Source organism: Bowdeniella massiliensis, from assembly GCF_023634005.1.
Classification (GTDB): Bacteria; Actinomycetota; Actinomycetes; order Actinomycetales; family Actinomycetaceae; genus Bowdeniella; species Bowdeniella massiliensis.
The window spans coordinates 1-56,165 of record NZ_JALIQR010000015.1 but is presented as its reverse complement, the minus strand read 5'-3'; the positions used below and the strand labels follow the sequence as shown (position 1 = coordinate 56,165).

Genomic DNA, 56,165 nt, shown 5'->3' with positions numbered 1-56,165 from the left:
TGAGCTTCTGATTGTCGACGGCGCCCTGCACGGAGTCGGTGAAACGAAAGAAGCTAGCGGGTTACGCCCGTTGAATGTGCCATAGATATGACGATGCCCCCGGCGTGCTGCCGAGGGCTTTCGTGTGCGCCAACAGGGACTCGAACCCCGAACCCGCTGATTAAGAGTCAGCTGCTCTGCCAGTTGAGCTATTGGCGCGGTGTCTTTCGACCTCAGAAACATTACCGCGCGCTTTGCCGAAAAGACAACTCGGAAACCCCCGATATCGGGCCGCTGTGCGTAAGCTCACCTAAGCTGGCGATATGGTCGAGCGTTTCGGGTGGTTGCGGGGGATAGCGATCCCCACCTCCGTGGCGCTCGCGGTCCTTGCGCTGCTGATCGCGATGGCGCGGCCGGTGCTGGGGTTCGTTGCCGAGAGCATTGACGCGGCGACGCTGGGCGAGCAGCTGCGCGCGCCGGGGGCGCCGAGCGGGGCGGCGATCGCGGCGTTTGCGGCGGCGGTGGCGATCTTTGCGCTCGCGCCGCTCGGCGCCTTTGCCCTGTGGTTTGTGCGGCGTCGTACCGGTTGGGGCGCGGCGGCGCGCTTTGTACCGGTGGCGATCGTTGTGCTCGTGCTCGTGCCCGTCGTGATCTCCACGGTGCGCGCGGTGCAGGATTGGTGGGTCCAGGGCGGAGAGCTCGTGCGGATCCCGACGTACTTCACGCGCTGGTTTACCTCCCAGGCGAGCGTCGCGATGGACGTGGCTGCGGCGCAGGTGATGGGGCCCGCGATCGCGGGGGCGATCCTTGCCGGGTGGGTGGTGCTCGCCGCGACGATCCTCATCGGGGCCTTCGTCCAGCCCGGGCGCGAGCGTGAGGATTGGGTCTTTTCCTATCCCGTGGCACTCGGCTCGGTGGCGTTAGCGCTGCTCGTCGGTGTCGTGGGCGGCTGGGTGCTGCTGGTCTAGGCGCCGACCTCGGCCACGCGGCCGGCGAGCAGCACAGGGCGGCGCTGCTCATCGGAGGCAGCCAGATCGACAAGGACGCGCAGCGACCAGGCGTGATCGTCGTGCGGGTCCTGCAAGATCTGGGTGACGGCAAGCAGGCGCTCGGTATCGGCGTAGGACTCATCGAAGCCGAGGAGGTGGAGATCGGCGGCGTCGGGATCGGGTGCGAAGGTCAGGTAGGAGGAGCCGCGCGCCTGCGGGCCGGTTCCGATCCATTCGTATTCCTCGAAGTACGGGTCGATCGCATCGGCCCAGTCGTCGGCGGAAAAATCGCGCGCGGTAAAGCGCTCGGCGAGTTCGTCGTAGCGTTCGCGATCGAGCAACTGGAGGACATCCATGAGCTCGCTGCGGATCGCGGTGCGCAGGGCATGCGGGTTGGCGCTGAATGCGACACGACCGGACTCGTCGGCGCCAAAGGCACGTTCGGCGCCGTCGGTCGCGTCGGGATCGACGCGGCGATCGGTATCTGGATCGGCGAGCTGTTCCCACTCGTCGAGCAGGGAGGAATCGACGGCGCGGATGAGGGCGGCGAGCCACTCGATGATGCCGGCCATTGCCTCGGTGCGCGCGGCCTCGGGCAGGATCTGGCGCAGCGAGCGGTAGACGTCGGTGAGGTAGCGCAAGACGACGCCCTCGCTGCGCCCGACGTCGTAGCGAGAGATGAGGTCGGAAAACGTCATCGCGTTCTCGATCATCTCGCGTACGACGGACTTAGGCTGCAGCTCGCGGCCAAGGACCCACGGGTTGGTACGCGAATAGGTGGCGAAGGCCGGCTCGAGCAAGTCTTTCAGCGGTTCGGGCCAGGTCACCTCTTCCAGCAGGGCCATGCGCTCGTCGTAGTCGAGTCCCTCGGCCTTCATCGCCGCAATCGCCTCGCCGCGGGCCGCGTTGCGCTGCGCGTACAGCAGCGGCATGGGGCTCTCGCAGACGGCCTCGATGACCGAGACGACGTCGAGCGGGTAGGTCTCGGATTCGGGTTCGAGCAGTTCGATGGCGGCGAGCGCGAACGGGGAGAGCGGCTGGTTGAGCGCGAAATCCTCGGGCAGGTCCGCCGTCAGCCGCAGGCGCGGCGTGCCCTCGCGCCTAGCCTGCTCGCTGGAGACGTGTTCGATGACGCCCGCCTGGCGCAACGAGCGGATGACGTGGACGGCCTCGCGCAGCAGGTGGTTCGACTCGCCGACCTGCTCGTGGGTGGCGCTCAGCAGGTGGTAGAGATGGGCGACGGGATCGCCCGGGCGCGCCAGCACGGAAAGCACGAGTGCGTGCGTGACCTCCATGTGGCTGGTGAGCGGCTCGGGATCGGCGGCCACGAGGCGCTCGAAGGTCGATTCCGTCCAGTTCACGACGCCGACGGGCGCCTTCTTGCGCGTGATCTTCTTGACCTTCTTGGGGTCGCCGTCGGCCTTTTTCAGCGCGGCGGCGTTCTCGATGACGTGTTCGGGGGCCTGGACGACGACGTCGCCCATCGTGTCGAAGCCCGCGCGCCCGGCGCGCCCGGCAATCTGGTGGAATTCGCGCGCGCTGAGGTGGCGTTCGCGCACCCCGTCGAACTTGGTGAGTTTGGTCAGCACGACGGTGCGGATCGGCACGTTGATGCCGACGCCGAGGGTATCGGTGCCGCACACGACGGCGAGCAGGCCCGATTGGGCGAGGCGCTCGACGAGGCGGCGGTAGCGCGGGAGCATGCCCGCGTGGTGCACGCCGATGCCGCGGCGCACGAGCTTGGACAGCGTCTGGCCAAAGCCCGGCCCGAAGCGAAAATCGCCGAGGGCCGCGGCGATCTTTGCCTGCCGGTCCTTATCGATCAGGGTGACGCTGAGCAGGGCGCTCGCGCGTTCGACGGCGTCGCGCTGGGAAAAATGCACGACATAGACGGGCGCGCGGTGGGTGTGGACGAGCTCGTCGAGGAGTTCGTGGATGGGCTCGATCGAGTAGGAGAAGTTCAGCGGCACGGGACGGGTGGCGCTCGTGACGGTGATGACCTCGCGGCCGGTGCGATCGGTCAGGTCGCGTTCGAAAAATGCCGTGTCGCCGAGCGTTGCCGACATGAGGATGAACTGGGCGTGCGGGATCTCGAGCAGCGGCACCTGCCACGCCCAGCCGCGCTGCGGGTCGGAATAGAAATGGAATTCGTCCATCACGACGCTATGAACGTCGAGGTTCTCGCCCTCGCGCAGGGCCTGCATGGCGAGGATCTCCGCGGTGCAGCAAATGATCGGAGCGCCCGGGTTGACGGCCGCGTCGCCCGTGATCATGCCGACGTTGGCGGAGCCGAAGAGGTGGATGAGGTCGAAGAACTTTTCCGAGACGAGGGCCTTCAGCGGCGCGGTGTAATAGGTGCGGCCGCCCGCCGCCAGCGAGTTGAGGTGGGCGGCGAGGGCGATCATCGACTTGCCGGAGCCCGTCGGGGTAGCGGCGATCGTGTGCGCGCCAGAGACAATGGCGAGGGTGGCCTCGGCCTGGTGGTCGTATAGCGGGCGGCCGCTGCGCTCGGCCCAGTCGGCAAAGGCGCTCGCGATGGCGTCGGGATCGGCGCTGAGCCCCGCGTCTTCCAGGTCGTCGAGCACAACGTTGAGGGCAGGGTTCAGCGCAGACATGCCCCCATCATCCCAAATCGACGTAGGCTTGCCGCATGAAGATCGCTCGGTTCACTCACCACGATGACATTGCTTATGGCGTTCTTGACGGCGAGGACCTCGTCGTCCTGCGCTCCGATCCGCTGTTTGCGGGCTTTGAAACGACGGGCCGGCGGGTGCGCCTTGACGATGTGCGGTTGCTCTCGCCCGTCATTCCGCGCTCGAAGGTCGTCGGGATTGGCAAGAATTATGCCGATCACGCGGCGGAGATGAACTCGCAGGTGCCGAGCGAGCCGCTGATGTTCTTCATCCCGAACACGGCGGTCATTGGGCCCGATGATCCGATCGTGCTGCCGCCATGGGATGACGTCATCCACCACGAGGCCGAGCTCGCCGTCGTGATCTCCCGGCCGTGCAAGGACGTGCCGGTTCAGCGGGCGCACGAGGTCATTTTTGGTTACACCGTGGCAAACGATGTTTCCGCGCGCACCGCGCAGCGCAGCGATACCACGTGGGCGCGGGCCAAGGGCTTTGATACCTCGTGCCCACTCGGGCCGGTGCTCGTCATCCCCGAGTCCGCCGAGGAATTCGATCCCGCTCATGCGGACGTGCGCTGCCTCGTCGATGGCGAGGTCCGTCAGGAGGCGAACACCTCGGACATGATCTTCTCGATCCCCGAGCTCATCTCCTATGTCACGAGCGTGTGCTCGCTGCTGCCGGGCGACGTCATCCTCACGGGCACGCCGGCCGGGGTGGGCGAAATCCGGCACGGCGAGCGCGTGACGTGCGAGGTGGCGGGGATCGGCGAGCTGACGAACCCGGTTATTCGCCGGTAAGCGCGCGTGCTATGCGGTCAACGACCGCCAGGCAGTTATCGGGCGCCATCGCGAGGTTGATGCGCGCGTGGCCGGGCGCGCCGCAGTCCTCGCCGTCGTTGATCGCGACCTTGGCCTGCTCCAGCAGGTAGGCGCCGGGGTGCTCGCAGCCATAGGGCCGCAGATCGACCCACGCGAGGTAGGTGCCCTCCGCGGGGGCGTGCACGGCATCGGGGAGGGCCTCGGCCAGGCGCGCGGCGAATAGGTCGCGGTTCGCGCGCAACACGCCGGTGACCTCGGCCAGCCAGTCATCGGAGGCGTCGTAGGCGGCGACGGCGCACTTGACGCCGAGCGGGCTCGCGAGGTGCTCGTAGTGCTGGATCCACTCATCGAGCTCGGCGGCGTCGTGATCGTTGGAGACGATCATTTGGGCGCATTTCAGGCCGGGAATGTTCCAGCCCTTGGAGTTCGACGTCGCCGTAATGGTGTGTGCCGCCGCGGTGGGGGAGATAGAGGCGTAGGGAATGTGGCGCCGCTCGGGATCAAGGACGACGGGGCCGTGGATCTCGTCGGCGAATACGCGCGCGTCGTGCTTAGCGATGATGGCCTCGACCTTCTGCAGTTCCTCCCGGGTAAGGACGCGCCCGACGGGATTCCACGGGTTGCACAAGATCAGGAGGCCGCCGCTGGTGGCGAGGGCCGCGTCGATTCCGTCGAGGTCCAGCGTGTAGTGCCCGGCCTCATCGCGCAGGCCCGGCACTTCGATGATCTCGCGCTTGAAAAGCTTGGGCTGGGTGAGGAAGGGCATGTAGCTCGGGGTCGGGACGACGACGGGCTGGCCGGGCTCAAGAAAGTGCAGGATTGTTGCTTCCAGCACGGTCAGGACGTCGGGAAACAGGCAAACCTGCTCGGGAGTGATGTCCCAGCCGTAGCGGCGCTGATGCCAACGGGCGGTGGCGGCCTTCGCGTCATCGCGCGCGCAGATGGGCAGGTAGCCAAACGCGCCCTTATCGACCTCGGCGCGAATCGTTTGGGCGATCGCGGGGGAAATGCCGAAGTCCATCTCGGCGATCCACGCGCCGATCGTGCCGGGGAAGGCCGTCCACTTCAACGAGCCTCGCTGCGCCATATTCGCGGCGGTGTAGGCGGAAAAATCGTCAAAGTACGTGGACATCGCCACTGTTGCCCCTTCGGCGTCGTTGCTGGTGTTCCTGGTCTACCGTACAAGCATGCGCACCTTGCAGGACATGCTTGACGGCTCCGCGTTGCCCGCGGCCTCGCTCGCGAATGAGCTGAGCGCGCTTTCGCGAGCTGTCATCACGGCTCCGCCCGGCTCTGGTAAGACTACCTTGGTGCCGGTCATGGCGGCTATCCGCGCGGGCGGTCGAGGACGCATCGTCGTGGCCGAACCGCGACGCATCGCCGTGCGGGCCGCAGCCCGCCATCTGGCAGGGCTCGCGGGGGAGCACGTCGGGGGCCGGATCGGGTATTCCGTGCGCGGCGATTCCCGGCGATCCCGCGAAACGGTGATCGAGTTTGTCACGACGGGGCTGCTAGTGGCGCGAATGGTGCACGAACCGGACCTGGCGGGCGTGAGCGCGGTGATCCTCGATGAAGTTCACGAGCGCAGCCTGGATACCGACCTCGCCCTCGCCTTCGCGCTGGATATCGCCGATCTGCGGACAGACCTGGATGTGTGGGCAATGTCGGCGACGACGGATGCCGCGGCGCTCGCTGAGCTCATGTCCGAAGGCGAGCGGCCGGTCCCCGTCGTGAGTGCGCAGGGCAGGCTCTACGACGTCGATACCGAGCTCATTGCTCCGCCGACCAGGCTGCGCGCGCTCGATGAGCGCGGCATGACGCGGGAGTACCAGGCTTACGTCGCCGATCAGGCGGTGGCGGCCATGAATGAGGTGGCAGGGCGCGGTGAAGCCGGAACGCTGCTCGTCTTCGTGCCCTCGGCGCGGGACGTCGACGCCGTCGTCTCCCTCGCGCGCGGACGCACGCGCGCGCAGGTACTGCCGCTGCACGGCCAGCTACCGGCAGCTGAGCAGGATCGCGCGATCGCCCAGAGCAACGAGCCGCGCATCGTCGTGACGACCGTCGTCGCGGAGACGGGGCTGACGGTGGCGGGCGTCGTCGGGGTGATCGACGCGGCACTATCGCGGCAGCCGCGCTATGACGCCGCCCGCGACGCCGCGCGACTCGTGACGGTGCGGGCCTCCAAGGCGTCGATGACGCAGCGGGCGGGCCGCGCCGGCCGCACCCAGGAGGGTTTTGCTCGCAGGCTTATCGCGCCCGGCGAGTACGCCGCGCTGCGCCCGGCCGATCCACCCGAAAGTGCGACGGCGGATCTCACCGGCGCCGCCCTGACGCTCGCGGCCTGGGGCGATGAGGATGGCTCGGCCTCGCGCCTGCTCGACCCGCTCCCACCTGCCGCGCTCGCCCAGGCGCAGAACAACCTACGGGCGCTTGGTGCTCGCGATAGCGCCGGCCGCCTCACCGACCTTGGCCGGCGTCTAGCGACCTTGCCCCTTGATCCGCGCCTCGGGGCGGCGCTCCTCGCGGGAGCCGACCTCATTGGTGCGCGCCGAGCCGCAGCCCTCACCGCAGCGCTGGACTCGGGACGCCGCGCTCCTGGCGGCGATGCTCGCCTCTTACCGCGCCCTCGCGAGGATGCCGGCGCTCGCGATCGCCTGCTGCGTGCCCTGGGCGGTGAATCTAGCCAGCCGCCGGGCAGGCCGGAGCTCGATAACGACGCGGCCCTCGCGCTGCTCATTGCCCGCGCGCACCCCACCTTCATCGCTCAGCGGCGAGAGGGCCAGGACCGGCGCTACCTCACTGCGGGCGGGCTCGGCATCGAACTCGCCGCTGATTCGCCGCTCATCGGCGCGCCGTGGCTCGCGGTGGGCGAGGTCCAGCGGATTGCCGATACCTACCTCGTGCGCACCGCGGCGCCGCTGCCCGCAGATCTCCTGGAGCTAGCGGGCGCCCACCTCATGACGACGACGCTCGAGCACCGCATCGAGGACCGCCGCATCCGCGCCACGCGCGTTGCGAGCCTCGGCAAGATCCCGCTGCACCGCGAAGGCACCGGCCCCGATCCGGACGAGGCGGCGGCGCTGGCGCGTGACCTCATTGCCGATCACGGCACTGCGATCGTCGCCGATCCCGGCGATGCCCTCACTAGCCTCCTCGCGCGCCTCGCCTACCTGAGAAGGGAGCGCGGCGAGCCCTGGCCGGACTTCTCACCCGCCGCCATCGCCGCCCGCCCCGAACTCCTCGCCTCCTGCGCGGCGCGCCTGGCTGCCGGCCGCAGCGCGCGCCGCGAAGATCTACGCACCGATATCCAGGCCGCCCTGCCCTGGCCGGAGGCCGCCCACCTCGATGACCTCGTCCCCGAGCGCCTCACCCTGCCCTCGGGCCGGAGCGCCACCGTGTCCTACACCCCCGACGGCCCGCGCCTTGCCGCCAAGCTCCAAGAGTTCTTCTCCGCCACCGCCTCCCCGGCGATCCTTTCGCGCCCTGTTACCCTCGAACTGCTCGCGCCCGGCGGCCAAACGCTCGCCACGACGGCGGATCTTGCCTCGTTTTGGACCTCCGCCTATCCGAGCGTGCGCGCCGAGATGCGCGGCCGCTACCCGAAGCACCCGTGGCCCGAGGATCCCCTCAGCGCCGAGCCCACCCGCGCCACCAACCGCGCGCTTCGCAAGCGTGGCTAAACTGGAAGCACCATGGACACCACTGCTGTTACTTCTGCCCCCGACGCGCCCGTGCGCGTCCGCTTCTGCCCTTCCCCGACGGGCACGCCCCACGTCGGAATGGTGCGTACCGCGCTGTTTAACTGGGCCTACGCCCGGCACACCGGTGGCACCTTCGTCTTCCGGATTGAGGACACCGACGCCAAGCGTGATTCGGAGGAATCCTTCGACCAGATCATCGACTCGCTCACCTGGCTCGGTCTGACCTGGGATGAGGGGGTTGGCGTCGGCGGCCCGCACGAGCCCTACCGGCAGTCCCAGCGCATGGATATCTACCGCGACGTTGCCGTGCGCCTGGTGGAGGCCGGCTTCGCCTACGAGTCCTTTTCCACTCCGGAGGAGGTCGAGGAACGTCACCGCGCCGCCGGACGCAATCCCAAGCTCGGCTACGACAACTACGATCGGGAGCTCACCGAGGAGCAGAAGGCCGCCTTCCGCGCCGAGGGCCGCGAGCCCGTCATCCGCATGCGCATGCCCGAAGAGGACATCACCTTCACGGACCTCGTGCGCGGCGATGTGACGTTCAAGGCCGGCTCCATCCCCGATTACGTCATCGTGCGTGGCAACGGCGATCCCCTCTACACGCTCGTCAACCCTGTCGACGACGCCCTCATGGAGATCACCCACGTCCTGCGCGGCGAGGACCTGCTGTCCTCCACACCCCGCCAGGTTGTGCTCTACCGCGCGCTGGAAGCGATCGGCGTCGCGAAGTACACGCCGGCCTTTGGCCACCTGCCCTACGTCATGGGGGAGGGCAACAAGAAGCTGTCTAAGCGCGATCCGGAGTCCAACCTGTTGCTCCATCGCGAGCACGGCATGATCCCCGAGGGCTTGCTGAACTACCTCGCGCTGCTCGGGTGGTCGATCTCCCCGGATAACGACATTTTTACCGCCGAGGAGATGGTCGCCGCCTTCGATATTCACGACGTCAATCCGAATCCGGCGCGCTTCGATATCAAGAAGTGCACGGCGATCAACGCCGACCACATCCGGCTGCTCGCCGAGGACGACTTCGCGCGCCGCTGCGTGCCCTACCTGAATGCCGCGGGCCTCGTCCGCGCCGAAAGCTACGAGCAGCTGAGTGAGCGCGAGCGCGAGATCCTCACGGCCGCCGCCCCCCTCGTCCAGACGCGCGTCCAACTCCTTGGCGAGGTCCCGGCGATGATGGGCTTCTTGTTCACAGACTTGGACGCCCTGACCTACGACGAGAAGGCCCTGGCCAAGCTTCGCCCGGAAGCGAGCGACGTGCTTGCGCGCGCAATCGAGGCGATCGAGGAGACCGAGTTCACGACTCCGGCGCTCGAGGCGGCGCTGCGGGAAGCCATCGTCGAGGGCATGGGCATCAAGCCGCGCTTTGCCTTCGGGCCGCTGCGGGTCGCCGTCACTGGCCGCCAGGTCTCCCCGCCACTGTTCGAATCGATGGAAATCCTGGGTAAGGAGGAGTCCCTCGCCCGCCTGCGCGCGCTCGCGCAGCGCCTGTCCTGAGTTCAGGTGAGGTCTCTCACCCTCAGATGATTTGGGGAACGAGACGCGCTCAGGTAGATTAATCCTTCGGTTGGCCTTCGGTGACACTTCGCCGTAATCCGTAGGCCAATCACCCTTGGGGTATGGTGTAATCGGCAGCACGACTGATTCTGGTTCAGTTAGTCTAGGTTCGAGTCCTGGTACCCCAGCGACAACGTCACCATTGTCCTTGCCCCCATCGTCTAGTGGCCTAGGACGCCGCCCTCTCACGGCGGTAACGCGGGTTCGAATCCCGCTGGGGGTACCAACAACTGGAGAGCTAGGCCCCCATCGTCTAGTGGCCTAGGACGCCGCCCTCTCACGGCGGTAACGCGGGTTCGAATCCCGCTGGGGGTACCAATAGAAAAGGCCCGCCGGTAAGGCGGGCCTTTTCGCGTCTTAGCTCAGTGGTGGGAAATCTTCCAAGGAAAACACCGACTCGACGGGGACGTCGAAGAATCTGGCGATTCGCAGCGCCAACACGAGCGAGGGGGAGTACTCCCCGCGCTCCAGGTAGCCCACCGTCTGATAGTGGACTCCCAGCGCATCGGCGAGCTGCCGGCGCGAGACCTTGCGGTCCGCCCGCAACACGGCGATCCGGTTGTGGACGAGATCCTCACTCACGAGACCGCCACCTGGGAGCGGAGCTTCTGTTGCAGCGTCGTGAGGGAGGAGATCGTCTCGGAACGGAACGAGCGTCGAATGACAAACACGACAAGACCATAGCCAATGACGGTCCACGCCAGGAGGATTCCGACCGCGAGGTACGGCATGAACGTGCCCGAGGGCTCGAAGGTTGCATCGCCGTTCAAGAACAGGTAGCGCGCAAGGTGGCCCGACCAGTACAGCGGGAAAACCTGTTGGATGAGCTGGGCCCAGGTGGGTAGCAACGCGAGTGGAAAGAACACCCCGGAGGTGCAAAAGATGATGAGAAAAGCCAGATAGGCAAAGAGCATCGAATACGAGCCACGCACCAGCGCGCCGAGGATGAAGCCGATCGGGCTACATGCGGCGACGATGAACAGGGACAACCCGATCGCCGTGACCAGCTTCGCTGCACTGAGGGGAAGATCGTCGAGGAGCAGGGCAGCGCCCCCAATGATGAGGACCTGGTATACCAATGTCACGATGGTCGCGTTGGTGGTTTTCGCGATCGCCCACAACAGCGGGCCATAGGGGACGATGCGGACGCGTAGCAGCGTTCCGGACACTCGCTCGGAGTACATCTCCGACATGACTTGGACCGCCACGAAGGCGCCGTTCGCTCCGATGATTCCCGCGATCATGTAGGTGCCCGGGGTATACATGCCCTCCGAGCCTTTGGTCATGAAGGAGGCCAGGGCAAGGTAGACGGCGGGCACGAAGATGAAGGCGACGACGCCGCCTCCGAGGAGTTGTGGGCGAAGATCGGCCCAGACGTTGATGCCAATGGCGCGGAGTGCGTCAGGGAGTTTCATGCGGCGGATCCTTCGGTGTTCATGAGGGAGAGATAGGCGTCTTCCAGGGTCGGGCGCGTGATCGTCAAGTTGCTGATCTCCTCGAGCGGGAGAGTGGCGACGAACGACTCGACAGCGTCGGTGGCGTGAACGTGGGTGCGTCCGTCGCACTGCCACGTGATTTGCGCCTTGCCGACAAGTTGCTCCCGTAGCTGCCACGGGGCGGCATCGGCGATGATCCGGCCCTCCTTGAGCACGATGATGCGGGTGGCTACTTTCTCCGCCTCATTCAGATCGTGGGTCGTAAGGAAAACCGTGACGCCGTCATCGACGGCGGCGCTGAGCAGCTCGTGAATCTGGGATTTGCCGACAGGATCCAGACCGGTCGTCGGTTCATCGAGCAGCAGGATCTGGGGTGAGGTGAGGAGAGCGGCCGCTAAGTCCACTCGTCGGCGCTGGCCACCGGACAGGGCGTTCAGTCGGTCATCGACCTTCTCGGTCAGTCCGACGGCGGCCACGATTTCGTCGATGTCGCGCACCGACCTACCGGATGCCTGATTGGCGGCAGCGATCCATCGGAGCTGCTCTCGAACCTGCCACTTTGGGTGGTCGGCCCAGTGCTGGAGGACGAGCCCGATCCGGGTAAGGAAATCGGCGCCGGCCTTCTTGGGGTCTTCGCCCAGAATCCTGACCGTGCCTGCCGTTGGGGACAGGGTGCCGACAAGGTTTTCCACCAGGGTGGTCTTGCCGACGCCATTGGGGCCGAGGAGTGCGACGATCTCGCCGCGATTGACCTGCATGGTGACGTCGTGCAAGACCTGGGTTTTCCCGTAGGAGAAGTCCACCCCCTGGGCCTCGATCATTACTGAGGCTGTCATTCTTACTCCTCTAGGTAGCTCAACTATCGGATGTAGTACTTATACTACATTTTATCGGAGGCGTGCAATAGTCTGTCGGGTCAGGGCAGCGGTGTCGGCGAAGCGCGGCACAATAGAGAAATGCGAATTGCGCTCGTTTCGGACTGCTACCCGCCCCGGCTTGGGGGGATTGAGACCCAGGTGAGTTCGCTCGCGCGGGCGCTCGTCACCAATGGTCATGAGGCCACCGTCATTACGGCGACGCCGGCTGGCCCCGAGCGCGGTGAGCACACGGAGACTGTCGATGGCGTGCGGGTGACGCGGTTGACGGTACGGCTTCCGGGGGAGCTTCCCGTGAACCCGTGGGCGAAGCCGCGGCTAACCGAGCTGCTTGCCGCCTTTGATGCGGTCCACATCCACACCGGCATCGTCTCGCCATTTGCTCGCCTGGCAACAACAGCGTGCCTGGAGGTTGGCAGGCGAGCGGTGATCACCTGGCATTGTCATCTCGGCGATGCCCGCGCGTGGTATCGCTTTGTCAACCCGTTGCAGCAATGGCACGAGGCGGGGATGGTTCTTACCGCGGTCTCGCGCGCTGCGGCCGACGCGATTGAGCGGGCGGCTCGGGGGCGCGTTGCGGTCGGGGTGCTACCGAACCTCATTGAGCGCGAGCCGTGGGACGCGATCCGGCGCGGGGATCATCCGAGCGCTGGCAGGCGCGGGCTGCGGCTCGTGACGGCGACGCGGCTCGCGGGGCGCAAGCGGGTGGTGCCACTGGCGCGGCTCGTGGGGCGAGCAGCCCAGAAGGCGCCGATGTCGCTCGATATTTTCGGCGACGGGCCGCAGCGAGAGGAGGTAGAACGCCTCATCCGGCTGGGGGCGCCGGTCACGCTTCGGGGGCGCGTCGGGCCGGTGGAACTCGCCGCCGCCTATCGCGAGGCCGACGTGTTCGTCTCGCCCGTCGTGAAAGAAGCGTTCGGCATCGCGGCGCTCGAAGCGCGGGCCGCTGGCGTGCCGGTGATCTATCGCGCGGGTTCGGGCGTGGAGGAGTTCATTGAGCACGGCGTTGCCGGGCTGCGGGTGGAAAGCGATGAGGAGATGTCCGCGGCGCTTGCCATGTTAGCGAGCAGCCCGGAGCGGCTTGCGGCGCTACGCGAGCACACACTCGCGACGCCAGTTACCCACACCTGGCAGGAAGGGTTCGGTCAGTTCGTCGCCGCCTACCGCAGCGTGCAGCGCTAGTGTTCGGTGCGCTGCATGACCTGCGAGAGCCGGTTCGCGGCGGCGACGACGGCTTGGGCGTGCAGGCGAGCGGGTTGGCGGCCCATGCGCTCGATCGGGCCCGAAACCGAGACGGCCGCAATGACGCGACCGGAGGGGCCGCGCACCGGTGCGGAGACGGAAGCAACGCCGGGTTCGCGCTCGCCGACGGACTGGGAAAAGCCGCGACGCCGCACCGCCGATAGCACCGTCGCCGTAAACGAGGCGCCATGCAGGCCGCGGTGGAGGCGGTCGGGCTCCTCCCAGGCGAGCAAGATCTGGGCGGCAGAACCGGCGAGCATCGAAAGCGTGGCGCCAACGGGGATGGAATCGCGCAAGCCCATCGGGCGCTCGGCGGCGGCCACACAAATACGGTGGTCGCCCTGGCGGCGGTAGAGCTGGGCCGATTCTCCGGTGTGATCACGCAGCACCTTCAAAATGGGGGAGGCAGCAGCCAGGAGGCGATCCTCGCCAGCGGAGGACGCCAGCTCGCCGAGGCGTGGCCCTAGGACGAAACGCCCCTGCATATCGCGCGCGACGAAGCGATGATATTCCAGGGCGACCGCTAGGCGATGCGCGGTTGGGCGGGCAAGTTTTGTTGCGCTGACCAATTGGGCCAGCGTTGCCGGTCCGGACTCCAGGGCCCCCAGCACTAGCGCTGCCTTGTCAAGAACGCCAACACCACTCGAGTTGTCCATAGCCTAATACTTTCATCTCAGAGCGTGAGACGCAAGTGCGTTCAGACTCATTGATTAGGGAGATTAACCACCATGCTAGGCACATTGGCGGAAAAAGTGTGGCGAGACCACGTGGTGCGTCGCGGAGAAGCAGGCGCGCCTGACCTCCTGTACATCGACCTTCACCTCGTCCACGAGGTGACCTCACCGCAAGCCTTTGACGGCCTACGACTTGCAAACCGGCCCGTCCGTCGGCCCGATCTCACGATCGCGACCGAGGACCACAACACGCCCACCGAGGACATTTTCGCGCCCATCAAGGATCCCGTCTCGCGCATTCAGATCGAGACGCTGCGCAATAACTGCGAGGAGTTCGGTATCCGGTTGCACCCGCTTGGCGACGACGAGCAGGGCATCGTGCACGTCGTCGGCCCGCAACTGGGCCTGACCCAGCCGGGCATGACCGTCGTGTGCGGTGACTCCCACACCTCCACGCATGGCGCCTTTGGCGCGCTTGCTTTTGGTATCGGCACCTCCGAAGTCGAGCACGTGCTCGCCACGCAGACGCTGCCCCTGACGCCGTTTAAGACCATGGCGATCACGATTGAGGGCGATCTGCCCGAGGGCAGCACCGCGAAGGACATTATTCTGGCGGTCATCGCGAAAATCGGCACCGGCGGTGGCCAGGGCTACGTCCTGGAATACCGGGGCAAGGCCATCGAGCAGCTGTCGATGGAAGCCCGCATGACGATCTGCAATATGTCGATCGAGGCCGGGGCGCGCGCCGGCATGATCGCGCCCGATGAGACAACATTCGAATACCTCAAGGGCCGCCCCCACGCTCCCACCGGCGCGGATTGGGATGCGGCCGTCGCCTACTGGAAGACGCTGAAGACCGACGAGGACGCAACCTTCGACGCGGAGGTCACGCTGAATGCCGCGGACCTCGAGCCGTTCGTGACCTGGGGGACCAACCCTGGCCAGGGGCTGCCGCTGTCTGGCTCGGTGCCGGACCCGAAGGACGTGGCCGAGGACGCCGAGCGCGAAGCCGTCGAGCAGGCGCTGGCCTATATGGACCTCGCGCCCGGCACGAAGCTGCGAGACATCGCGGTGGACGCGGTCTTCATCGGTTCGTGCACCAACGGCCGGATCGAGGACCTGCGCGCCGCCGCCGAGATCATGCGGGGACGCACCAAGCATCCCGATGTGCGGGTGCTCGTCGTGCCCGGATCTGCCCGGGTGCGCCTGCAAGCCCAGGCCGAGGGACTCGACCAGGTCTTTACCGACTTCGGGGCGGATTTCCGCTTCGCCGGCTGTTCGATGTGCCTGGGAATGAATCCCGATCAGCTCGCGCCCGGCGAGCGCTGCGCGTCGACGTCGAACCGGAATTTTGAGGGCCGGCAGGGCAAGGGTGGCCGCACCCATCTCGTCTCGCCGCTCGTGGCCGCCGCCACCGCCATTCGAGGCACCCTGTCCTCGCCCGCGGATGTGAAGGAGTAACGTCGTGGAGAAGTTCATCACCCATAGCGGCATTGGGGTGCCGCTGCGTCGCTCCAACGTCGATACCGATCAGATCATTCCCGCGCGCTATCTCAAGCGCGTGACGAAGACCGGCTTTGAGGACGCACTGTTTGCAGCGTGGCGCTCCGATCCGAACTTCGTTTTGAACCGCGCGGAGTACTCCGGCGGCTCGGTTCTAGTCGCCGGCCCCGATTTTGGCACCGGCTCCTCGCGCGAGCATGCCGTATGGGCGCTGCGCGACTATGGCTTCAAGGTGGTCCTGTCTCCCAAGTTTGCGGATATTTTCCGCGGAAACGCGGGCAAGCAGGGGCTCGTCGCGGGTGTCATTAGCCAGGCCGATGCCGACCAGCTGTTCAAGATTTTGGAAACAGAGCCGGGAACAACCGTCAGCGTCGACCTGCAGCAGCGCACCGTGACGTGTGGCGTCTTCGTCTGCCGATTCACCATCGATGACTACACCCGCTGGCGCCTCATGGAGGGCCTGGATGACATCGCGCTGACGCTACGCCACGAGGCGGACATCACCGAGTTTGAACAGCATCGTCCGTCGTTCAAACCGGCAACCCTACCGCCGCGAACGTCACCCGCTGTTCACCAGGCATAATAGGGGCGGCCCGCCTTAAGGTGGGGCCAGGCAGCTATTCGATTCAGCCCCGAGCTGCCGGGCAGTGAGGACGACATGAAATCGGTGCTCCGAGTTAACGGCGGCCGGCCGCTCGTCGGTGAGATTACCGTACGCGGTGCGAAAAACTTCGTATCGAAGGCCATGGTGGCATCCCTGTTGGGAACGAGCCCATCGGTCATGCGCAACGTCCCAGAGATTAACGACGTCCAGATCGTCGCCGGTCTCCTTCAGCTGCACGGCGTGGCCGTCTCCTGGGATCAGGCCGAGGGCGTCCTGTCGATGGACCCCACGAACGTCGACCTGGCGGGCGTCGGCGAAATCGAGGCGCATGCTGGCTCCTCTCGCATTCCGATCCTGCTGTGCGGCCCGCTGCTGCACCGGCTCGGGGAGGCCTACATCCCGGACCTTGGTGGCTGCCGGATCGGTGACCGGCCGATCAACTACCACCTCGATATCTTGCGCAAGTTTGGCGCGGAGGTCGAAAAGTACACCGACCGCGGCATCCAGCTGAGCGCCCCCAATGGGCTTGTCGGGACGAAGTATGAGCTGAACTACCCGTCGGTCGGGGCCACCGAACAGCTGCTGCTGACGGCGGTGCTCGCCGAGGGCAAGACCGAACTGCGTAATGCGGCAATCGAGCCAGAGATCATGGACCTCATCGCGGTGCTGCAGAAGATGGGTGCGCTGATTTCCGTCGACACCGATCGCGTCATCCGCATCGAGGGCGTCGAGCAGCTGCAGGGCTTTAACCACACCGCGCTGTCGGATCGCATCGAATCCGCCTCCTGGGGCGCGGCGGCGCTCGCGACCGGTGGCGAGGTCATGGTTCGCGGTGCGACGCAGCCCGAGATGATGACCTTCCTTAATACCTTCCGCAAGGTCGGCGGCGACTTCGACATCACCGATGACGGCATCCGCTTCGTGCATCCGGGCGGGAAGCTGCGCTCGATCGTGCTGGAAACCGACGTCCACCCCGGCTTCATGACCGACTGGCAGCAGCCGCTCGTCGTCGCCCTGACCCAGGCCGAAGGCCTGTCGATCGTGCACGAGACCGTCTACGAAAATCGCTTCGGATTCACCTCGGCGCTGCGCAAAATGGGCGCCCACATTCAGGTGTATCGCGAGTGCCTCGGCGGCACGCCGTGCCGCTTCGGCCAGCGCAACTTCTACCACTCGGCGGCGATCTCCGGCCCGACGCCGCTGACCGCGGCCGATATTACCGTGCCCGACCTGCGCGGGGGCTTTTCCCACCTCATCGCGGCGCTGACCGCCCAGGGCACGTCCAACGTCCAGGGGATCAAGATCATTAACCGCGGCTACGAGAACTTCCTCGGCAAGCTCGAAGCGCTCGGCGCGGATGTCGAGATGGTCGAGCCGTGACGCGCAAGGTGGCCGGGCGGACCTATCCGCCGATGTACCGCTTTATTGAGGCGATTGCGCGCCCCGCGATGGCACTGTACACCAAGGCCGAGTGGTCCGGCGGCGAGAACCTGCCGCGCACGGGCGGCTTCGTCGCGGTCTCCAATCACGTGACGAACATTGACGCACTGACGTTCGCGCACTTCATGGTCGGGCACGATATTCCGGTGAAGTTCCTCGCGAAGTCCGAACTCTTTCAGGTCCCGGTGCTCGGCTCGATGATCGGCGCGGCGCACCAGATCGAGGTCAAGCGGGGCACGCGCGATGCGCAGGCCGCGCTATCGCAGGCGCGTCGCGCGCTGCGGGCGGGCGAGTGCGTCGGGATTTTTCCCGAGGGCACCCTCACGCGCGATCCGGACATGTGGCCGATGAAGGCGAAGACCGGGGCGGCCAGGCTCGCGCTGGAGACGGGTGTGCCCGTCATCCCCGTCGCGCAGTGGGGCACCCAGGACGTGATCGAGCGCTATGGCGTCAAGCCGAAGCTCGGAATCAAGCACCCCGTGCAGGTCATGGCGATGCCGGCCGTGGACTTGGCCGACCTGCGACAGGAGCCGCTGACGGCGCAGCTCGCACGCGAGGCAACGGTTCGCATCATGGCCGACCTGACGCGCGGCGTCGCCGAGCTGCGCGGCGAAGAGCCGCCGGGTCACGTGTGGGATATCGCCATCGATGGCGACCCGCGGCCGAAGAAGGGGAAGGCTAGCTAGGGGCATGCACCTGCCAGATCTTGCTGCCGCCTCGCCGCGAATCGCCGTCCTCGGTACCGGCGCCTGGGGAACCGCATTCGCGAAGGTGCTCGCCGATGCCGGCCACGAGTCCCTCATGTGGGGACGCAATGCGGCCTGCGTCGCCGAAATCAACGACCACCACCACAACTCTGCGCGGCTACCGGGCTTCCCGCTGCCGCCCGGGGTGCGCGCCACGACTGACATCAACGAGGCGACCGATGGCGCCGATGTCATCGTCGTCGCGGTACCGGCCCAGTCCGCGCGCGACGTGCTGGCGACGATCACCAACGCCGGGGACGATACGACGTGGGTCTCGCTCATGAAGGGCGTCGAGCTCACGACCGATCAGCGAATGAGCGAGGTTATCGCGGAGGTCACGGGCGCCGAGCGCGAGCGCATCGTCGTCGTCTCCGGTCCGAACCTGGCTAAGGAGATCGCGGCGTGCCAGCCGACGGCCACCGTCATGGCGTGCGCCGATGCCGAGCGTGCCGCGCGGGTCGCGGCGCTGACCGTGACCGACTATTTCCGCCCCTATACGAACACCGACGTCATCGGTGTGGAGCTCGGTGGTGCGGTCAAGAACGTCATCGCGATCGCCGTTGGAATGGCGACCGGCGCCGGTTTCGGCGATAACACCAAGGCCACACTCATCACGCGCGGGCTGGCCGAAATTACGCGTCTCGCGCTCAAGCTCAGCGCGGATCCGAAGACGATGGCGGGCCTGGCAGGGATGGGTGACCTCGTCGCGACCTGTGCCTCCCCGCTCTCGCGCAATCACACCTTCGGCGCCCATCTGGGGCGCGGCATGAGCGTGTCAGAGGCGATTGCGGCGACCGGCGGCACCGTCGAGGGCGTGAAATCTTCGCGCTCGGTCCAGCACCTGGCGCGCAAGCTCGGCGTCGAGATGCCGCTGACGGACGCCGTCGTGGCGGCATGTTACGACGGGATGGACCTGCACACGATGATGCGAGCGCTGCTTTCGCGCCCGCACAAGGACGAACGCGGCTAGTTAGTTGCCCGCCAGCCAGATGACCTGGCTGCCGCCGCAGCGCTGGGCCGTGGCGGCATCAAGTTCCGCACTCGCGTCGTATTCGATGCCTTCCAGGTCCACGAGCTGGCCGAAGCGGTACGTGGCCGAGCCGATCGTCACGGCATCGGCGCCGTCGTAGCTCGCCGAGGCGGGCGCCAGGATCGGGACCGGGCGGCCGCCGCCGGGTACGGGGACGAACGCGATACAGCCGCCCTGGCCGACGACGATCTTGCCGTGCAGCGTGGATGCATCCTGCGGACCCTGCTCGAGCGTAAGCAGGACCTTGTCGGCGCTCTCAGTGGTGCTTACCTCGCCGCCGGTGGCCGTCGTCGTCGCGGTCGGGCTGGCGCTTTCGCTCGGGGAGGCGTTCGCCGCAGGCGTCGTCGTCGTTGGAGCGCTCGGCGACGAGGTGCCAGATGGGGAGACCGATGCGGTGCAGCCAGCAACGGCGAGGGCCGCAAGGGCGGCGGCAGCAATGATCGAGCGACGCATGTGAGCTCCTAGGCGCGAGGCGGTTTTACGCTCACCACGCTACACCTGGCCGGGTCAGCGCTTTCGCGCGGGCGCCAGGGGTTATTCTGGATGAGATGAAAACCACCGGGAGAAAACCGCGGGTTGCGCTGCTCATTGGCGGCGTGAGCGGTGAACATTCGATTTCGTGCCTCACCGCCGCGGGAGTCCTGCGCAATATCGATCTCGAGCGCTTCGACGTGCTCGTCATTGGGATCACGCGCTCGGGCCACTGGGTGCTTGTGCCCGCCGAACCCGAGGCTCTCGAAGGCGGCCACGCCGAGGTTCCCGCCGACGCGCCCGGCGTCACTCTCGTGAAGGATGCCGCCAACGAGGTGCGGCTCATCGGAACCAATGGCACCCACGCTGATTTTGGCGTCGTCGACGTTATCCTGCCGCTGCTGCACGGCCCATTCGGCGAAGACGGGACGGTCCAAGGGATGTTCGAGATGCTGGGCGTGCGATATGTCGGCTCCGGCGTGCTCGCCTCGGCTGCCGGTATGGATAAGCACATGACGAAGGTGGTCTTGCAGCAAGCCGGGCTACCGGTCGGAAACTACGTCGCGGTCACTCCCGCCGCATGGCAGCGCGATCGCGAGAGTGTCCTCGCGCAGTGCGCGAAGCTCGCCAGCCCACTGTTCGTCAAACCCGCTCGCGCTGGTTCCTCGCTTGGCATCACCAAGGTTGACGACATCACCGAGCTCGCGGCCGCGATCGAAACCGCCCACGAGCACGATCCGAAAGTCATCGTCGAAGAGGGGGTGACGGCACGCGAGATTGAGGTCGCGGTGCTCGCCGGCCGTGATGGTCGCCCGCGCGTTGCTCCCGTCGGAGAAGTCGTCATGGACCTGGCACCCGATGAATTCTACGACTGGGAAACCAAGTACTTTTCGCACGACGCGGTCAGCATGCAGGCCCCCGCGCAGCTACCTGAGGATGTCGCCCAGAGCATCGCCGATTACGCGGCCGCAACCTTCGAAGCGCTGGAGTGCGAAGGACTCGCCCGAGTGGACTTTTTCTACACCGATTCCGGCGAGATCCTCGTCAACGAGATCAACACGATGCCCGGAATGACGCCGTACTCGATGTATCCCTATATGTGGCAGCAGGCCGGGCTTTCCTACCGGGAACTCGTCACCGAGCTCATCGAGCTCGCGCTCGCGCGTCCGGTCGGCCTGCGCTAGTTCGAGGGCCGATCCCCAACGACGTCGGTTGCGCCGACGCAGTGCGTCGTCGCCTCGATCTCCTCCACAGCCTTCGTCATTGCCAACAGCACTGCGGTGGGCTGTTCCAGGCCAGTTTCAGCCGGCACGACCACCTCGATCGCCGGGGTGCGGCCGTAGGTGATGAAGGTCCACGCGGAGTCCGGGGCGTGCACCGGGATGAGCGAGGAGCCGTATTCCGGATTGATCCAATCAATCCCGTCTGCCTCCGTGTCCTTGGCGGTCGAGGCGCTGACCGACAGGCAGCGATCGGTCGTTGGTGGGGGCGGATTAAGGCCGCACCGGATCGTGACCGGAGCCTGCGGATCCCCATAGGCCATGGAGGCTTGCGCGTCGGTCGAGATCTGCTTCATGCCCGCGATTGTGCGCGGCATTTTTTGAAAGACGCGCGCGCATACCGGGTCCGGCGCGTAGGGCGCGGGGGAGAGGTGAACCGGGGCAGCGCAGCCCGATAGCGCGGCCGCAGCGGCCACACCGATTGCGCCCAGTCGGGCGAGGGAGCGGGAAGGGATCACCCTTCCACTGTACGGTCGAATCGTGGCAGATCAGAAACCTTCGCTCGCCGATCTTGGCGAGGATGAGCTCCTTTCGCGCATCATTCCGCTCATGCCGGCAGGCGAGACCGTCATCGACAACGGCGACGACGCCGCGGTACTCCCAGCCCGCGATGGCCGGATCGTGGCCTGCACGGACGTGATCGTCGAGGATCGGCATTTTCGTCGTGAATGGTCCACGGGATCAGATGTCGGGTGGCGCGTGGCGATGCAAAATCTCTCCGACGTCTCGGCGATGGGGGCGATCGGAACGCAACTGCTCATCGGGCTCGTACTACCGGCTCAGACCCCGGTGGCGTGGATCGAGGATTTCGCGCGCGGAGTTGCGCAGGCCTGCGAGCACGCGGCATCGCAGTGGATGAAGCCCGTGGGCGTCGCGGGAGGCGATCTGTCCGGCGGCGAGATGATCATGGCCAGTATCACGGCGCTGGGTGACCTAGAGGGGCGCGAACCGCTGACGCGGGATGGAGCTCGTGAAGGTGACATCGTCGCAGTCGCCGGAACGCTCGGCTATTCGGCTGCGGGATTGGCGCTCAGGCGAGCGGGGATCACTCCGGATCGGCTTTCGGATCAGTGGCAGAATCTCGCCGATGCTAAGGTCCAGGCCGCAGAACTGGCGGAGTACGCCTGGCACATCTACCGCCGGCCCCAGCCGCCGCTCGCCGCGGGTCGCCGCGCAGGCCTTGCCGGGGCCAGCGCTGCCATGGACATCTCCGATGGCCTCCTGCGTGACCTCGGCCGGCTGGCACGCGCCAGCGACGTTGGAATCGTACTCGATTCGCTTCCTGACCTGTCGAACCTGGAACTGATCGCGGCACTGCTCGGAGATGACGAAAATGCCGCATCGCAAGCGGCGACCTGGTGGCTGACCGGCGGAGAGGATCACGCTCTCGTAGCGACGTTCCCGCCGCACCTAGATCTGCCCCAGGGGTTTTCCCGCATTGGGCAGGTCACAGGCGAAGGTGGCGAGGTCACGACACCCGACCACTTGGGTGCCGGAGCACCGGGTTGGGACCACTTTTCGTAGCGCACGGCGAGGTGAGCAACTTCGGACAAGTCACGATGAGGCGGCGGACCTAGAGTTGAGCCACTGACTCTCGAGGAGGTGCAGATGGCCATCACGACTCTTCCGCAATTGGCGTTTTCCACCAATGCCCGCGAGGCCATGGACTACTACCACTCGCTGCTCGGCGGCGAACTCATCGTGACGCGAATGGGGGACATCTTCCCACTAGCGACGTGGCCGGATCTCGTCGCACACAGCGTCTTGCACACCACCCACGGCATCGCCTACGAAGCTTGCGACGACTGCATGCTTGGCGGGAAGAGCGGCAACCTAGGGGAGTCGCGAACCTCGATCACACTGGTAGGCCGCGCCGAGGACGAGGAATACCTGATGGCATTCTTTGCGGCGCTTAGCACCGAGGACGAGGTCATCTGCGAGTACGGGGCACAACCCTGGGGAGACAACTTCGGTGCCGTCACCGATAAGTACGGCAACACCTGGAACATCAACTGCACACCCACGGGAGAAACCTCATGACCATCACCGCCATCCCTCAGCTTGCGTTCACGACGAACGCGAAAGAAGCGATGACCTACTACGCCACGATTCTGGGTGGGAAGGTGTCCTTTACTTACCTAAAGGACCTCGACCCCACGAGTGCCACTCCAGACCTTGTCGCGCACGCTGTTCTCACCAGCGAGTGTGGCATCACGATCTATGCCTCCGACGACTGCATGACCGGCGGGAGCGATGAAAACATCGGATCCTCGCGCACTGATGTCGCCCTCGTGAGCGATGATCACGGCTCCGTCGACCACCTCACGGGTGTCATCGAGGCCTTTGCCGCCGAGGGCACGATGGTCTGCCCGGTCTCGGTACAGCCATGGGGTGGCCTCTTTGGTTGCGCGACCGACAAGTACGGCAATACCTGGATGGTTAATCTGCCGGCCAGCTAGCAACAGGGCAACAAAAAAGAGGACGCAAATCCGTCCTCTTTTTTTGCGCAGGTGCGCTTACTTAGCGTTGCGCGCGACCTTTCCAGCCTTCAGGCAGGAGGTGCACACGTTCAGGCGCTTGGGGGTGCCGTCGACGAGGGCGCGCACGCGCTGGATGTTCGGATTCCAACGGCGCGAGGTGCGCACGTGCGAGTGCGAGACGCTCTTGCCGAAGCTGGGGCCCTTGCCGCAGACGTCGCAGGTGGCAGCCACGGTTCTTCTCCTCGGATCACTTGAGTTCCCGCATCGCGGGTGGTCTTTTAGGCGCCCTTATCGGAGTGACCGACATGGGGCAACCGGTCAAGAATACACAGGTTTGGGCTCAAAACCCAAACTTTGTCGCTGGTGCTGTAGGACACAGATGTGATTGTGTCGGCCATCGGCGGTAACCTGCCTATCACATGGACACCGCACCGCTCACCCTGGACGCCGACCACGCCCGTGCCTGGCTCGCTGAAGCCCTGCGCGCTCTGGCTGCTGTCCGAACGAAAGTTGATGCGCTCAATGTCTTTCCAGTCCCCGATGCCGACACGGGCACCAACGTGGTCCTCACCGTGACGGCGGGGGCTCGCGCCGCGCAGCGAGTTGGTGACGACGCTGATCTGTCGACTCTGACCACCGCCATGGCGAAGGGCGCGCTGTGGGGCGCTCGCGGCAACTCCGGGATCATCATTTCGCAGGCATTCCAGGCCCTGGCCAGGACTTTTGCCGGCCTGAACGCAGCCGGCCCGACCGACCTCATTCGGGCTCTGGATGCGATCGCCATCGCCGCCCACGACGCTGTCGCCGACCCCGTGGAAGGCACGATCATCACCGTCGCCCGCGACGTTGCCGAAGCTGTCGTGAACCTGCCTATTGACGCCACGCTGCGCGATGTCGCCGCGACGGCCCATGCTGCAGGTATCGACTCGCTGTCCCGAACGGGGCAACTACTCGGAAAGGAAATTGGCGCCACGGTCTCCATTGACGCCGGCGCCGCCTCCTACGTCGTTCTCCTCGACACCCTGGCCGAGGCTCTCGGCGTGAGCGATCGCGATCCGATTCCGTGGAGCCTTGCCGATGATGCGAGCGCGCCGCACGAGGCGCCTGCTGGCGAGGGCGAGTTTGAAGTCATGTACGTGACGAAGACCGATCGCCGTTACGCGCAAGAACTGCGCTCCAAACTCCGAGCCGTCGGACACTCCGTCGCGGTAGTGGCAGGGCAGGACGATTATTGGCACGTCCACGTCCACCTCGATGAACCAACCCAGGCTCTCCCCACCTCACCCGTCGAGCAGGTCCTGGTTCGCCACCTGCAGGCACCGGCGACGCGCTTTGGCGTCGTCGCCACGACGACGGGAGTTGGTCTCCTCGACGAGTTAGCGCGCTGCGGGGCGGTGACGGCACTCAACCCGTCCAGGGCAGCCCTGATCAAGGCCGTCATCGACACCGGCGCCACCGACGTCACGATCCTGCCCGCTTCCGTACAGCTCGCCGAGCTTGCGCGCCTCGTCGCCACCGACCCGGAAGTAAGCTCTGAAGGAATCGAGGTCTCTGTCGCGCCCACGGATTGCGATCCGCTCGTGTTTGCCGTGTGTACCGAATGGGGGATCGCGCGCCTCATGAATAGTGACGTCCACCCGCTTGATCTCGCCCAAGCCTGCGATGCCGAAGTCGAAATCCACGAGATCACGGCCTCAGCCAGCGCGGATCCCGAGCGCCTGGTCCAGCGCGCACTTCAAACCTTTTCCGGTGCCGAGGGAGAGGTCGTCACGCTCTTCGTTGGCGAATCCATCGCCGCATCGGGACTGGCTCGCTCGATGGCACGAGCCCTCGCCGCACGCGGCATCGAGGTCTACGAATGCGCGGCCGGTCAGCCGCGGCCCGACGTGTGGGTGCTCAGCCATGGCTGATATCGCCGGCCGGCTGCCCTATCTGTCACAGGACCTCGCCCGTCACCTGGGTACGACGAGCGCGAAGAAACTCGCCAAACTCGGGCTCCACACCGTCGAGGACCTCCTGTGGTACGTCCCGTTCCGGCTCCAGGATCCGGGCGACCTGACCCCGATTTCCGGCCTGACTCCCGGTGCGCAGGTCGTGCTCAATTTGGAAGTCGTTGACGTCACCACGCGCACTACCGGTCGTCCCGGGATGACGCTGATGAAGGTCATGGCAACCGACGGCTCGCGCCTCATTGAACTGCCCTACTTCATCCGTTCCCGGCGCATGGAGTCCTTCTATCGCTCAAAGTTTCGTCCCGGCGTCCGAGCCTTTTTCTCGGGCAAGGTGCGTGAGTATCGCGGGGAGCTCTCACTGACCCAACCCAAGGCCGACTTCTATGACGAGTTCAGTGACGTCGATGCGCTCGGGCAGGAAGCCACGAGGATTCAGCCGGTCTATCACGCGAGCTCCGCCATCAGTTCTCGCGCCATCGGCAAAGCGATCCAGACGGTGCTCGGAGCGGCCGATCAGCGTGATATCCCGGACATCGTGCCGGATATGGTGCGCGCCCAACGCGGCATGGGCCACCTCGTGGACGCTCTCCGCCACGCCCACCTGGTGGCCGAAAACGCCGACTACCAACGGGCGCTCACGGAGCTGAAGTTCACCGAGGCCTTCGTCCTGCAGGTGTTATTGCAGCGGCGCCGATTCATCGCGCAACGCTCGACAACGCGCGCCTGGCCACCGAGCGAGGACGGCATTCTGGCGCGCTTTGATGAGCGGCTCCCGTTCGCCTTGACGGCCGGACAACAACGCATCGGCGCGGAGATCTCGCACGCGCTGAACGGCACCGCGCCGATGATGCGCCTCCTCCAGGGTGATGTCGGCTCCGGTAAAACCATCGTGGCGCTGCGCGCGATGCTCCAGGTGGTTGAAGGCGGGGGTCAGGCCGCGCTGCTCGCCCCAACGGAAGTGCTGGCCTATCAGCACTACCGCACCATCCTCGACCTGCTCGGCGAGCTCAGCGGCAGCGGGCTCCTCGGCGGGGAGGACCACGTCGGAGTCGCGCTCGTGACCGGAAGCCAAAAGGCCGCCGAAAGACGAACCTCACGCGCCGATGTCGCAAGCGGCGCTGCGGGCATCGTCGTCGGGACGCACGCGCTGTTTTCCGATGATGTGCAGTTTGCAAATCTGGGATTCGTCGTCGTTGATGAACAGCATCGCTTCGGAGTCGAACAGCGCGATCGACTCCGTCAGGGCCCATCGGGACCGATCCACGTGCTGCATATGACGGCCACTCCGATCCCGCGCACGATCGCGCTGACCGTCTTCGGTGATCTGGAGACCTCGACCTTGGATGAACTTCCGGCCGGACGGGCGGCGGTCGAAACCTATCGGATTCCCTCCGATAACGAGCGCTGGGTCCGCCGAATGTGGCAGCGGGCAGCCGAAGAAATCTCCGCGGGTGGGCGCGCCTATGTTGTGTGTCCCCGGATCGATGATGACGGCGCAGCGGGCGAAGACGGCGCCGAGATCGCCAGCGATGACGACGAAGCGCCGCGCGCATTGGCCGCCGTGACGAAGGTGGCTGCGCAGCTCGCCGAGGATCCGGCCCTGCAGGGGATTGGAATTGGGCAGCTGCACGGCCGGATGTCGGCCGAGGACAAGGACCGGGCCATGGCAGACTTTGCCGCTGGCCGGACCCCGCTGCTCGTATCAACAACGGTTATCGAGGTCGGCGTCGACGTTCCCGACGCGACGGTCATGATCATTCTCGATGCTGACCGCTTTGGCCTCGCCCAGCTCCACCAGTTGCGCGGCCGCATCGGACGCGGCAGCAAACCCGGCGTGTGCTTCATCGTCGACCAGGCCCGCGAAGGCCAAGGGATCGACCGACTCAGCGAATTCACTACCACCACCGACGGCTTTGCTCTGGCCGAAATCGACCTCGCTACCCGGCGCGAGGGAGACGTCCTCGGCCGCATCCAGACCGGTGGCCGCAGCGGACTGCGCGTCCTGTCGGCGATCAAGGACCGGCGGATCATCGAGGACGCGCGCGACGCGGCAGCCCACACCCTGGCAGGCGATCCAGACCTCAGTGAGCATCGCGCCCTGTTGTGGGCCGTCATGAACCTGGCCGATGAAGGCGAATACCTGGAGCGAACATGACGAGGATTATCGCGGGGGATTTTGCCGGTCAACGCCTGGCGGTCCCAAGTTCCGGCACCCGCCCAACCTCCGATCGGGTGCGAGAGGCGCTGTTTTCCTCCGTCGAAACAACGGGCCTGCTTGACGGTGCGCGGGTCCTCGACCTGTGCGCGGGCTCGGGGGCGCTCGGCATCGAGGCACTCTCGCGCGGTGCGCAGTTCGCAGACCTCGTCGAGTCCCACCACAAGAGCGCGGCGATTATCAAGAAGAACATCGCCGGCTTGAAGCTGGCCAGCACCCGGATCGCGGTCCATGCGCGCGACGCTCGGACATTTGTCGCCGATGAGGCGACGACCGTGGCCTACGACCTCGTCTTCATCGATCCGCCCTACGACATCGCGCCCGAACTCATCGACCAGTGCCTGGTGACCCTCAAGGATCGCCAGCTGCTCGTTTCCGATGGTCTCGTCATCGCCGAATCTGCCACGCGCAGCGAGCTGGATCCGCCAGCCGGTTGGCAGGTGTGGCGAGAGAAAGCCTACGGCGAAACTCGCCTCACGTATCTGGAACTAGCGCAGTAGGCTAGAGGGTATGACTTCCTCCATTGCTGTTTGCCCCGGTTCCTATGACCCGATGACGCTCGGACACGTCGATGTGATCGAGCGCGCGCGCACGATGTTTGACAAGATCATCGTTGCCGTCGCCTACAACGCCTCCAAGAACTCACTGTTCGACCTGGATATGCGGGTCGAGCTGGCGCGCGCCTCCTGCCAGCACATCGATAACGTCGAGGTGCTGCCGGTGCCGGGCCTGCTCGCGGACTTCTGCCGCGAACAAAAAGCCACGGCCATCATTAAGGGACTGCGCGGCTCTGCCGATTTCGACGCTGAACTCGCCATGAGCCTCATGAACCGTGAGCTGTCCGGCGTCGAGACCGTCTTCATTATGGGGGCGCCCGGGCTTAACCACATCGCTTCCTCGATCGTGAAGGACGTTGCCCGCCACGGTGGCGATGTCTCCGGTTTCGTTGCGCCCGCCGTTGAGCGAGCCCTGTCGGGAATCTTCGGCCGGAGGGACTAGTGGCGACGTCATCGGAGAATAACTCCCGCGGCGACTCTCTTACCGAAATCCTCGACACGCTTGCCGACTACGTGCGGGGTGCGCGTGCCATGCCCATGAGTGCCTCGGTTATCGTCTCGCGAGCAGAACTCCTGGAGATGATCGATACGGCGCGAGAACTCGTGCCGACGGAGATCGCGCGCGCCGATGCGACGCTGCGCGGCGCCGACGTCACGATCGCCTCCGCCCGCGAGCAAGCGGACCGCATCCGAGCCCAGGCCCGCAAAGAAGCCGAAGCGATCCTCGCCGACCAAGAGGTCGTCGAAGCCGCCACCAAGCACGCCCAGACCATTGAGGCAGAAGCCGAGGCTCGAGCCGCGAAACTCACTCGCGATGCGCAGGACTACTGTGACCGAACCCTCGCCCAGCTGGAAGTCAACCTCAACCGTGCGCTGCGCGAGGTCGCCGGCGGTCGGCGCGTCCTGGGAGAACAACTGGCCGCCTACAACGAGGAAGATCACCCGAGCGATGAATCCTAAGAAAACCCCGCACCTTGACCCCTCGAGCGACTGGGTTCTGGATCTTGCCGACCTGCCCCGCTCACCGGGAAGCGAACGCCCTATCGATCTCGACGTCACCCTTGCCGAGAACTGGGGCAGCGACGTCGCGCGCATCGAAGCCGGGCGCCACGTGAGCCTGACCGGCACCCTCGACTCGGTGCTCGACGGCGTCTTCCTCTCGGCAGCCGCGCGCGCCCAGGTCGATGCCGAATGTGTACGCTGCCTCGATGCCGTCACCATCCCCGTCGATACCCGCATCGATGAGCTCTTCCTCTACCCCGAAGCCGTCACCCGGGCAAAGGATGACGGCGATGAGGAAGCCGAAGAACTTCCCCGCGTCAGCGATAACTACATCGATATCGAACAGGTCGTGCGCGACGCGATCCTCGGTGACCTGCCGTTCTCACCGCTGTGCCGTGAGGACTGCGAAGGGCTGTGCCCCGATTGCGGAATCGCCCTGCGCGACGCCCCGGCGGACCACCACCACGAAAACTTCGATCCCCGCTGGTCAGCACTGTCCGGGCTGGCGAGCCCGCGAGACGACGAGGAGTCATGACAGCAAGCGCCCCGCTGCTCCAAAGCCTTGGCACCGCGGTCGATGAGGACCTGCTCGTCCAAGCGCTCACGCACCGCTCCTTCGCCCACGAGGCCGGTGGCCTGCCCGATAACGAGCGTCTCGAATTCCTCGGTGACGCCGTGCTCGACATCATCGTGACGGACTACCTGTTTCACAAGTTCCCGCGCCACAGCGAATCCGAACTCTCCAAACTGCGCGCCGGCGTCATCTCCCAAGAATCCCTCGCGCACATCGCGCGCGATATCGACCTCGGCAGCTACGTCCTACTGGGCAAAGGCGAGGTGAAAACCGGCGGCAGCAATCGCGATTCGATCCTGTGCGACGCGATGGAAGCGCTCATCGGAGCCGCCTACCTCACCGGCGGTCTCGAGACGACGCGAATGATGGTCCTGCGCCTCATCCAGGGGCAACTCCAGCGCGTCCTTTCCGGCCGCCAGGGCGTGGATTGGCGCACCCAGCTCGCGCTGCGCGCCGCCGAACTCGACCTCGGCGAACCGCACTACGAGATCGAAACCAGCGGCCCCGATCACGACCGGCGCTTCACCGCGATCGTCACCGTCGGCGAGGTGACGACCCAGGCCCAAGCGCCCTCCAAACGAGTGGCGCTGCGCGACGCATGCGAAAAGGCCATGGTCCTGTTGAGCGATGCCTGAGCTGCCCGAAGTCGAAACGGTCCGCGCGGGCCTCGCCCGCCACCTGTTAACTCAGCCCGTCATCGACGCCGAATTCTTCCACCCCCGCGCCACCCGGCGCTCCCCGGGCGGCGCGGACCATATCCTCGACGTCCTTGCCGGCACGCGCCTTGAGGGCGTCGTGCGGCGCGGCAAGTACCTGTGGTGGGAACTGTCCGACCGCGCCGAAGCGCTCGTCATCCACCTCGGCATGAGCGGCCAAATCCTCATCGACCCGCGCCCCGGAATGCCCACCCACCATCGGCGCGCGCGCTTTCACATCGGCGAGCACGACGTCTGGTTCGTCGACCAGCGCACCTTTGGCCACCTGCTCATCAGCCCGCTGGTGCCTACGAATGATGGCAAGAGCGCCGGCTGGGGGAGCAGCGCTGCGCTCATTCCCGAGGTCGTCTCTCACATCGCGCGCGACCCCCTCGATGAGCATTACGATCCCGCTGCCACCGCGCGCGCGATCCGCGGCCGCACGACCTCCATCAAACGCGCCCTGCTCGATCAGAGCCTCATCGCCGGGATCGGCAATATCTACGCCGACGAAGCGCTGTGGCGCGCCCGCATCCACCCGCGCCGCGCGACCGCCACCATGACCCAGCGCGCAGTGCTCGGCCTGCTCGGCCACGTCCGCGACGTCCTTGCCGAGGCGCTCGCGGCCGGCGGCACCTCCTTCGACGCGCTGTACGTCGACACCTCGGGGCGCTCGGGCTACTTCGCGCGCGAGCTCAACGCCTACGGCCGCACCGGTGCGCCGTGCCCGCGCTGCGGCCGCCCGATCGTGCGCGAGTCCTTCGCCAACCGCTCCTCGCACCGCTGCCCTTCCTGCCAGCGGCTTCCGGCCCCCGCGCACCTGGCAAAGTGCTAGGGTTTTGGACGTGACCACCTCATCTGCTCCCCGTGATATCCGCGTCATGATCGTCGACGATCACGAGATCGTGCGCCGGGGAATCGCCGAAATTGTTGACCGCGCCGACGGCCTCATGGTCGTCGCGGAAGCCGGATCGGTCGCCGACGCGGTGCGCCGCGCAACCCTCGTGCGTCCCGAGGTCGTCCTCGTTGACCTCCAACTGCCCGACGGCACCGGGATCGACATCATCAACGCGCTCACCGAGCAGGTGCCCGACGCGAAGGCCGTGGTCCTGACCTCCTTCGACGACGATGACGCCCTCGCCCAGGCGCTGCACGCCGGCGCGAAGGCCTACCTGCTGAAAACCGTGCGCGGCGTGGAGATCTCCGACGTCGTCAAGGCCGTGGCCGATGGCCGGATCCTGCTCGATGAGCGGACCGTGACGCGCCGGCGCGCCGATCACGAGGATCCCACGGCCAACCTCACGCCCTCGGAGCGCAAGGTGCTCGAGCTCATCGGCGACGGCCTGTCCAACCGGGAAATCGGCGAGAAGCTGGGCGTTGCGGAAAAGACCGTCAAGAACCACATCACCGCGCTGCTCGCCAAAATGGGCTTGCAGCGCCGCACCCAGGTCGCGGCCTGGGTCGCCGGCCAGCGCGCCTCCGGCTGGCGCCAGTAGCCTCAGGTCAGCGGGGCCTGCCAGCTGAGCAGCGTGCCCCGGCCGCGCTCGGGCCGCCCGAGCGAGAACGTGCCGCCGTGGCGCCGAGCGCGCGCCGCCAAATTATCGAGCCCCGAGCGGCGCGAGGAGTGCGGGTCGAGGCCGAGGCCGTCGTCTTCCACCTGGATCTCGATCCGGCCCGTCGGCCCCCGGCCCTTGACCGCGACCTGCACCTGCACGGAGTGGGCGCGCGCATGCCGCGCCGCATTGGATAGCCCCTCGCGAACGACCGCGACGACGTCATCGGCGATATCCGGATCGACGCGCGCATCGAGCTGGTCGACGAGCTCCCCGTCGTCGGCCGAATCGTCGACGTCGACGCCGTCGACGGAGATGACGAGGGAGGGGGCATAGCCGAGCGCGGTCCGGCCGAGCGATGCCTCGCGGCGGAGGCGTTCGACGATGATGAGGGCCTCATCGGGCTCGCGCAGCCGGTGGACGATCGAGCGAATCTGGCGCACCGATTCGTCGACGGAGGATAGCGAGTACTCGAGGATTTCCACGAGGTCCGCGCGGCCCGCATCGCGGGCCTGCTCCCGCGCCGATTCCAGCTGCATGCCGGTGGCAAACAGCTGCTGGATCGCGAGGTCGTGCAGGTCGCGGCCGATGCGGGCGCGCTCATCACCGAGGTTGGCGAGGTCCTGGGCGTGGCGGGCGCTGGCCAGCTCCAGAGCGAGGGCCGCCTGCTGGGCGACGGATTCGGCCATGAGCAGGTCCGCGCCCTCAAAGGGGGGACGTCCAGGCTTGCGCAGCAGGATCAGCACGCCCATCCGCGCGCCGCGCACGATCATCGGGGCATACAGGGCAGAGCCGAAATGCAGCAGCGCCTCGACCTTGACGCTGGAGGCGCGCTGCAGCGAATCGACGATGAGTCCCGTGCCGTCGGCCAGCACCGTCAGGGCGCGCCCGTCGGGCGGGAATACCGTGCCGAGCAGGTCGCGTGCGCGGTAACCATTGGAGATTTCGCACGCCCAGGATTGGCCGAGGCTCGGCAGCACGATGCACGAGGTATCGGCGCCCGAGACCTCGCGTACCCGATCGGCAATCATCTCGAGGGCCTCTTCCTCCTCGGTGCCCTCCAGCAGCGTCGTCGTGATCTCCTGGGAGACCTGGATCCAGCGCTGGCGCGCCCACGCGTGCCCATAGAGCCGGGAGTTTTCCACGGCGACGGCGGCCGCCGCGGCCAGCGACTGGATCTGGCTGACGTCGTGGTCGGTGAAGCCGCCCGGCTTTTCCGCCAGGTAGAGCCGCCCAAAGACCTGGGAGCGGATCGTGACCGGAACCCCGAGGAAGGTTCGCATCGGCGGGTGGTGCTCCGGAAAGCCGCCGAAGTCCGGGTGGGTCGTGAGGTCGTCCAAGACGAGGGCGCCATCGGCGGGAATCGCGCCGAGCACACCGGTGCCCGCGGGCGGGTGGCCGAGTGCCCTCGCATCCTGCTCGCTCATGCCGTGGTGGACGAACTGGACCGTCGTCCCGTCGGCGGCGAGGACGCCGAGGGCGGCGTAGCGCGCGCCGGAGAGTTCAGCGGCGAGATCGACGAACCGCTGCAGCAGCTCGGGGGTCTCCAACGTTGCCGCGAGGTCGAGCGCGGCCCCGTACAGGGCCGGGGTGTGCGGATGCTCGCTCATGCTTGCTCCTGTTCTTGCGCTAGCAGCCAGCGGTAGTGCTCGTTGGTATCGAGCAGATGCTCGTGGCTCCCTCGATCAAGGATACGAGCGTCAGATCCGGCGCGCCCGAGCATGATGACCTCGTCCGCCCCGGCAAGCGCTGAGAGCCGATGGGTGACGAGGACGACGGAGCGGCCCGCGCTGCGTGCCGAGGCGAGCAGATCGGCGACGAGCCGGTCGGCCGTGTCGCCATCGAGGTGTTCGGCCGTTTCGTCCATGAGCAGGATGGGCGCGCCCGAACCGAGGGCGCGCGCGAGCAGAATGCGCCGCCGCTCGCCGCCCGAGACCGTGTGGCCGTCCGAGCCCATCATGGTTTCAAGGCCCTCGGGCAGCGAGGCGAGCCACGGCCCAAGGCCCGCTCGCTCCAGCAGCTCCCTGGCATCGGCGGGTGTCAGCTGGCCGTTGCCGACGCGCAGGTTTTCCAGCAGGCTCGCGTGGAAGATGTGGGCGTCTTCGGCGGTGACGGCAACCGTCTCCGCGAGCCGTTCGCGCTCGGCGGGGCGGGAATCGAGGCTCAGCTCACCGCCCGCCGGTGGGATATAGCCGGCCAGCGTCGCCAGCAGCGTCGTCTTGCCGACGCCGGAGGGTCCCACCACGGCGATGGCCGCGCCCTCGGGCATGTCGAGGTTGATGTCGCGGGCGATGATCGGATGATCGGGCCAGGCGAGCGATGCGCCAGTCAGGCGCAGGTGCGCGCCCTCGCGGGTGGCGGGCGGCCGCGCGCCGGGTGTGGGGTCGACGTCGTCACCGAGGGGAGCGGTGACGGGCTCGCCGGCCGCGGTATCGAACAGCGCGAGGATGCGGGAGGCCGCGGCGGCCGAGCGCACGAGTTGCACGGCGGCCGGCCCGAGCAGGCTAATGCCCTCGAAAGCGGCGAGCGGGGTGAGGACGACGACGGCGAGCTCGACCTCGGTCAGCGCCCCCGTCGCGACCTCGCTGATCCCGACGAGGATCGCGCCAATGACGGCGATGCCAAGGGCGAGGGTGTCGAACCCGAAGCCGAGCGCGGCGGGCAGCGCCGCGCGGTCGGAGGCCCGCGTCAGGGCGGCCTCGTGCCCCTTGATGCGCTGCAATACCTCGTCGAGCCGGCCCGAGACCTGCAGCTCGGTCGCATCCGTCAGCGCGCTTAAGGCGTCGGCGCCGAGCTCGACTTCGCTTTGCCGGCGCTCGATCTCAGAAATCCGCGCCGCCCGCATCGTCAGGTAGGGCCCGATGAGCCCGGCGGCGATCTGGCACAGCGCGACGATCAACGCGATGAGGGGGGAGAGGAACGCGAGAAAGACGACGACCCCGATACCGACGATGGCCGCCACCGCAGCGGGCAGCAGCGTGAGGACGACGACGTTGGCCAACTGCTCGACGTCGGTGGAGACCCGCGCCTGCAGGTCCCCGCGCCGAACGCCGGCGAGCGCTGAGACCTTGCCGCGCGAAATGATCCGGTAGAGCTGGACACGCAGCGCCGCCATGCCCTCGAGCGCCACCTGGTGGGAGGCGAGCCGCTCCAGGTAGCGCAGCACGGGGCGCGAGACGCCGAAGGTTCGCACCGCCACGGCGGCGACGGTCAGGGAGAGCACGGGCGGCATCTGGGAGGCTCGCGCGATGAGCCACGCCGCCACCGCCGACAGCGCGATCGCCGAGCCCAGCCCGAGCGAGCCAAACAGGACGGAGAGTGCAAAGCCGCCGGGCCGCAGCCGAAGCAGGGGAAGCGCGCGGCGCAGGTCAGCGATCATGAGGTCCTCGCTAGCGTTGCGGCGCTTTCGCTTGTCACATCGATGACGACGTCGGCCAGGTGGATGAGCGTGGGGCGGTGGGCGACGACGATGACGGTCGCGCCCTGATCCTTCAGCGCGGTGAGGCTCGCCAGGACGTGCCGCTCCGCGGCGGCATCCAGGTGCGCGCTCGGTTCGTCCAGCAGCATCACGGGCGTCGGCTCCACGAGCGCGCGCGTGAGCGCCAGACGCTGCGCCTGCCCGACGGACAGGCCATAGCCGCCGTGCCCGATCACGGTATCCCAGCCGGCCGGCAACTCGGCGATGACCTCGTCGAAGCCTGTCATCGCGGCCGCATCCTCCAGCCGCGCCGAGGGCAGTTCGGCGCCCGCGAGCAGCGGCGCCTCGGAGGTCTCGCTCGCGGCAAACTGGTCGATGACCCGCCCCGGGATGATCGAGGGACGCTGCGGCACCCACGTGCACCAGCGGTGCCAGGATTCGCGCGTCAGATCCGCGACCTCGGTGTGCTCGCCGCTGGCGAATTCGACGCGCACCCCGCCGGCGGTCGGCCGTACCAGCCCGAGCACCGCCATAATCGCCGTCGTCTTGCCGCTGCCCGAGGCTCCCACGAGGGCGGTGAGCGTGCCCGGCTCGGCGCGTCCGGTCAGGCGCGCGGGGGCGAGCAGGTCGCGCCCGGGCGCCGCGACGCTGAGGGCGGAAAACTCGATCGCGGGGGCCCGTCCGCCGGGCGCCGGGGCCTCGCGCGTGCCATCGGCGAGCACGGGCTGGGCCAGCAGTTCGAAGGCGGCGTCGGCCGCGGCGATGCCATCGGCCGAGGCGTGGAAGTGCGCGCCGACCTGGCGCAGCGGCTGGAAGCACTCCGGTGCGAGCATGATGACGACGAGGCCCGGCAGCAGCGCGATGAGCGCGCTCACGAGCCGCATGCCGACGCCGACGGCGACGAGCGCGACGGAGAGCGTCGCGAGGAATTCGAGCACCGCGCCGGAAAGGAACGCGACCTTCAGGGTCTGCATCGTCACCCTGGTGTAGGCCTGCGCGATGACTTTCACGCGCGCGATCGGCCCGAGCTCCCGGCCGAAGCCCCGTAGCGTCGGCAGGCCCGTCAGCAGGTCGATGACCTCGGCGTTGAGCCGGCGCATCCTGGCCAGCCGCGTCGTCGAATACGACTGCGTCATCCATCCCACGAGCGCCATAAACAGCGGAATTAGCGGGATCGTGAACAGGATCGTCAGGCCCGCCACCCAGTCGTAGAGGAAGACGACGATGAGCGTGGCTGGCGTGACGGTCGCCGCGAGGATGAGCTGCGGGACGTACCTGACGAAGTAGGGGCGGAGGTCCTCCAGGCCCTGCGTAATGAGCGTGACGACTTCGCTGCCACGCTCGGTGCCCGCGCGCGGCCCCATCGCGATCGCGTGGCGCAGCACCGCGCCGCGCAGTTCGGCGACGACGTCATCGGCGGCGCGGTGGGCGTAACGCTCGTGCGCGATCGTCGTTACCACGCGGGCGAGGACGACGCCGGCGAGCGCCCAGACGAAGGGCAGCCGGGAGGAAAGGCTCGCGCCATCGGTAATGACGGGCGCGATCGCGTGGGCGATAAGCAGGACTTGGGCGATGATGAGCCCCGCCTGCACAAAGCCGGTTACCGCGGTGAAGATGATGTAGCGTCGCGCGGCCCGCACGTGGGAGAGCAAGCGAGGATCAAGGGGCGTCACAGTTCACCATTATCCCAAACAGTTCCATAGCAAAGCGCGGCGGCCAGGAAATCCCAGCCGCCGCGCCTTGCTTCGGTGTTAGTTCGACAGGAAGCTCATGGGCAGACCAGCATTCTCATCGGGAATGTGATCGACCGTGAGCCGCTTCCTAAAGATCCAGTAGGACCAGGCGATGTAGGCCAGGACCACGGGAACGAGGGTCAGCGCGACGATCGTCATAACCGGCAGCGTCTTTTCCGAGCTCGAGGCGTCCCAGATCGTCAGGTTGTAGGCCGGATCGATCGAGGACTTCAGCGCGTTCGGGTACATCGTCGAGAAGATCAACACGACGGCGAAGATCGCTGCCACGGCGTTGCCAATGAAGGCCCAGCCCTCCCGCTCGGCGTGCGTCGCAAGGACGACTCCGACGAGCGCGACGGCTGCCACGACGAGGCCGATCCAGCCGAGCCAGTGGCCCCCGTAGACGAGCTGCGCGATCACGGCGAAGACACCGGCGATGACGAGGGAGGCAATGGAGGCCTTCTTCGACAGCGCGATGGCCCGCTGCTGCAGGTCGCCCTCGGTCTTCAGCGCGAGGAAGATCGCGCCGTGGGTAAGGAACAGTGCGCAGGTCACGAGCCCGCCAAGGATCGTGTAGGGCGTGAGCAGGGAGAAGAAGCCGCTAAAGCCGCCGGGCATCACGTGCACGGCATTGGCGAGCGTGCCCTGGGTGATCTCTGCGGGCGGAATCGCCTCCCACGTGCCGCGGGCGACGACCTCCATCCGGACGCCCTGGACGAGGTTGGCAAAGGCAACACCCCACAGGAACGTGGCAACCCACGCGGAGACCGTGTGGATCCAGTCCCAACGCTCGGTCCAGACGACGTCGGAGATCTTGCCGCGCCATTCGATGGCGACGATCCGCAGGATCAGGACGACGAGGATGACGAACAGGGCAAGATAGAAGCCCGAGAACATGGTGGCGTACCACTCCGGGAAGGCGGCGAAGGTCGCGCCACCAGCGGTGAGCAGCCATACTTCGTTGCCGTCCCAGTGCGGGCCGATCGAGTTGAGCATGAGGCGTCGTTCTTTAGCGTTGTTCGGCAGCCACCGCAGCAGCATGCCGACACCAAAGTCGAAGCCTTCTAAGACGAGGTACCCGGCCCACAGGACCGCGATGAGGATGAACCAGAGGATTTGAAGAAATTCGTGACTCATTGTCGTTCTCCTTTCGGGCCTAGTAGACGAAGGTCATCTGGGTAGCGGAATCATCGGCCTCGGGGTCGTGATCCGGCGTGTGACCGGAGTCGATCCCTTCCTTCGTGTAGCGAGCCATGAGCTTGTACCACACGACGCCGAGGGCTGCGTACAGCAGCGTGAACAGCACCATCGAGATCATGACGTGCAGCCAGGTCACCGAGGGGGAGACGCCCATGGCAGTCAGCATGTACACGTTATCGACGGGGTTTGCCGGGTTCGGGGCCACGACCCAGGGCTGGCGACCCATTTCGGTGAAGATCCAGCCGAGGTTGGAGGCCAGGAACGGCATCGGAATGGCGATCAGGCCAAGGGTGGCGAACCACTTCTTATTCGTGACGTTGCCGCCGCGCAGGAGGAAGAGGGCCGCGCCGGCAAGGGCCGCGGAGAAGATTCCGAGCCCGATCATGAGGCGGAAGGACCAGTAGGTCACGAACAGGTTGGGCGTGTAATCCTGATCCGGTCCGAACTGTTCGGCGTAGCGTTCCTGCATCTCGGCCTGCACGTCCTTCACGCCGGGGAACTCCCCGTTGAAGTCGTTGGAGGCCATGAAGGAGGCGAGGCCGGGAATGACCAGGATGTGCTTGGAGCGATCGCAGTCGTTTGACAGGTCACCGATGGTCAGCAGCGAGAGTCCTGCGCCGTTTTCGGTTTCACAGATCGCTTCGGCCGCGGCCATCTTCATGGGCTGTTGCTGGCTCATGAGCTGGCCCTGGTAATGGCCGGTGATGGCCACGCCAATGCCCGTGATGATGATCGTGATCATGCCGAAGATAGCTGCCGGACGCCAGACTTCGCGCGCCTGTGCTTCCTTGCCCTGGCGAACCGCGCGAACGATCCACCAGGCCGCGATACCCGCGATGAAGGTACCAGCGGTCAGGAACGACGCCGTGACGGTGTGGGTGAATGCTGCCACCGCCGTGTTATTGGTAATGACGGCGATGAAGTCATCGAGTTCGGCGCGACCGGTCTCGGGATTGAACTTCGCGCCGACAGGGTGCTGCATGAAGGAGTTGGCAACGAGGATCCAGTAGGCCGATAGGTTCACGCCGATCGCGGCGAGCCAGATCGTCCACAGATGAATCTTCTTGCTTAGTCGGTTCCAGCCAAAGATCCACAGTCCAAGGAATGTGGACTCGAGGAAGAACGCGGCCAGTGCCTCAATTGCCAGCGGAGCGCCGAAAATGTCGCCGACCATCCGGGAGTATTCGGACCAGTTCATGCCGAACTGGAACTCCTGGACGATACCGGTGGCGACACCGAGCGCGAAGTTAATGATGAGGAGCTTGCCAAAGAACTTGGTCAGTCGCAGCCAGTGGTCCTTCTGGGTCTTGTACCACATGGTCTGCATGAGGGCGACAAGCGGTGTTAAACCGATCGTCAGTGGAACAAGAATGAAGTGGTAAACGGTCGTGATGCCGAATTGCCACCGTGCGAGGTCGAGTGCGTCCACCGATCTGCCTTTCGGTCGCATGAATGCTGATGGTGATCTCAGGGTAATTGGGACTTAAGTCATGACTTAGGGACCATGGTCCCGGCTTCCTGACAGTGGTGTCGGATCGATGTCGACACAGTGTCGAAGTTAGGCCTGCAAACCGGACATTTCGGAAAGGGCGGCATTCAACGGAGGGGTCCTTTTTCTTTCGCCTCCGGCGTGTCGATGTCCCGCAGCGCGAGAAGCGGACCGTAGTGTGCGATACTTTCAACCAGCACCACGGTGTAGCGCACCTGCGCCGTGGCTGTCGGATCCGCTTGATGCGCCGTAGTTATCGTCGCTGCAGACAGCAGATCGGAACCAGCCCGTTTCCTGGTGAAATACGGCTGATTGTCAGACTTTTGGTGCACCTGTGTGGTGCACCCCCCGCCAATCGGCGCGTGGTGTGCGGCGTTGCCGACAGGAGTACTAGCGTGGACACTACGCCCGACGCGGCAGATTTGCCGCTCTTTTCATCCGCACCGGCAGCGCCCTCGGCACGACGCAAAGCGCCGGCTAAGAAGCGGACCGAGGATCAAAAACTCGACGTCTTACAGGAACTCGGACTCAAGGCCGACGACGACGAGGTGACGGACGAGGACGAGACTGTCGAAGAGGACGAGACCGAGGCTGGCATCGAAATTCCGGCCGCGACCCTGCTCTTCCAGCCGCCCGAGATCACCCGCAACCCGCGCTCGGCGCGCAACGAGCCTGCCGACGATGACTCCGATGACGAAGATGCGGACGACAGCGCAGATGAAGCGGAGGAGCAGGACGAGTCGGACAACGATGAGAACCGCTCCGGTGGCTCAAGCACTCGGCGCCGCCGCCGCGGTGGCCGCGGCGGACGCGGCCGCAAGTCGCAAGAGGGCACCGATCAAGACTCCGATAAGAAGGAGACCTCCCAGCCCAACGAGTCCTCGGACGATGACGATGAGGACGACGATAGCGATGAGCAGGGCTCATCGCGCCGCACGCGCCGCCGTCGGCGCCGCGATGCCGGCGAGCGTGCCCGCGCCGAAGTCACCCCGCTGAAGGGTTCGACCCGGCTCGAAGCCAAGCGCCAGCGCCGCAAGGAAGGCCGGGAAGCGGGCAGGCGCCGTCAGGTCATCACCGAAGCCGAGTTCCTCGCTCGCCGCGAGAGCGTCGACCGCATCATGGTCGTGCGCGAAAAGGACGGCCTGAACCAGATCGCCGTCCTCGAAGACGACATCCTCGTCGAGCATTACGTCGCGCGCCGCACCCAAACCTCGATGGTCGGCAACGTCTACCTCGGTCGCGTACAAAACGTGCTGCCCTCCATGGAAGCGGCCTTCGTTGATCTCGGCAAGGGACGCAATGCCGTGCTGTACGCCGGCGAGGTGAACTGGGATGCCGTCAACCTCGATGGCCAGCCCCGCCGCATCGAACAGGCGCTGTCCTCCGGGGACTCTGTCCTCGTGCAGGTCACCAAGGACCCGATCGGACACAAGGGTGCCCGCCTCACGAGCCAGGTCACGCTTGCCGGACGCTACCTCGTCCTCGTCCCTTCCGGCGCGATGACCGGTATTTCTCGCAAGTTGCCCGAATCGGAGCGGACTCGGCTGAAGAAGCTGCTGAAGGACATCGTTCCCGACGGCTCGGGCGTTATTGTCCGTACCGCGGCCGAGGGCGCGACCGAAGAGCAATTGCGCGGCGACGTCGACCGCCTCATGTCGATCTGGAAGGACATCCAGAAGAAGTCGAAGAAGGCCAAGTCAGCGCCGGTGCTGCTCAAGGGCGAACCCGAGCTCGCCGTGCGCGTCGTGCGCGATGTCTTCAACGAGGACTTTGCCAAGCTCGTCATCTCGGGCGAGGAGGCCTATTCAACGGTCTCCAGCTACGTCAAGGACATGTCCCCGGATCTCGTTGACCGCATCGAGAAGTGGAACAAGTCGGAGGACGTCTTTACCGCGATGCGGATCGATGAGCAGCTGGCTAAGGGAATGGACCGCAAGGTCTGGCTGCCCTCCGGCGGCTCGCTGGTCATCGACCGGACGGAAGCCATGACCGTGATCGACGTCAACACCGGCCGGTTCACCGGCAAGGGCGGGACGCTGGAAGAGACGGTTACGAAGAACAATATTGAAGCGGCCGAGGAGATCGCTCGCCAGTTGAGGCTGCGCGACATCGGCGGCATCATCGTCATTGACTTCATCGACATGGTGCTCGAATCCAATCGCGACCTCGTCCTGCGCCGACTGATTGAGTGTCTGGGGCGGGACCGCACCCGCCACCAGGTCGCCGAGGTCACGAGCCTCGGGCTCGTGCAGATGACCCGCAAGCGCGTGGGCCAGGGCCTCGTGGAGGCCTTTTCCGAGCCATGCGAACACTGCGGTGGTCGCGGCTTCCTCGTCCACGACGAACCCGTCGAAAAGGAGGCCAGCGGCGAGCAGCGCTCGGGCCGGTCCCGCAAGAAGAAGTCCACAAGCTCCCACAATCACGACGCAGCGCCGTCACCTGATAAGGGCGCCTCCGAGGACATCTCCGATGACGACGCCGCAGCGCAAGCCCGCGAGGCCGTCAAGGCCACGCTCGCGACGATTGCCGCAGCCGCCGCTGGCAGCCACGCCAAGGAGGAGGCCGAGGACCGCGCTGTCAGCGAGGCCATCGCCAAGGTCGACGGGACGCCGGAGCCGGAGGAAAAGCTGGAGCCGGAAGTGAAGCAGCCGGAGTCCAAACCGCGCAAGCGCCGCCGCGCAACATCCTCCTCGCAGGCCCCCGATGCGATCAGCGAGCCGGTCGTCATCGAGCAGAGCCCGACGATCGCGGCCGGTACCGCGAGCGTCGTGGCCGGTGAGGGCTCGTCCAAGCCCGCACGGCGTTCCCGGCGAGCCACAAGCTCGACGGTCGCGCCCGACGTGCCCAAGGACACAACAAAATAGCCAACCCAACGGGATCTGGAGGTTGCCGCCCGGGCGGCAAGTAACGTAATCTAGATCCTCGGTGCGCCAATCGGCGCTTCGTACGTAGAAACATTGCGTAGCCCTCCCGCGATCAGATCGCGGTTAAGCTACGCCCGAATCGACAGAGATGAGCAGCAACGTGGTGTATGCGATCGTCAAGGCCGGCGGCCGACAGGAGAAGGTGTCCGTCGGTGACGTTGTCGTCGTTGACCGGATGGCCGGCGAGATCGGCGACTCCGTTGAACTAGCGCCCCTCATGCTCGTGGACGGCGACAAGATCACCACGGGCGCGAAGGACCTGGCCAAGGTCGCCGTGACGGCAGAGATCGTCCGCGACGACAAGGGCCCGAAGATCTCCATCGTGAAGTACAAGAACAAGTCCGGTTACCGCAAGCGCATGGGCCATCGTCAGAAGCTCACCCGCTTGAAGATCACCGGCATCGACAACGGCTAACGCGCCGAAAAGTAAGAGAGGGACATCATGGCAACAAAGAAGGGTGCGAGCTCTACTCGCAACGGCCGCGATTCCAACGCTCAGCGCCTCGGCGTGAAGCGCTTCGGCGGCCAGATCGTCAAGGCTGGCGAGATCCTCGTCCGTCAGCGTGGCACCAAGTTCCATGCCGGCCAGAACGTTGGCCGGGGCGGCGACGACACGCTGTTCGCGCTTGAAGCCGGTGCGGTTCGCTTCGCGGATCGCCGCGGCCGCAAGGTTGTGGACGTCGTCCTGCAGGACGCCTAAGACACTCGCGCACGGTTTCCGTCGCGCAGACCCTAACGGGCGGGCAGCTTGGCTGTCCGCCCGTTAGTGTTGAAAAGCCAGACCCCTAGGAGGGCCCATCATGGCGACATTCATCGACCGCGTCACGCTTCACGCCAAGGCGGGCGACGGCGGCAACGGCTGCTCATCGGTGCGCCGAGAAAAGTTCAAGCCGCTCGGCGGACCCGACGGCGCTAATGGCGGTAACGGCGGCAACATTATTCTCGAGGTCGACCCGCAGATCACCACCCTGGCCGATTACCACCGCCTGCCGCATCGCCGCGCCACCTCGGGCACACAGGGCAAGGGCGACCTGCGGGTAGGTGCCAACGGGGAGGACCTCATCTTGCGGGTGCCCGATGGCACCGTCGTGAAATCACGTGACGGGCAGGTCCTTGCCGACCTCGTGGGCGCTGGCACCCAGTACATTGCCGCCGCCGGCGGCAAGGGTGGTCTCGGCAATGCGGCCCTCGCCTCGCCCCAGCGCAAGGCACCCGGTTTCGCGCTGCTCGGTGAACCGGGCGAGGAACGCGACCTCGTGCTCGAGCTCAAATCGATTGCGGACGTCGCGCTCGTGGGCTTCCCCTCGGCCGGAAAATCCTCGCTCATTGCCGCGATGAGTGCAGCGCGCCCGAAGATCGCCGATTACCCGTTCACGACCCTCGTGCCTAACCTCGGCGTCGTCGTTGCGGGGGACAAGCGCTACACCATCGCCGACGTGCCTGGCCTCATCCCGGGCGCCGCGCAGGGCAAGGGCCTCGGGCTCGAGTTTCTGCGCCATATCGAGCGATGCGCCGTCATCGTCCACGTGCTCGATTGCGCCACACTGGAGCCCAACCGCGATCCGATCTCGGACCTGAACGCGCTGGAGGCCGAGCTCTCCCAGTACGCGGCCGATCTCGATATCTCCGGCGGCACAATCCCGCTGATGGAGCGCGAACGCATCGTCGTGCTGAACAAGATCGATGTCCCCGAAGCCCGCGAACTCGCCGAGTTCGTCGAGGGGGATCTGCGCGAGCAGGGCTACGAGGTCATCAAGATCTCGACGGCCACCCACGAGGGCCTCACGGAACTCGGATACGCGCTTGGCGAGGCCGTGCTGCGCGCCCGCGCGAAAGAACCGCAACCGGAAGAACGCGTCGTGCTACGTCCGCTCGCCACGCGCGAGGAGGCGGGGCCCGCCTTCACCATCACGCGGCATGAACGCGGCGGCCAGCCGGTCTTCCAGATCCGCGGCAGCAAGCCGGAACGCTGGGTGCGCCAGACGGACTTCGCCAACGACGAGGCCGTCGGCTACCTCGCCGATCGCCTCACGACGCTCGGCGTGGAAGACGGCCTGTTCGAGGCCGGCGCCACGCCCGGCGATGAAGTCGTCATCGGTTCTATGAACGGTGGCGTCATCTTCGACTGGGAGCCGACGATGACGACGGGCGCCGAACTCCTTGGAGCCCGCGGCACCGACAACCGCCTCGATGAGCGCAGCCGGCGAACGACGAAGGACCGGCGCCGCGAATACCGCGAGCGGATGGACGCCAAGACCGAAGCCCGCGAAGAGCTCTGGCACGAGCGCGACGCGGGCCTGTGGACCGATCCGGACGAGGATCGCTAGTCGAGCTCGATCCAGGTGGACTGGAGGTCGCGCAGGCTGACCTCCAGTTCCTCTCCGGCCGGACCGCAGATCACGGCCTGGCGGCTCTCGTGGATGGAGTTGTAGACAAACAGTCGGCCGGCGCCGGGGTAGAAAGCGACTTCCACCGCGGGGTCGCTCGTGAACCACACCTCGCGCAGGTCATCCTGGCCGCCGGTCGCGGCCCAGATAATCGCGCGGTGTAACAGCCTCGCGTTTTCCACCGAGTACGGCAGGCCTGCCAAGTAGACCGCGTGTCCCTCGCCATAGGAGTTCACGGCAATATCGACGCTGTCCTCGTGCAGCCGCACAATGCTCGCCGTCGTAGCGAATACATCGCCGGGACGTTCCCCGGCCCACAACTCCTCGCCGAGCTCGGAGGCGATCTCGTGATCGCTTACCTGCGGGTACTTATTCGTCGAGAGCGACCATCCGGTTTCGCGGTCGACACCGAGCACGTCGGCAAGCTGGAGGATCGCTCCCGCTCCTGCCTGCGGATAGCCCTGCCGCGCCGGCGGGGTATAGGCCGAGGGCTCACCCACACCGATGAAGCCGCCACCCCCGGCGACGAAGCGCCGCACGGCCGTCACGACCTTCTCATCGGCCCAGTTATCGCCACCGGAAAACGCGGTTCCGGCCGCACCCGCGTTGATGAGGACGGCAATATCCTCGGGCACGCCCTCGCGGATGTCGTCAAAGGAGAGCCATTCGATGTCAAAGGGCAGGCCCGCGAGGGACTCGATCACGCCGAGGTAGGTGTAGATCTGCTTGTACCACTTGGCGTGGGCGACCATGTGTGTCTGCCAGGTTCGCAGGCTGCCCCAGGAATTGAGGATCGCGACCTTGTGGCGTGAGGTCGCGGGGCGCTCGCCCCCCGACATCTCGTGCAGCGAGCGGAATTCGGTAATGATTTCCTCGATGCGGTTAATGAAGTCGGGGAACTGGGTGGCAAGCGAGAGGTAGCCGCCGTAGCCGATACGGGTCAGCGGCGAGCGGACGATGGCTCGTCGAGCCGTCAGCCACGATTCGTTGGCTTCGCCAACCGGGTCACCCTCGGGGTTAAAAACGTCGGGGAAGAAATAGGGCAGGAAGCGGCCCTCGGTGTACTTCACGCCGGGAATGTCGCTGATCATGCGGCACGTCGCCGCCGAGCCGACCGATCCCACGACGGCGTCCATCCCGATGCTCGGGAACAGTTCGCCGTAGGGCTCGGTGCCCATCCAGTTATCGCCGAGGAACATCATGGCTTCTTTGCCGGCCTCATGGACGGCGTCAACGAGGACCTTGACCTTGCCCGTGACGTAGCGGTGCTGGAAGGCGATCCAATCGCGGTAGGCGCTCGTGGGGACCCGGAACGGGCAGTTGTAGTAGCCCGCGTCCACGAAGTCCTCCGCGCTCAGCTCATAGCCGTATTCGGTGGCGAACTCCTGTAGCGCCTCGGGCGAGACGGACGCCGAGTAGCCGAACCAGTCGACGAACTTTTCGACGCCCTCGGAGTTGAACACGAGGGTGAAGTGGTAGAAGAACGTCGTGAACCGAACGACGTCGACCTCGGGGTGGGCCTCGCACCAGTGCTTGATGGCATCGCGCATGAAATCCCAGACCTTGGGCAGGCGCACCTCGTAGGGCCGGACCTTCTCGCGGCTGGGATCCAGGTGCCAATCGTTGGTGATGTAGTTGTACATCTGGGTGGAGTCCCAGACCTGCTCGGCAAGGAAGGCCGCAGTGTAGACGTGGTAGGGCGTGGGGGAGGTGATGACGACGGTCGCGTCGTGGCCCTCGCCCTCGATGCGGTAGGCGCTGCGATCGAGTTCGCTCCCGCTCGTGCGGTCGATGACCTGCAGGTAGGCGAGCGCTGCCTCGCTCGTATCGGGGCGCAGCTGGTCGGTGAAGTAGCCATCGATCAACCGGATCGACAGTGCGTCCTCGCCGAGCGCCGTGATCGGAGCGGACATGAGGAACATGTGGGTCAGGGTTTCGGGGTTTGCCCGCGCGAATTCCATGTCGCCGCGCGCCGGGAAGTACGTCGAGTAGACCTTCTCGACGAGCTCGGCTGCGATGTCTGGAAGTTCCGTCCCATCGGAATTGCGTACGGCGTCGGGCCGGAGACGGTCGACAAGGGCGCGGATTTCCTCATCCATCCCCTCCTCGATGGGGAGCGTAAGACGACCACCGTCGCTACTTGGCGCCAACGACGCGGTATAGGTCCGGGGAGAAACAGGCATGAGATATCCTCACTGACGACTCAATGGAGCATAACCGATCATAATCGATCAGAAACAATGGTGGAAATTACACCGACATGATGGTCACGCCGCGCTCGCTGAGTGCCACGAGCGTGGGGTGGGACGCCGGTGCGTCGGTGATGAGCGTGTCGATCCGCTGCGCCGGAATAATGCGGGCAAATGCGCGCTGGCCAAGCTTCTCGGCGTCAGCCACGACGACGACCTGGCGGGCCGCTGCAGCAAGCGACTGGTTTACCGCTGCCTCGCGATCATCCGTGGCGTAACCACCGCGTTCGTCGATCGCGTCAACGCCGAGGAACAAGACATCCAGGCAGAGGTCAGCAAAGAAATCGGAGGCGAGGGGGCCGGTGAGCTCGTAGGTATGGGCGCGGGCCACCCCGCCCGAGACCACCACTCGGATACCGGCTCGAACCGTCATTTCGTAGGCGATATTCACGGCATTGGTCGCGATTGTCAGGCGTGGCTGCCCCTCCGGCATAGGCAGGTTCGCCACCGCCAATTCGCGCGCTACCTGGGTGGTCGTCGTTCCGCCATTAAGGCCCACGACGAAACCGGGGGAGACGACTGTCGCAGCCGCGGCAGCAATCCGGTTCTTTGCGGCGGCCGCGCGACCGGTGCGGAAGTTCACCGGCAGCGTTGCTGAGTCCGGCGCGCGCGATGCTCCGCCGTGGGTTCGTACGAGAAGATGCTGCTCCGCCAAGAGGTCGAGGTCTCGCCTCGCGGTGGCAAGCGAGACACCGTACGTCTCGACGACGTCATCGACCCGAATATTGCCTAAGCGTTGAACGTGACTAGCGATCGAGGCAAGGCGGTCATGGCGGTTCATCCGTGATCCCGTCAGCAGTGCTTGATAGTGACTCCTTGACTCCACACTTTAACAGGATCAATCACCTGGATCGTCCGTACCGCTCACGCTCTGGCGCTCGGGGCGCGCGGCTCGCTGACGTGACACGATCGCCGTATGAGCGGCGTCGTATCCGGGTTAGCGGTGGTGTGGGCAGTCATCGGCCTCGGCTGGCTGCTCGGGCGGACGAAACTCATGCCGACGTCCGCGCAAGACGCGCTCAATCGGCTCGTCTATCTCGTGGGGCTGCCCGCGCTCGTCTTCCTCACGCTGCTCAACGCTCACGTGGGCGATCTACTCGGGGCGCCGCTCATCGTCGCGGCGGTCTCCGGCCTCGCGGCAGCTGGGATGTTTGCTGTTATCGGTCGCTGGGGGCTGCGCCTAAGCGGTGAACGGACTTTGATCGGCACTATGGGTGCCTCCCTTGCCAATGCCGCATACCTTGGGGTGCCGCTTGCGACCTACGTCTTAGGCTCCTCGGTGCACGTTGCTCCGGTCATTATGTTCCAGGTGGGGTTTCTAACTCCCACGCTCTTCGTGCTCGCCGACATCCTCGCCGCCGATCGCCGGCCCACCGTGAGGTCGGTAGCCATCACGGTCGGGAAGAATCCCCTGGTGTGGGCGGCTGTCGCTGGCGCAGCGCTGTCGGTTGCTGGATTACGCCCGCCGGCAGTTATCCTCGACGTCGTCGACGTCGTCGCATCTTCAGCCGTTCCCTGCATTTTGATTGCGTTCGGGCTGTCGTTTGTGGGCCAGTCCCCAAAGCTCTACCGTGCGGCAACCGCGCCGATTGCGCTCGCAACGGTCATTAAGCTCGTGATCCAGCCGGCGATCGGATACCTTCTTGCTCGCTATGGCCTGGGATTAGGCGGAAGTGATCTCTTTGCGGTGACCTGCATGGCGGGCCTGCCGACCGCCCAAAATGCCTACCTCGCAGCCCATCGCGTGGGAGCCGGGCAGGACATCGCCAGGGGAGTGGTCATGGCAACGACGGTGCTCGTGATCCCAACCTTCCTCATCCTTGCATTCCTACTCACCTAGTTGCCGATCATCTAGTGATCGAATATGATCGAAGTGTTTGAAAACGATCAAAACAATGCGACGCGCGCATAGGAGCTGACGTGAGCATCACCGAGACCGAGATCTTTACCCAACCAGCGATGTGGGAGCAGGCGGTCGCCGTCGCCGAGCAGTCCGCATCCGTCATGCCACACGACGGCGAATCCGTAGCTGTAATCGGCTGCGGCACCTCGTGGTTCATCGCGCAGTCCTACTGCGTCGCGCGGACCGCTGCCGGCAAGGGCATCTCCGATGCCTATACCGCGACGGAGTTCCCGACCGACCGCGACTACGACCGCATCATTTGCCTGTCCCGCTCGGGCACGACGACTGAGATCATCGACGTCCTGAAGGCCGTGCACGGCACCGCGCCGACGGTCCTGTTGACGGCGGTCGGCGACGGCCCGGCACGCAGTGTCGTCGATGACGAAGTGGTCCTTGACTTTGCGGACGAGGAATCCGTCGTCCAGACCCGATTCGCCACCTCCGCCCTGGCATTCTTCCGCGCCAGCCTCGGAGAAGATCTCACGGCAGCGATCGCCGATGCGCGCACGGCCCTGGAAGCCGAGCTGCCTGCCTCGTGGATCGAGGCGGACCAGATCACCTTCCTCGGCACCGGCTGGACCATCGGCCTTGCGGCCGAAGCGGGCCTGAAACTGCGGGAAGCATCCCAGTCATGGACCGAGAACTACCCCGCAATGGAATACCGCCACGGCCCGATCTCCATCGCCCAACCGGGTCGACTGACCTGGATCTTTGGCAAGGCCCCCGCGGGCCTCGCGGACCAGGTGGCAGCCACCGGCGCGGAGTTCGTGACCTCCGACCTCGATCCGATGGCGCACCTCGTGTTGGCGCAGCGCCTCGCGGTCGCGCGGGCCGAGGCCAAGGGGCTCAACCCCGATCAGCCGCGCCACCTCACCCGGTCGGTCATTCTTACTGACGACGAACGCTAAGCGGGCATCATGACCCACGCGATTGCGCTCGACGTCGGCGGGACCACGATCAAGGCCGGGATCGTGGCACCCTGCGGGGCGCTCGCGGCGCAGCGCACGAGGCCGACCCCGCAAGAGCCGCAGGCGCTGGCCGACACGCTGGCCGACCTCGCCCGCGAATTGCGTGCGCAGGTGGTTGAGATGGGGCTTCAACTCGTCAATCATGTGGGCATCGCCGTGCCCGGCATCGTCGATGAGGATGCCGGGATAGGCGTCTACTCCGCGAATCTCGGGTGGCGTGATGCGCCACTGAAGGCGATGTTCGAGGAAGCAATCGGGGCCCCGGTTGCCTTCGGGCACGATGTTCGCTCCGGCGCGCTCGCAGAAATGGTGTGGGGGACCGGCTCTCCCACCATGATCTACCTCGCCATCGGCACCGGGATCGGGGCCGCCGTCGTGCTCGCCGGGACGACGTTCAACAACCACGGCTATGCAGGCGAGCTCGGGCAAGCGCTCGTCTCCCTGCACGGCCGGGACGTCGTCTTGGAACACTACGCATCGGCATCGGGAATCGTCGAGCAGTATGCGCGCCGCAGCGGGATCCCGGCCCGCGAGATCAGCGGTGCCGAAGAGGTCTTTGCCGCCGCTAGGTCCGGCAACGATCACGCGCGCGCCACAATCGAGGTGGCCGTGACCCTGCTGGCACGTTCGCTTGGCACGACGCTGGCGATCCTCGGTTCGATGGATATCGTGCTCGGCGGCGGGCTCGCGCGAGCGGGCGCGGATCTCACCGAGCCGCTTACGCAGGCGCTGACGCATCGGCTCCGAATCTCGCCGATGCCCTCGGTGCGTCCCGCCAAGCTCGGCAGCTGGTCGCAGTGCTTGGGGGCCGGCTATCGCGCCCTTGTGGCCGCCGGCGAAATCGAGATCGAGCCCGCCGGCTGTGATGGGATGGGGACAGCCCGCGAACCAGGAGAACCGCAATGATCGCCCCGATCCACATCGTCACCCCCAACCCCGCCCTCGACGTCACCTACCGCGTCGATAACCTCCAGCTCGGAGAGGCCAACCGCGTCTCAGACATCGTGCGGATCTCCGGCGGCAAGGGCCTCAACGCCGCCAACGTCCTCGCCGACCTCGGGATTGCCGCCTCTGTGGGCGGGTTTATCGGCGGCGCACTCGCCCAGGAATTCCTCGCTGGAATCGACCATCTCGACGCGCGCTTCACGCTCATCGAAGGCTCACTACGCACGACGACGACCGTCGTCGATGACTCGGGCGCCACCGCGTTCAACGAGGCCGGCCCGAGTGTCGATGAGTCCGACTGGCACGCCCTCACGAGCGACACACTGGCGACGCTACGCGAGATTTCCGCGGCCGCTGGAACCCGCGCGGTCTTCTCGCTCAATGGCTCGATCCCGCCGGGCAGCCCCGTGGCCGCCTACACCTCGCTCATTTCGCGCGCCCGCGAGGACGGCCACCTCGTCTTCGCCGATACCTCCGGGGCCTACCTCGTAGCGGCAGCTGAGGCGGGAGCACATCTGCTCAAGCCCAATCACCTCGAGCTCGCCGCGGCGACGGGAACCGAGGATATTACACGTGGCGTGGCCGCGTTGCAGGAAGCCGGCGCTGGCGTCGTCATCGTCTCGCGCGGCGCCGAGGGCCTGGAGGTTCACGCGCCCGGCCGCCGGACGGTGCACGCCTGGCTGGACACCGACGTGCGCGGTAACACCGTTGGTGCCGGCGACGCGGTCGTCGCGGCCGCCATCGCCGCCATGGCCCCGCGGGTGGCCGCCCTTCCCGGCGCTGCTCCGCTGACCAGCTGCGATGTCGCCGAGACCCTCCTTACCGACGCGGACGTGCCCCACCTTGTGGCAGCCGGCGCGGCGGCGGTGGCCGAGCCCGTCGCCGGCCGGATCAACCCCGAAACCCTCGCGTCCTTCCTCCCACGAGTCACAACGAAAGAACTCTGATGCTGACTGACCTTCACTCCGTCGCCCAGTCGTGCGCCGCCGATGGCACTGGCCTTGGCGCCTTTAACGTCATCCACCTCGAAAACGCCCGCACCTTCACCCGCGCCGCCGAAGAATCCGAGCGGCCCGTCGTCCTGCAGATTTCGCAAAACGCCGTCAAGTACCACGATGGCATGCTCGAGCCGATCGCCCTGGGCACGCTCTCGGTCGCCAAGGCGGCGGACGTCCCAGTCATCGTCCACCTCGACCACGCCGAAGACGAAGAGCTGTGCCGCCGCGCGATCGACCTAGGCTTCACCTCGGTGATGTACGACGGCTCCCACCTGCCCGACGATGCGAACCGCGAAGCGACCGCCCGCATCGTTGAATACGCGCATGCCGCGGGCGTGAGCGTCGAAGCCGAGCTTGGCGAGGTCGGCGGTAAGAACGGGGTGCATGACCCGTCGGCACGCACCGACCCGGGTGATGCGGCCCAGTTCGTCGCAGATACCGGTGTCGACCTCCTGGCAGTCGCGGTTGGCTCGTCGCACGCAATGACGACGCGGGGCGCCGAACTTGATTTCGATCTCATTACCGCCCTGCGCGACGCCGTTCCGGTGCCGCTCGTCCTGCACGGATCCTCGGGCGTGAGCGATGATGGCATGCAGGCCGCGATCCGCGCGGGCATGACGAAGATCAACGTCTCAACGCACCTGAACAAGGTGTTCACGGGAACTGTGCGCGAATATCTGGCCGAGCATCCCGATGTCGTTGACTCCCGGCGCTGGTTTGCTCCCGCTACTGCCGCCCAGGAAGCCGAAGTTGCGCGCCTGCTGCGCCTGTACGCCGAGGCCTAACCCTCGCGCGATGGCACACCTGGCATGACGCGGCGCTTTCGTGCCACACTAGGGGGAGTCGAAGTACCCATGCTGCCTGGAGGCCAGACCATGACCAGCTCGCTCGTGAAGCTGCCCGCTGAAGCTGCACACCTCACGCCCGTCGATTTGCCGATGCCGCCCATCATGTACGGCATTATCGCGTTTGCGTTGCTCATGATCGGCCTACTCACGGTCTACGCCTTCCGGAGCGTGTGGACTCGCCACTAGTCGGCTATGGCCCCAACGACGTCTTCACAGTCCACCACACCGCCGCAGGATCGACCGCGCCTGCGGATCGGCGTCATGGGTGGCACCTTCGATCCCATCCACCACGGTCACCTCGTCGCCGCGAGCGAGGTCCAAGACATCTTCGATCTCGACGAGGTTATCTTCGTGCCGACGGGCGCCCAGCCCTTCAAGCTCGATCGAGATGTCACAACACCTGAGCACCGCTACCTCATGACGGTCATCGCGACCGCCTCCAACCCGCGGTTCTCCGTCTCCCGAGTCGATATTGACCGTGCCGGCATCACCTACACGATCGACACCTTGCGTGATCTGCGCCAGACCTACCCCGAGGCCGAGCTCTTCTTCATCACCGGCGCCGACGCGCTCTCGCAGATCCTTACCTGGAAGGATGCCGATGAGCTTTTCTCGCTCGCGCATTTCGTTGGCGTGACCAGGCCGGGCCATGAGCTCGACGACGCGGGACTGCCCGAGGCGGGAGTATCCCTGCTGGAGGTTCCTGCGATGGCCATTTCCTCGACGGATTGCCGCCGACGCGTCGCTGCCGGTCAACCTGTGTGGTACCTGGTGCCCGACGGCGTCGTGCAGTACATCGCCAAATACGAGCTGTATTCGCGCAAGCGTTCCGTGCGAAATGAGGTGCGTGATGGCTGATCAGGCGCCACTGTCGCGCCGGGAAATGCGTAAGCGCTGGGAAGCCGAGCAGCAAAACGCTCCTCTCACCCGCCGCGAATTGCGCCGCCGGGCCGAGGAAGAAGAAGCCAAGCGAAACGCCATCGCCACCGGTGAGCTCACGCTCACCGAGGCCTTCACCATCGATGAGGAAATCGACGGCGAGCTCATCCCGCCCCGGCCGCCGCGCGCCGATGGCGAGCCCGAGCCATCGCGCCGCTCGCTGCGCGAAGCCCTAGTTGACCGACTCGACGAAGACGAGATCGCGGACAAGCGCAGGCGCGGGCCGAAGTATCGCACCATCGCCCCACCGACGACGGCGCAAGGCGTTCGCATCGTCGACCAGGCAACGGGCGAAATCAAGACGCTCCGGCCGCAGGACTATGAAGCGCAGAGTCCTGCCAGCACGCCGGAGCAGATCACGGTAGAGCCGCCGATGGAACCTGTGCCCGTCCCTGCCGAAGACGAGCCTGAGCCGGATTCGCCCGAAGCTCCTGAGCCGGACTCGCCCGAACCCGAGACTGCCGAGGAGCAGAGCCCCGAGCCGCCGGATGCGCCAGCAGGAAAGCCGGAGCCCGAAGACGAGGTGGCGGAGGAGGAAATCCCGCCGCGCGTCTCGCTGTTCGAGGCCCAAACCGAGGAATCGGAGGAGGAGGCGGAAAGCCCCGCGCCACTCTCGCGCCGCTCCCTACGGCAAGCCCAGGGCGCACCCGAGCATGCGGGCTTTCCCGAGGAAAGTGAACCCGCAAGCGAAGCGGGTGAGCGCACGACGCCGCGGTGGCTGCAGATCGTGCTGATTATCTTCGCCGTCGTTGTCCTTGCCGTCCTGGTCTTCCTCGCCGCCCAGCAGGTGCGCGACGGGGACCCCGCTGCCCTTGCCATGTCCATCATCACGCTTATCGCCTCACCAATAGGAGCCTAGTGCCTGCAACCGAAGAGTCCCGTGACCTAGCAATCGTGGCGGCCCGCGCCGCGGCGAATAAGAAGGCCACGAATATCGTCGCCCTCGACGTCTCCGAGCGATTGCCCCTGACCGACGCCTTTGTCGTTGCCACCGGCGCCAACGAACGCCAAGTGCAAGCCATCGTCCAGGAAATCCAGCTCCAGCTGCGCAACGCCGGCGTGAAACAAAAGCGCGAAGAAGGCTACGCCGAGGCGCGCTGGGTGCTCCTCGATTTCGGCGACATCGTCGTCCACGTGCAACACGCCGATGAGCGGGAATTCTATGCCCTGGAGCGCCTCTGGCACGATTGCCCCATCATCGCGCTGCCCGAGGACATTACCCAGCTTTCGCGCGAAAACGCGCTCGAGGACAGCAGTGACTACTGATCGAGTCGTTTTCGTTCGGCACGGTCAAACCGATCACAACGCCGACGGACGAGTCCAGGGTCAGATCGATATCCCGCTCAACGAGGTCGGGCGTCAGCAAGCCGCTGCCGCTGCCCGCTCGCTCGCCCAATATCTCGATACCAGGCCTGTGCGCATGGTCAGCTCGGATCTGTCCCGAGCCCTGGCGACCGCCGAAGCGATCGCCGAACGCCTCGATGCGATCGTCGAGACCGATATCCGACTGCGGGAACGCGGCTTTGGTGCATTCGAGGGCCTCAGCGGTGCCGAGCTAGCCGAGAAATACCCCGAGCCTTACGCCCTATGGCGCGCTGGTGGTTCTCCCGAGGGCCTTGGGCTTGAAGAGAAGATCGCCGTCGGCACTCGAATGGCGCAAGGAGTGATGGACTATGTCGATAAGGGGGAGCGGGGAAGCACCCTGATCGTTGTCTCTCACGGCTCGGCGATCACCCAGACGCTGCGCAGCCTGCTGGGTGTCCAAGACACGGCCCAGCCTGTCTTCCGCGGCCTCGATAACTGTCACTGGACTGAAATTGAATCTGGCATCTTTGCCGACCGCCCCGGATGGCGATTGCGAGTCCACAACATGGGGCCGTGGTGAGCTACGGCACGGTCTGCGGATTTGGCAATGGCGAGTCCCGCTAGGTAAAGTAGAACTCGCTTCACGGGGCTATGGCGCAGTTGGTAGCGCGCTTCCATGGCATGGAAGAGGTCAGGGGTTCGAATCCCCTTAGCTCCACAATGTCCTGTATCGGGACATAGTTGACAGATGTGTCAAAGCATTGTTGACAGCGAGAAGGCTCTCGGAAGAAATTCCGGGGGTCTTCTTTGTTTTGGTGGTGGGGGTTCTTAGGTGGGGTCTTTGATT

54 protein-coding genes and 5 tRNA genes (1 of these 59 running past the window's edge) are annotated in these 56,165 nt (G+C 66.0%); 41 read left to right on the top strand and 18 right to left on the bottom strand.

Features of this window, described 5'->3' with window-relative positions:
* Together MUN85_RS10705 and MUN85_RS10700 are read right to left on the bottom strand one after the other, a co-directional pair.
* On the bottom strand, positions 1-31 hold the 5' portion of the coding sequence (locus MUN85_RS10705; protein ID WP_250506681.1) for an OmpA family protein. Its footprint begins 191 nt before the window's first position; 31 of the gene's 222 nt are visible here — the first part of the coding sequence; its start codon is at positions 29-31; its stop codon lies off the left edge, out of view.
* A gap of 94 nt (positions 32-125) precedes the next feature.
* Positions 126-198, bottom strand: a tRNA-Lys gene (locus MUN85_RS10700).
* A 104-nt stretch (positions 199-302) separates the two neighbouring features.
* Here MUN85_RS10700 and MUN85_RS10695 point away from each other — a divergent pair.
* Complete coding sequence (locus MUN85_RS10695) at positions 303-947, top strand: hypothetical protein (protein ID WP_250506680.1); 645 nt, start codon at positions 303-305, stop codon at positions 945-947.
* On the opposite strand, the gene MUN85_RS10690 is transcribed toward MUN85_RS10695, so the two are convergent.
* Positions 944-3,583, bottom strand: coding sequence for a DEAD/DEAH box helicase (locus tag MUN85_RS10690; protein ID WP_250506679.1), 2,640 nt, complete (start codon positions 3,581-3,583; stop codon positions 944-946). The genes MUN85_RS10695 and MUN85_RS10690 overlap by 4 nt on opposite strands.
* Positions 3,584-3,618: 35 nt before the next feature.
* Here MUN85_RS10690 and MUN85_RS10685 point away from each other — a divergent pair, with 35 nt between their 5' ends.
* Complete coding sequence (locus tag MUN85_RS10685; protein ID WP_250506678.1) at positions 3,619-4,398, top strand: fumarylacetoacetate hydrolase family protein; 780 nt, start codon at positions 3,619-3,621, stop codon at positions 4,396-4,398.
* Here MUN85_RS10685 and MUN85_RS10680 read toward each other — a convergent pair.
* Positions 4,385-5,551, bottom strand: a complete 1,167-nt coding sequence (locus MUN85_RS10680; RefSeq protein WP_250506677.1) for a MalY/PatB family protein — start codon at positions 5,549-5,551, stop codon at positions 4,385-4,387. The genes MUN85_RS10685 and MUN85_RS10680 overlap by 14 nt on opposite strands.
* Before the next feature lie 55 nt (positions 5,552-5,606).
* Between MUN85_RS10680 and MUN85_RS10675 the strand changes: the two genes are divergently transcribed.
* From MUN85_RS10675 to MUN85_RS10655, 5 genes are all read left to right on the top strand, one after another.
* Positions 5,607-8,099, top strand: coding sequence for an ATP-dependent helicase C-terminal domain-containing protein (locus tag MUN85_RS10675; protein ID WP_250506676.1), 2,493 nt, complete (start codon positions 5,607-5,609; stop codon positions 8,097-8,099).
* 12 nt (positions 8,100-8,111) lie between these two features.
* Positions 8,112-9,623, top strand: coding sequence for a glutamate--tRNA ligase (gene gltX, locus MUN85_RS10670; protein ID WP_250506675.1), 1,512 nt, complete (start codon positions 8,112-8,114; stop codon positions 9,621-9,623).
* A 116-nt stretch (positions 9,624-9,739) separates the two neighbouring features.
* A tRNA-Gln gene (locus MUN85_RS10665) sits at positions 9,740-9,811 on the top strand.
* Between the two features lie 22 nt (positions 9,812-9,833).
* Positions 9,834-9,909, top strand: a tRNA-Glu gene (locus MUN85_RS10660).
* 16 nt (positions 9,910-9,925) lie between these two features.
* Positions 9,926-10,001, top strand: a tRNA-Glu gene (locus MUN85_RS10655).
* A 39-nt stretch (positions 10,002-10,040) separates the two neighbouring features.
* Here the strand turns inward: MUN85_RS10655 and MUN85_RS10650 are convergent.
* Genes MUN85_RS10650 through MUN85_RS10640 form a run of 3 tightly spaced genes read right to left on the bottom strand, consistent with a single transcriptional unit; the run spans position 10,041 to position 11,955 of the window.
* Complete coding sequence (locus MUN85_RS10650; protein ID WP_092565224.1) at positions 10,041-10,265, bottom strand: helix-turn-helix transcriptional regulator; 225 nt, start codon at positions 10,263-10,265, stop codon at positions 10,041-10,043.
* Positions 10,262-11,098 (bottom strand): ABC transporter permease, encoded by an 837-nt coding sequence (locus MUN85_RS10645; RefSeq protein WP_250506674.1) that lies wholly within the window; start codon positions 11,096-11,098, stop codon positions 10,262-10,264. The genes MUN85_RS10650 and MUN85_RS10645 overlap by 4 nt, the downstream gene beginning before the upstream one ends.
* Positions 11,095-11,955, bottom strand: a complete 861-nt coding sequence (locus tag MUN85_RS10640) for an ABC transporter ATP-binding protein (protein ID WP_250506673.1) — start codon at positions 11,953-11,955, stop codon at positions 11,095-11,097. Before MUN85_RS10640 ends, MUN85_RS10645 begins: the two co-directional genes overlap by 4 nt.
* Positions 11,956-12,075: 120 nt before the next feature.
* On the opposite strand from MUN85_RS10640, the gene MUN85_RS10635 reads away from it, so the two are divergent.
* Complete coding sequence (locus tag MUN85_RS10635) at positions 12,076-13,176, top strand: glycosyltransferase family 4 protein (protein WP_250506672.1); 1,101 nt, start codon at positions 12,076-12,078, stop codon at positions 13,174-13,176.
* On the opposite strand, the gene MUN85_RS10630 is transcribed toward MUN85_RS10635, so the two are convergent.
* On the bottom strand, positions 13,173-13,892 hold the full coding sequence (locus tag MUN85_RS10630; RefSeq protein ID WP_250506671.1) for an IclR family transcriptional regulator: 720 nt from the start codon (positions 13,890-13,892) through the stop codon (positions 13,173-13,175). The genes MUN85_RS10635 and MUN85_RS10630 overlap by 4 nt on opposite strands.
* A 72-nt stretch (positions 13,893-13,964) precedes the next feature.
* On the opposite strand from MUN85_RS10630, the gene leuC reads away from it, so the two are divergent.
* From leuC to MUN85_RS10605, 5 genes are all read left to right on the top strand, one after another.
* Complete coding sequence (gene leuC / locus MUN85_RS10625; RefSeq protein WP_250506670.1) at positions 13,965-15,371, top strand: 3-isopropylmalate dehydratase large subunit; 1,407 nt, start codon at positions 13,965-13,967, stop codon at positions 15,369-15,371.
* A 4-nt stretch (positions 15,372-15,375) separates the two neighbouring features.
* On the top strand, positions 15,376-15,996 hold the full coding sequence (leuD, locus tag MUN85_RS10620; RefSeq protein ID WP_250506669.1) for a 3-isopropylmalate dehydratase small subunit: 621 nt from the start codon (positions 15,376-15,378) through the stop codon (positions 15,994-15,996).
* Between the two features lie 75 nt (positions 15,997-16,071).
* Complete coding sequence (gene murA / locus MUN85_RS10615) at positions 16,072-17,397, top strand: UDP-N-acetylglucosamine 1-carboxyvinyltransferase (RefSeq protein WP_250506668.1); 1,326 nt, start codon at positions 16,072-16,074, stop codon at positions 17,395-17,397.
* On the top strand, positions 17,394-18,143 hold the full coding sequence (locus MUN85_RS10610) for a lysophospholipid acyltransferase family protein (protein WP_250506667.1): 750 nt from the start codon (positions 17,394-17,396) through the stop codon (positions 18,141-18,143). Before murA ends, MUN85_RS10610 begins: the two co-directional genes overlap by 4 nt.
* A 4-nt stretch (positions 18,144-18,147) precedes the next feature.
* Complete coding sequence (locus MUN85_RS10605; protein ID WP_250506666.1) at positions 18,148-19,173, top strand: NAD(P)H-dependent glycerol-3-phosphate dehydrogenase; 1,026 nt, start codon at positions 18,148-18,150, stop codon at positions 19,171-19,173.
* Here the strand turns inward: MUN85_RS10605 and MUN85_RS10600 are convergent, their stop codons facing one another.
* Entirely contained in the window at positions 19,174-19,686 is a 513-nt protein-coding gene (locus tag MUN85_RS10600; RefSeq protein WP_250506665.1) for a hypothetical protein, read from the bottom strand.
* A 95-nt stretch (positions 19,687-19,781) separates the two neighbouring features.
* Between MUN85_RS10600 and MUN85_RS10595 the strand changes: the two genes are divergently transcribed.
* Positions 19,782-20,888, top strand: a complete 1,107-nt coding sequence (locus MUN85_RS10595; protein ID WP_250506664.1) for a D-alanine--D-alanine ligase family protein — start codon at positions 19,782-19,784, stop codon at positions 20,886-20,888.
* Here the strand turns inward: MUN85_RS10595 and MUN85_RS10590 are convergent.
* Positions 20,885-21,442, bottom strand: coding sequence for a DUF3515 family protein (locus tag MUN85_RS10590; RefSeq protein WP_250506663.1), 558 nt, complete (start codon positions 21,440-21,442; stop codon positions 20,885-20,887). The genes MUN85_RS10595 and MUN85_RS10590 overlap by 4 nt on opposite strands.
* 22 nt (positions 21,443-21,464) lie before the next feature.
* Here MUN85_RS10590 and thiL point away from each other — a divergent pair, with 22 nt between their 5' ends.
* The 3 genes from thiL (at position 21,465) to MUN85_RS10575 (ending at position 23,443) form a co-directional block, all read left to right on the top strand.
* Positions 21,465-22,508 (top strand): thiamine-phosphate kinase, encoded by a 1,044-nt coding sequence (thiL, locus tag MUN85_RS10585; RefSeq protein WP_250506662.1) that lies wholly within the window; start codon positions 21,465-21,467, stop codon positions 22,506-22,508.
* An 84-nt stretch (positions 22,509-22,592) separates the two neighbouring features.
* On the top strand, positions 22,593-23,024 hold the full coding sequence (locus tag MUN85_RS10580; protein WP_250506661.1) for a VOC family protein: 432 nt from the start codon (positions 22,593-22,595) through the stop codon (positions 23,022-23,024).
* A complete protein-coding gene (locus tag MUN85_RS10575; RefSeq protein ID WP_250506660.1) occupies positions 23,021-23,443 on the top strand; it encodes a VOC family protein in 423 nt (140 codons plus the stop codon). Before MUN85_RS10580 ends, MUN85_RS10575 begins: the two co-directional genes overlap by 4 nt.
* A gap of 57 nt (positions 23,444-23,500) precedes the next feature.
* Here MUN85_RS10575 and rpmB read toward each other — a convergent pair whose 3' ends face one another.
* The gene (gene rpmB / locus MUN85_RS10570) at positions 23,501-23,695 is read right to left on the bottom strand and encodes a 50S ribosomal protein L28 (protein WP_092565196.1); all 195 of its coding nucleotides are present in this window, start codon (positions 23,693-23,695) and stop codon (positions 23,501-23,503) included.
* Between the two features lie 188 nt (positions 23,696-23,883).
* Between rpmB and MUN85_RS10565 the strand changes: the two genes are divergently transcribed.
* From MUN85_RS10565 to MUN85_RS10525, 9 genes are read left to right on the top strand one after another with little or no spacing between them, the layout of a single operon-like run.
* Positions 23,884-25,374 carry a DAK2 domain-containing protein gene (locus MUN85_RS10565; protein WP_250506659.1) on the top strand — a complete coding sequence of 497 codons (1,491 nt, stop codon included), beginning with the start codon at positions 23,884-23,886 and terminating at the stop codon, positions 25,372-25,374.
* On the top strand, positions 25,367-27,571 hold the full coding sequence (locus tag MUN85_RS10560; protein WP_250506658.1) for an ATP-dependent DNA helicase RecG: 2,205 nt from the start codon (positions 25,367-25,369) through the stop codon (positions 27,569-27,571). Before MUN85_RS10565 ends, MUN85_RS10560 begins: the two co-directional genes overlap by 8 nt.
* Positions 27,568-28,131 carry a 16S rRNA (guanine(966)-N(2))-methyltransferase RsmD gene (gene rsmD, locus MUN85_RS10555; protein WP_250506657.1) on the top strand — a complete coding sequence of 188 codons (564 nt, stop codon included), beginning with the start codon at positions 27,568-27,570 and terminating at the stop codon, positions 28,129-28,131. Before MUN85_RS10560 ends, rsmD begins: the two co-directional genes overlap by 4 nt.
* A 10-nt stretch (positions 28,132-28,141) precedes the next feature.
* Entirely contained in the window at positions 28,142-28,630 is a 489-nt protein-coding gene (gene coaD / locus MUN85_RS10550) for a pantetheine-phosphate adenylyltransferase (protein ID WP_092565188.1), read from the top strand.
* Complete coding sequence (locus MUN85_RS10545) at positions 28,630-29,148, top strand: ATPase (protein WP_250506656.1); 519 nt, start codon at positions 28,630-28,632, stop codon at positions 29,146-29,148. The genes coaD and MUN85_RS10545 overlap by 1 nt, the downstream gene beginning before the upstream one ends.
* Positions 29,138-29,725, top strand: a complete 588-nt coding sequence (locus MUN85_RS10540; RefSeq protein WP_250506655.1) for a YceD family protein — start codon at positions 29,138-29,140, stop codon at positions 29,723-29,725. The genes MUN85_RS10545 and MUN85_RS10540 overlap by 11 nt, the downstream gene beginning before the upstream one ends.
* On the top strand, positions 29,722-30,399 hold the full coding sequence (gene rnc / locus MUN85_RS10535; protein WP_250506654.1) for a ribonuclease III: 678 nt from the start codon (positions 29,722-29,724) through the stop codon (positions 30,397-30,399). Before MUN85_RS10540 ends, rnc begins: the two co-directional genes overlap by 4 nt.
* Complete coding sequence (gene mutM / locus MUN85_RS10530; protein WP_250506653.1) at positions 30,392-31,294, top strand: bifunctional DNA-formamidopyrimidine glycosylase/DNA-(apurinic or apyrimidinic site) lyase; 903 nt, start codon at positions 30,392-30,394, stop codon at positions 31,292-31,294. The genes rnc and mutM overlap by 8 nt, the downstream gene beginning before the upstream one ends.
* 46 nt (positions 31,295-31,340) lie before the next feature.
* Positions 31,341-31,955 (top strand): response regulator, encoded by a 615-nt coding sequence (locus tag MUN85_RS10525; protein ID WP_250506694.1) that lies wholly within the window; start codon positions 31,341-31,343, stop codon positions 31,953-31,955.
* Positions 31,956-31,957: 2 nt separating this feature from the next.
* On the opposite strand, the gene MUN85_RS10520 is transcribed toward MUN85_RS10525, so the two are convergent.
* The 5 genes from MUN85_RS10520 to MUN85_RS10500 all read right to left on the bottom strand — a co-directional run bounded on the left by MUN85_RS10520 (position 31,958) and on the right by MUN85_RS10500 (position 39,813).
* Entirely contained in the window at positions 31,958-33,622 is a 1,665-nt protein-coding gene (locus tag MUN85_RS10520) for a GAF domain-containing sensor histidine kinase (RefSeq protein ID WP_250506652.1), read from the bottom strand.
* Positions 33,619-35,391: a thiol reductant ABC exporter subunit CydC gene (gene cydC / locus MUN85_RS10515; RefSeq protein ID WP_250506651.1), complete on the bottom strand. Its 1,773-nt coding sequence runs from the start codon at positions 35,389-35,391 to the stop codon at positions 33,619-33,621. The genes MUN85_RS10520 and cydC overlap by 4 nt, the downstream gene beginning before the upstream one ends.
* Positions 35,388-37,103, bottom strand: a complete 1,716-nt coding sequence (gene cydD / locus MUN85_RS10510; RefSeq protein ID WP_250506650.1) for a thiol reductant ABC exporter subunit CydD — start codon at positions 37,101-37,103, stop codon at positions 35,388-35,390. The genes cydC and cydD overlap by 4 nt, the downstream gene beginning before the upstream one ends.
* Before the next feature lie 78 nt (positions 37,104-37,181).
* The gene (gene cydB, locus MUN85_RS10505) at positions 37,182-38,300 is read right to left on the bottom strand and encodes a cytochrome d ubiquinol oxidase subunit II (protein WP_092565172.1); all 1,119 of its coding nucleotides are present in this window, start codon (positions 38,298-38,300) and stop codon (positions 37,182-37,184) included.
* Positions 38,301-38,319: 19 nt separating this feature from the next.
* Positions 38,320-39,813 (bottom strand): cytochrome ubiquinol oxidase subunit I, encoded by a 1,494-nt coding sequence (locus tag MUN85_RS10500; protein ID WP_284501119.1) that lies wholly within the window; start codon positions 39,811-39,813, stop codon positions 38,320-38,322.
* Positions 39,814-40,247: 434 nt separating this feature from the next.
* Here MUN85_RS10500 and MUN85_RS10495 point away from each other — a divergent pair, with 434 nt between their 5' ends.
* The 4 genes from MUN85_RS10495 to obgE all read left to right on the top strand — a co-directional run bounded on the left by MUN85_RS10495 (position 40,248) and on the right by obgE (position 45,103).
* Entirely contained in the window at positions 40,248-42,716 is a 2,469-nt protein-coding gene (locus MUN85_RS10495) for an Rne/Rng family ribonuclease (RefSeq protein ID WP_250506648.1), read from the top strand.
* Between the two features lie 148 nt (positions 42,717-42,864).
* A complete protein-coding gene (gene rplU / locus MUN85_RS10490) occupies positions 42,865-43,191 on the top strand; it encodes a 50S ribosomal protein L21 (protein WP_092565166.1) in 327 nt (108 codons plus the stop codon).
* A 27-nt stretch (positions 43,192-43,218) separates the two neighbouring features.
* Positions 43,219-43,476: a 50S ribosomal protein L27 gene (gene rpmA / locus MUN85_RS10485; protein WP_092565164.1), complete on the top strand. Its 258-nt coding sequence runs from the start codon at positions 43,219-43,221 to the stop codon at positions 43,474-43,476.
* Between the two features lie 100 nt (positions 43,477-43,576).
* Positions 43,577-45,103 (top strand): GTPase ObgE, encoded by a 1,527-nt coding sequence (obgE, locus tag MUN85_RS10480; RefSeq protein ID WP_250506647.1) that lies wholly within the window; start codon positions 43,577-43,579, stop codon positions 45,101-45,103.
* On the opposite strand, the gene gnpA is transcribed toward obgE, so the two are convergent.
* On the bottom strand, positions 45,100-47,346 hold the full coding sequence (gnpA, locus tag MUN85_RS10475; protein WP_250506646.1) for a 1,3-beta-galactosyl-N-acetylhexosamine phosphorylase: 2,247 nt from the start codon (positions 47,344-47,346) through the stop codon (positions 45,100-45,102). The genes obgE and gnpA overlap by 4 nt on opposite strands.
* A gap of 67 nt (positions 47,347-47,413) precedes the next feature.
* Entirely contained in the window at positions 47,414-48,193 is a 780-nt protein-coding gene (locus tag MUN85_RS10470; RefSeq protein WP_092565160.1) for a DeoR/GlpR family DNA-binding transcription regulator, read from the bottom strand.
* A gap of 135 nt (positions 48,194-48,328) precedes the next feature.
* Here MUN85_RS10470 and MUN85_RS10465 point away from each other — a divergent pair, with 135 nt between their 5' ends.
* The 11 genes from MUN85_RS10465 (at position 48,329) to MUN85_RS10415 (ending at position 56,036) form a co-directional block, all read left to right on the top strand.
* Positions 48,329-49,252 (top strand): AEC family transporter, encoded by a 924-nt coding sequence (locus tag MUN85_RS10465; protein WP_250506645.1) that lies wholly within the window; start codon positions 48,329-48,331, stop codon positions 49,250-49,252.
* Between the two features lie 80 nt (positions 49,253-49,332).
* On the top strand, positions 49,333-50,223 hold the full coding sequence (locus MUN85_RS10460) for an SIS domain-containing protein (protein WP_250506644.1): 891 nt from the start codon (positions 49,333-49,335) through the stop codon (positions 50,221-50,223).
* A 9-nt stretch (positions 50,224-50,232) separates the two neighbouring features.
* On the top strand, positions 50,233-51,189 hold the full coding sequence (locus MUN85_RS10455) for an ROK family protein (RefSeq protein ID WP_250506643.1): 957 nt from the start codon (positions 50,233-50,235) through the stop codon (positions 51,187-51,189).
* A complete protein-coding gene (locus MUN85_RS10450) occupies positions 51,186-52,175 on the top strand; it encodes a 1-phosphofructokinase family hexose kinase (RefSeq protein WP_250506642.1) in 990 nt (329 codons plus the stop codon). The genes MUN85_RS10455 and MUN85_RS10450 overlap by 4 nt, the downstream gene beginning before the upstream one ends.
* Positions 52,175-53,011: a class II fructose-bisphosphate aldolase gene (locus tag MUN85_RS10445; RefSeq protein ID WP_250506641.1), complete on the top strand. Its 837-nt coding sequence runs from the start codon at positions 52,175-52,177 to the stop codon at positions 53,009-53,011. Before MUN85_RS10450 ends, MUN85_RS10445 begins: the two co-directional genes overlap by 1 nt.
* 90 nt (positions 53,012-53,101) lie before the next feature.
* Positions 53,102-53,260 carry a hypothetical protein gene (locus tag MUN85_RS10440; protein ID WP_176780762.1) on the top strand — a complete coding sequence of 53 codons (159 nt, stop codon included), beginning with the start codon at positions 53,102-53,104 and terminating at the stop codon, positions 53,258-53,260.
* 6 nt (positions 53,261-53,266) lie between these two features.
* Positions 53,267-53,932 (top strand): nicotinate-nucleotide adenylyltransferase, encoded by a 666-nt coding sequence (gene nadD / locus MUN85_RS10435; protein ID WP_092565147.1) that lies wholly within the window; start codon positions 53,267-53,269, stop codon positions 53,930-53,932.
* Positions 53,925-54,872 carry a hypothetical protein gene (locus MUN85_RS10430; protein WP_250506640.1) on the top strand — a complete coding sequence of 316 codons (948 nt, stop codon included), beginning with the start codon at positions 53,925-53,927 and terminating at the stop codon, positions 54,870-54,872. The genes nadD and MUN85_RS10430 overlap by 8 nt, the downstream gene beginning before the upstream one ends.
* Complete coding sequence (gene rsfS / locus MUN85_RS10425; protein WP_250506639.1) at positions 54,872-55,279, top strand: ribosome silencing factor; 408 nt, start codon at positions 54,872-54,874, stop codon at positions 55,277-55,279. Before MUN85_RS10430 ends, rsfS begins: the two co-directional genes overlap by 1 nt.
* Positions 55,269-55,898: a histidine phosphatase family protein gene (locus tag MUN85_RS10420; protein ID WP_250506638.1), complete on the top strand. Its 630-nt coding sequence runs from the start codon at positions 55,269-55,271 to the stop codon at positions 55,896-55,898. The genes rsfS and MUN85_RS10420 overlap by 11 nt, the downstream gene beginning before the upstream one ends.
* A gap of 65 nt (positions 55,899-55,963) precedes the next feature.
* Positions 55,964-56,036 (top strand) — tRNA-Ala (locus MUN85_RS10415).
* Positions 56,037-56,165 lie beyond the last annotated feature (129 nt).

Bases quoted from the DNA above. Each gene is read 5' to 3' on its own strand.
- MUN85_RS10690 (WP_250506679.1), bottom strand. From the start codon at position 3,583: ATGTCTGCGCTGAACCCTGCCCTCAACGTTGTGCTCGACGACCTGGAA.
- MUN85_RS10455 (WP_250506643.1), top strand. From the start codon at position 50,233: ATGACCCACGCGATTGCGCTCGACGTCGGCGGGACCACGATCAAGGCC.
- MUN85_RS10600 (WP_250506665.1), bottom strand. From the start codon at position 19,686: ATGCGTCGCTCGATCATTGCTGCCGCCGCCCTTGCGGCCCTCGCCGTT.
- MUN85_RS10470 (WP_092565160.1), bottom strand. From the start codon at position 48,193: ATGAACCGCCATGACCGCCTTGCCTCGATCGCTAGTCACGTTCAACGC.
- MUN85_RS10645 (WP_250506674.1), bottom strand. From the start codon at position 11,098: ATGAAACTCCCTGACGCACTCCGCGCCATTGGCATCAACGTCTGGGCC.
- MUN85_RS10500 (WP_284501119.1), bottom strand. From the start codon at position 39,813: ATGCGACCGAAAGGCAGATCGGTGGACGCACTCGACCTCGCACGGTGG.
- nadD (WP_092565147.1), top strand. From the start codon at position 53,267: ATGGCCCCAACGACGTCTTCACAGTCCACCACACCGCCGCAGGATCGA.
- coaD (WP_092565188.1), top strand. From the start codon at position 28,142: ATGACTTCCTCCATTGCTGTTTGCCCCGGTTCCTATGACCCGATGACG.
- rplU (WP_092565166.1), top strand. From the start codon at position 42,865: ATGAGCAGCAACGTGGTGTATGCGATCGTCAAGGCCGGCGGCCGACAG.
- MUN85_RS10630 (WP_250506671.1), bottom strand. From the start codon at position 13,892: ATGGACAACTCGAGTGGTGTTGGCGTTCTTGACAAGGCAGCGCTAGTG.
- obgE (WP_250506647.1), top strand. From the start codon at position 43,577: ATGGCGACATTCATCGACCGCGTCACGCTTCACGCCAAGGCGGGCGAC.
- cydC (WP_250506651.1), bottom strand. From the start codon at position 35,391: ATGATCGCTGACCTGCGCCGCGCGCTTCCCCTGCTTCGGCTGCGGCCC.
- MUN85_RS10680 (WP_250506677.1), bottom strand. From the start codon at position 5,551: ATGTCCACGTACTTTGACGATTTTTCCGCCTACACCGCCGCGAATATG.
- MUN85_RS10525 (WP_250506694.1), top strand. From the start codon at position 31,341: ATGATCGTCGACGATCACGAGATCGTGCGCCGGGGAATCGCCGAAATT.
- MUN85_RS10430 (WP_250506640.1), top strand. From the start codon at position 53,925: ATGGCTGATCAGGCGCCACTGTCGCGCCGGGAAATGCGTAAGCGCTGG.
- gltX (WP_250506675.1), top strand. From the start codon at position 8,112: ATGGACACCACTGCTGTTACTTCTGCCCCCGACGCGCCCGTGCGCGTC.
- MUN85_RS10640 (WP_250506673.1), bottom strand. From the start codon at position 11,955: ATGACAGCCTCAGTAATGATCGAGGCCCAGGGGGTGGACTTCTCCTAC.
- MUN85_RS10675 (WP_250506676.1), top strand. From the start codon at position 5,607: ATGCGCACCTTGCAGGACATGCTTGACGGCTCCGCGTTGCCCGCGGCC.
- MUN85_RS10560 (WP_250506658.1), top strand. From the start codon at position 25,367: ATGGCTGATATCGCCGGCCGGCTGCCCTATCTGTCACAGGACCTCGCC.
- MUN85_RS10540 (WP_250506655.1), top strand. From the start codon at position 29,138: ATGAATCCTAAGAAAACCCCGCACCTTGACCCCTCGAGCGACTGGGTT.
- rnc (WP_250506654.1), top strand. From the start codon at position 29,722: ATGACAGCAAGCGCCCCGCTGCTCCAAAGCCTTGGCACCGCGGTCGAT.
- MUN85_RS10520 (WP_250506652.1), bottom strand. From the start codon at position 33,622: ATGAGCGAGCATCCGCACACCCCGGCCCTGTACGGGGCCGCGCTCGAC.
- leuC (WP_250506670.1), top strand. From the start codon at position 13,965: ATGCTAGGCACATTGGCGGAAAAAGTGTGGCGAGACCACGTGGTGCGT.
- MUN85_RS10450 (WP_250506642.1), top strand. From the start codon at position 51,186: ATGATCGCCCCGATCCACATCGTCACCCCCAACCCCGCCCTCGACGTC.
- MUN85_RS10575 (WP_250506660.1), top strand. From the start codon at position 23,021: ATGACCATCACCGCCATCCCTCAGCTTGCGTTCACGACGAACGCGAAA.
- MUN85_RS10635 (WP_250506672.1), top strand. From the start codon at position 12,076: ATGCGAATTGCGCTCGTTTCGGACTGCTACCCGCCCCGGCTTGGGGGG.
- MUN85_RS10685 (WP_250506678.1), top strand. From the start codon at position 3,619: ATGAAGATCGCTCGGTTCACTCACCACGATGACATTGCTTATGGCGTT.
- rsmD (WP_250506657.1), top strand. From the start codon at position 27,568: ATGACGAGGATTATCGCGGGGGATTTTGCCGGTCAACGCCTGGCGGTC.
- MUN85_RS10595 (WP_250506664.1), top strand. From the start codon at position 19,782: ATGAAAACCACCGGGAGAAAACCGCGGGTTGCGCTGCTCATTGGCGGC.
- murA (WP_250506668.1), top strand. From the start codon at position 16,072: ATGAAATCGGTGCTCCGAGTTAACGGCGGCCGGCCGCTCGTCGGTGAG.
- MUN85_RS10565 (WP_250506659.1), top strand. From the start codon at position 23,884: ATGGACACCGCACCGCTCACCCTGGACGCCGACCACGCCCGTGCCTGG.
- MUN85_RS10695 (WP_250506680.1), top strand. From the start codon at position 303: ATGGTCGAGCGTTTCGGGTGGTTGCGGGGGATAGCGATCCCCACCTCC.
- MUN85_RS10445 (WP_250506641.1), top strand. From the start codon at position 52,175: ATGCTGACTGACCTTCACTCCGTCGCCCAGTCGTGCGCCGCCGATGGC.
- gnpA (WP_250506646.1), bottom strand. From the start codon at position 47,346: ATGCCTGTTTCTCCCCGGACCTATACCGCGTCGTTGGCGCCAAGTAGC.
- MUN85_RS10580 (WP_250506661.1), top strand. From the start codon at position 22,593: ATGGCCATCACGACTCTTCCGCAATTGGCGTTTTCCACCAATGCCCGC.
- MUN85_RS10605 (WP_250506666.1), top strand. From the start codon at position 18,148: ATGCACCTGCCAGATCTTGCTGCCGCCTCGCCGCGAATCGCCGTCCTC.
- MUN85_RS10465 (WP_250506645.1), top strand. From the start codon at position 48,329: ATGAGCGGCGTCGTATCCGGGTTAGCGGTGGTGTGGGCAGTCATCGGC.
- mutM (WP_250506653.1), top strand. From the start codon at position 30,392: ATGCCTGAGCTGCCCGAAGTCGAAACGGTCCGCGCGGGCCTCGCCCGC.
- MUN85_RS10440 (WP_176780762.1), top strand. From the start codon at position 53,102: ATGACCAGCTCGCTCGTGAAGCTGCCCGCTGAAGCTGCACACCTCACG.
- rpmA (WP_092565164.1), top strand. From the start codon at position 43,219: ATGGCAACAAAGAAGGGTGCGAGCTCTACTCGCAACGGCCGCGATTCC.
- cydB (WP_092565172.1), bottom strand. From the start codon at position 38,300: ATGAGTCACGAATTTCTTCAAATCCTCTGGTTCATCCTCATCGCGGTC.